Raw genomic sequence first — 57,373 nt, 5'->3', positions numbered from 1 at the left:
GAGTATGGCGGTGGGCCGCGATCACCAGTTCATCGAACCGGTGCACATGATGACCGCCCTGCTCGACCAGGAGGGGGGCACGGTACGCCATCTGCTGACCCAGGCCGATGTGAACGTCAACCAGCTGCGTTCCGGGCTGGGCGAGATCCTCGACCGCCTACCCAGCATCGAGGGGGCGGCCGGGGATATGCACATCTCCAACGACCTGGGGCGGCTGCTCAATCAGTGCGACAAACTGGCGCAGAAGCGCAAGGACCAGTACATCTCCAGTGAGCTGTTTGTCCTGGCCGCCCTGGATGACAAGGGCGCCATGGGCGAACTGTTGCGCAAGGCAGGGGCCGCGAAGGAGCCGATCGAAAAGGTGATCGAGCAGCTGCGTGGCGGCCAGCAGGTGAATGATCCGAACGCGGAAGAGCAGCGCCAGGCGCTGGAAAAATACACCATTGACCTCACCGAGCGCGCCGAACAGGGCAAGCTGGACCCGGTGATCGGCCGCGACGACGAGATCCGTCGCACCATCCAGGTGCTGCAGCGCCGTACCAAGAACAACCCGGTACTGATCGGCGAGCCCGGCGTGGGCAAGACCGCCATCGTCGAGGGACTGGCCCAGCGCATCGTCAACGGCGAGGTGCCGGAAGGGCTGAAGGGCAAACGCCTGCTGTCGCTGGACATGGGGTCGCTGATCGCCGGTGCCAAGTTCCGTGGCGAGTTCGAGGAGCGTCTGAAGGCGGTGCTGAATGACCTCTCCAAGCAGGAGGGGCAGATCATCCTGTTCATCGATGAGCTGCACACCATGGTGGGTGCCGGCAAGGCCGAAGGGGCGATGGACGCCGGCAACATGCTGAAACCGGCCCTGGCCCGTGGTGAGTTGCACTGTGTCGGCGCCACCACCCTGGACGAATACCGCAAGTACATCGAGAAGGACGCGGCCCTGGAACGCCGCTTCCAGAAGGTGCTGGTGCAAGAGCCGTCGGTGGAGGATACCGTGGCCATCCTGCGCGGTCTGAAAGAGCGCTATGAACTGCACCACGGCGTGGACATCACCGATCCGGCCATCGTCGCCGCCGCCACCCTCTCCACCCGCTATATCACCGACCGCCAGCTGCCGGATAAGGCGATCGACCTGATCGACGAGGCCGCCTCGCAGATCCGCATGGAGATCGACTCCCTGCCGGAGGAGATGGATCGCCTGGAGCGGCGCCTGATCCAGCTCAAGATCGAGCGCGAGGCGCTGAAGAAGGAGTCGGACGAGGCCTCCAAGAAACGCCTGGCCCAGCTGGAGGCGGAGATCGAGAAGGCCGACCGGGAGTTTTCCGATCTGGATGAGATCTGGAAATCCGAAAAGGCCGCCCTGCAGGGCACCGCCCACATCAAGGAGGAGCTGGAGCGCGCCCGCCTGGAGATGGAGACGGCGCGCCGCGCCGGTGACCTGGCACGTATGTCGGAGCTGCAGTACGGGCGTATCCCCGAACTGGAGAAGCAGCTGGACATGGCCTCCCAGGCCGAGATGCAGGAGATGAAGCTGCTGCGCAACAAGGTGACCGACGAGGAGATCGCCGATGTGATCTCCAAGTGGACCGGTATCCCGGTGAGCAAGATGCTGGAGGGCGAGCGCGACAAGCTGCTGCGGCTGGAGGAGGAGCTGGGCAAGCGGGTCATCGGCCAGGCCGAGGGCATCGCCGCCGTCGCCAACGCCATCCGCCGCTCGCGCGCCGGACTCTCCGACCCGCGCCAGCCAAACGGCTCGTTCCTGTTCCTGGGGCCCACCGGCGTGGGCAAGACCGAACTCTCCAAGACGCTGGCCGATTTCCTGTTCGACACCGAGGACGCCATGGTGCGGATCGACATGTCCGAGTTCATGGAGAAGCACTCGGTGGCGCGCCTGATCGGCGCTCCCCCGGGCTATGTGGGTTACGAGGAGGGCGGCTACCTGACCGAGGCGGTGCGCCGCCGACCCTATTCGGTGATCCTGCTGGACGAGGTGGAGAAGGCCCATCCGGACGTGTTCAACGTGCTGCTGCAGGTGCTGGATGACGGGCGCCTTACCGATGGCCAGGGGCGCACGGTGGACTTTCGCAACACCGTGATCATCATGACCTCCAATCTCGGTTCCGACCTGATCCAGACCCTGGCGGGCGAGGAGCGCTACGAGGATATGAAACACGCGGTGATGGAGGTGGTGGGCCAGCACTTCCGCCCGGAATTCATCAACCGGGTGGATGACATCGTGGTGTTCCATCCCCTGGGCCGCGAGCAGATCCGCGCCATCACGGTGATCCAGGTGCGTTACCTGGAGCAGCGGCTGGCCGATCAAGACATGGGTCTGCAGCTCAGCGAAGCGGCCCTGGACCGGCTGGGTGAGGCCGGATTCGATCCGGTCTACGGCGCCCGGCCGCTGCAGCGGGTGATCCGCCAGCAACTGGAGAACCCGCTGGCCCAGGAGATCCTCGGTGGCCGCTTCGGCCCCGGGGATACCATCCGCGTCGACGTCTCGGAGCAGGGGCTGCGCTTCAGCAAGGGGTGAGCAGCGGCGGCATCCCTGCCGCCGACGGTCTTGGAATCCTTCCACCCAAAAGTACTGTAGGGTGGATAAGCTTGCGCATCCACCGTAGCAATGGTGGATGCGCCTACCGGCTTATCCACCCTACAAAACTTCAAACTTCAAACTTCAAACTTCAAACGGCCTGGCCATCAAATCCACCTGCGCATTCCAGAACGTCCCGTTCGGCTGCGCCAGTAAACCCCGGACAAAATCAACCGCACGCGCCAGATGGGCGGCCGTCTGCTGGCACAGGGGTTCGCCCAATTCAAACCGGTAACCGGAAATGGCGAGCAGGAAGGCGGGTGGCGGCGCGGTCTTATAGACCTCCTGGTACACCGACAGCAGGGTGGCCGGGCTCAGGCTGTGGCTGCTGTAGCTGTGGTCCCGGTGCGGGGTAAGGCGGAAGAACTCGAACGGTGGCCGGGCCGTCACCGAGGCGTCGACAAACAGCAGCAGCTCGCGCCGCTGCAGATCGGTGACGTGTTCGATCTGCAGCTGGAAATCGGTGATGGGTTCGTAGCAGCCGGGCTCGATCCCGGCCGCCGCCTCCCCCAGCCGTTCCAGCAACTCGGGACCCAGGGCGTCATCCCCCCGGGAGGGGTTGCCGTAGCCGATGACAGCAATCGGCGCTCTGCTCACCGGCTCAGTTCACCCCGGGTGTCCTTGATCAGGCGGTCGACGATGTGTCCATCCGGCGCCTGCAATTCAATCACCAGCGGCATCTTGCCCAGGGCATGGGTGGCGCAGGAGAGACAGGGGTCGTAGGCACGCACCGCCACCTCGATACTGTTCAACATACCTTCGCTGATCTCCCGGCCGTCGAATAGATCGGCCGCCACCGTGCGCACCGACTCATTCATGGCGCGGTTGTTGTGGGTAGTGGAGACGATCAGGTTGGCCCGCGTGACCAGGCCGTCCGGATTGATCTCGTAGTCGTGGATCAGGGTGCCGCGGGGCGCCTCGATGACGCCGATGCCGCGCGGCCGCATCTCGCCGGTTTGCCTCAGCTCGCCGCCCAGCAGGTCGGGGTCGGCCAGCAGCTGCTCGATCTTCTCGGCGCAGTGCAGCAGCTCGATCATGCGTGCCCAGTGATAGGCGAGGGTGGATTGCACCAGGCCGCCCGGCTCCAGGGCGCGGAACTCGATCCGCGCCAGCTCTGCCAACGGGGTGTCGATGAAGTCGCAGGTGTTGAGCCGCGCCAGGGGACCGACCCGATAGGCGCCCACCTCCGGGCCCAACTGCTGCAGATAGGGGAACTTCATGTAGCTCCAGGACTTGACCTGTTCGCGGATGTGCCGGTGGTAGTCCCGTGGGTCGATCCGCTCCAGCAGCTTGGCGCCGTCGGGAGCGACGGCCCGCAGCTCGCCGTGGTAGAGCTCCAGCGCGCCGTCGGTGCGGCACAGGCTCAGCATCGGGGTGTCGATGCGGGCGAAGCGGCGATGCTGCTCCCGTGCCGCCAGGAACAGGTTCCGCGCCAGCGCCAGCGCCGCCTCCCCCCAGGCGATCATCTGGCCGATATCCTGTTGCAGATAGTCCCGTTCGCTGCGCTCCAACGACTTGTTCACCCCGCCCGGGATGGCGCAGGTGCCGTGGATGCGCTTGCCGGCGGTGACCCGGATCACCTCCTGGCCAAATTTGCGCAGCAGCACCCCTTGCCTGGCCAGGTCCGGGTGTCGCTCGATCAGGCCGACCACATTGCGTCGGCTGACGTCGCTGTCGAACCCGAACAGCAGGTCGGGCGAGGCGAGGTGGAAGAAGTGCAGGGCGTGGGACTGCAGGATCTGGCCATAGTGCATCAGCCGGCGCACCTTCTCGGCGGTGGGCGTCAGCCGGTCCACGCCGGCCAGTTGGTCGATCGCCTTGCCCGCCGCCAGGTGATGGCTGACCGGGCAGATGCCGCACAGCCGCTGCACCAGCACCGGCAGCTCCCAGTAGGGGCGTCCCTGGATGAATTTCTCGAAGCCCCGGAACTCGACGATGTGCAGGCGCGCCTGGCGGATGCGGTTGTCATCGTCCAGCAGCAGGGTCACCTTGCCGTGTCCCTCCACCCGGCTCAGGGGTTCGATGGCGATGCGCCGCAGGGTCTGCGGGTGTTCCGCCGTCTCCAGGCGGCTGATATCGATGGGGTCTTGTTCAGTCATAATGGGTTCAGTCATAACGGATCTGGCGGTAGGCGAACTGGATCGGCTGGCCGGAGAGCAGCTCCCCCAGAAAAGTGAACAGGGTATCGGCGGAGGGGGGGCAGCCGGGCAGGAAATAGTCTATCCAAACCACGTCGTGGACCGGGTGCACCTGATTCAGCAGCAGCGGCAGTTCCGGATCGCTGGGGATCTGCGGGTTGTCGATGCCGCTGCCGCTAAGATAAGCCTCCTCCAGGCACTCCGCCAGCGAGTACTGGTTGCGCATGGCCGGCACGCCGCCATTGATGGCGCAGGCCCCGACCGCCACCAGGATGTTGCAGTGGCGGCGGAACGCCTTCAGCACCTCCACATTCTCGGCATTGCAGACGCCGCCCTCGATCAGCCCCACATCGCAGCTGCCGATCTGCTTGATGTCGGTCAGTGGGGTGCGGTCAAACTCTATTTGCGCGACCAGCTCGATCAGCCGCTCATCGATATCCAGCAGAGACATGTGACAGCCGAAACAGCCGGCCAGGGAGGCGGTGGCGATCCGGACCTTATTCACCATGGTCGCGCTCCTGGTGTGCGGCCACGTCGCCGACCTGGCTGATCGACTCCTGGTCGTACAGCCGCTTGCCGATGGGCACCTCGTAACCCCGGTGTTTGGGCAGGATGGCCCCCACCGGGCAGACCCGGGCCGCCTTGTCGGCGGCGCTGAAGTGGGAGTCGCCCAGTTTTCCGCTGGCGGAGTTGATCATCAGATGGGCCTGGATACCGCGGCCGCCGATGCTGAACACCCCCTTCTTGTCATACTCGCGGCTGGCCCTGACGCAGAGTTCGCAGAGGATGCAGCGGTTGAAGTCGATAATGGTCTCGGGGTGGGAGGCGTCCACCGCGCGCCGCGGATAGAAGTGCACGAACTCCGGTGCCAGCATGCCGCAGTGATAGGCCACCGCCTGCAGCTGGCAGGCCCCGCTCTTCTCGCAGGCGGGGCAGACGTGATTGCCCTCCACGAACAGCAGCTTCAGCAGCAGGCGTCGCTGGGTGGTGATCTCATGGGTCTCGTTGGCCACCTCCATGCCGTCGAGTGCCGGGGTGGTGCAGGCGGCGACGCTGCGGCCATCGGCGGTGACGCAGCAGAGCCGGCAACTGCCGTGGGGATGGAATTCCGGGTTGTGGCAGAGATGCGGAATATAGATCTTGGCCGCCAGGGCGGCCTCCATGATGCTCTGACCCGCCTCGAACGGAACCGTCACGCCGTCGATTTTGAAACTGGGGTTCATACGCCACCGCCTTCCAGATGTGCCCCGGGGTCGGTGCGGCCGGTGAGGGCGCGGGCCTCTTGCAGCGAGGCGTCCAGGTCGAACGACGGCTCGAAACTGGTGGAACACAGGCGTGCCTGGAAGATGCCGGGGAATTTCTCCAGGCCATCGAGGACCGGATTGGCCGCGGTCAGCCCCAAGCCGCAGTGGCTGGTCTGCCGCATCAGGGTGCCGAGGGTCGCGAGTTCATCCAGGTCCTTGGTGGTGGCGTGTCCCACCATGACTTTCCCCAGTTGCCTGACCAGCATCGCGGTGCCGACCCGGCAGGGGGTGCAGAAGCCGCAGCTTTCATGGCTGAAAAAACGGGTGAAATTGTCGATCGCCTTGAGCAGTTCCCGGCCTTGGTTGAAGACCATGAATGAACCGCCGGTGGCGAGATCCTCGAAGGCCAGGGTGCGGCCGAACTCGGTGGGCGGGATCAGGCGGCCCGCCGCTCCGCCGATCTGCACCGCCTGGGTATGGTGCGCCTGGCAGGCGGCCAGGATCTCGCCGATCGGGGTGCCGAAGGGAAACTCATAAATGCCCGGCCGTTCGCAGTCTCCGGAGATGCTGAGCAGCTTGGTGCCGGGCGACTGGGCGGTGCCGACGGAACGGAACCACGCCGGCCCGTGCTGGGCGATCATTGCCGCATTGGCCAGGGTCTCGACGTTGTTGACCACCGTGGGCATGCCCCGATAGCCCTGGATCACCGGGAACGGCGGACGGTTGCGGGGGATGCCGCGTTTGCCCTCCAGCGATTCGATCAGCGCCGACTCTTCGCCGCAGATGTAGGCCCCGGCCCCCAGATGGATCTCGATGTCGAAATCGAAGCCCGCCCGGCCGAGGATGGAGTGGCCCAGCAGATTGCGCTCGCGACGCTGTTGCAGGGTCTTGTGCAGCGTTTCCAGCAGATAACGGTATTCCCCGCGCAGATAGAGGAAACCGCGGCGCGCCCCGATCACGGCGGCGCACAGGGTCATGCCCTCGAACAGCCGGTCGGCATGGGCCTGCAGCAGATAGCGGTCCTTGAAGGTGCCCGGTTCCCCCTCATCGGCATTGCACACCACGTAGTGCTCGGCCGCCTCGGCGCCGGCGCAGAAGCGCCACTTTTTCCCGGTGCTGAAACCGGCGCCACCGCAGCCCCGGAGTCCGCTCTGTTCCAGGAGGTCGAGCAGTGCCTCCGGGCCGTGTTCCAGGCCGCGGCGGATGGCGGCGCCCGCGCTATAGTCGCTGTTGAGGATGATGTCCCGGCGCACCACCCCGGCGGTGACCGCAAACAGCTCGGCCGGCCACTGGTCGAGCGGTATGGCCTGCTCGATCAGGGAAACCATCCGGTCGATACGCTCACTGGTCAGGCGGGTGACCGCCCGCCCATTGACCAGGGCGGCCGGACCCTGATCGCCCATGCCGGTGCAGGAGGTGTAGCCGAGACTGACGCGATAGTCACCGCGCGTGCCGCCGATCCCGACGTCCAGCTGCCGAGCCAGCAGTTCGGCCAGCAGCCGGCTCCCCTGCATCTGATCGGTGGCATTGTCGCTGAGCAGGATGTCGTACTCACCGCGCGGTTCGAGATGCAGGAAACTGTAGAACTCAATGACCCCCAGGATAAATGCCCTGCCCAGTCCCAGTGATTCCGCAAGCCGGTCTATGGCATCATGCGGTATATAACGAAAGGCTTGCTGGACTTCGATAAGCGTCTGTAGCAGATGGGTCGGGTCGCTTTCCCGGTCATTGAGCATGTTCTGTAAGATCTGCTTCGGTTTGTCCTCAACCATTATGGGATCCATGGATTTCAATAATATGAATCTGCCGCTGGCGGCCGTGTTCAACTCAATTCACTATAGCCTATCTGGTCTCGCGTCGGGACCGGGTGATACAAATCAGCAAGATTTCACTTAGCCTGCCGCTAACCCTCTACACAGTGATCAGGAGTGCAATATCAGGTTATGCCGCAGATCGGTCGGTTTGAAATCAAGGAGAAGTTGGGTTCCGGGAGCCAGGGCTCGGTCTATCGATGTATCGATTCCGAGTTACGCCGCTCGGTGGCAATCAAGTTACTGGACCGCGTGATGCCGGGCGCCACCTCGATCCTGGACAGCCTGCTGAGCGAGGCGCGCACCATCAGTCAGATTCAGCATCCCAATATCGTCGCCATTTTTGACGTCGGCAATGAGCGGAAGCGACCCTACCTGGTATTTGAATTCGTCGAGGGCGAACTGTTGTCGGACCGCCTGCGGCAGGGGGCGCCGAGCCTGCAGGAGGCCCTGGATATCATCACCGGGATACTTTCAGGGATTGACCAGGTGCATCGCAAGGGCATCGTGCATCGGGATCTGAAACCGGCCAACATCATCCTCAACCGCGAGGGTACGCCCAAGGTGATGGATTTCGGTATCGCCCGGTTGCTTGGTGGCGCGGTGAACCCGGACGTGGAGCTGACCGGCACGCCACGCTATATGGCACCGGAATATATCGATCAGGGCACGGTGAGCCCGCAGGCGGATGTGTTTGCCCTGGGGGCGATCCTGTTCGAGCTGCTGACCGGCAAGGTGGCGTTCGACGCCCGCGATCAGCCGACCCTGCTGAAGCATATCCGCGATCTGGCCGTGGCCAATCCCTCCAGCTTCAATCCGGAAGTCAGTGAACAGCTCGACGGGATAGTGCAGAAGGCATTGGAAAAAGAGCCCGGTTCGCGGTTTGCCGATGCCGGGGAGATGCTGGGTGCGATCGTCGGTTATCGCAAGGGCGTCGATGAACTGACCGGGCAGGCGACCAAGGGGACAGTCGATTTTCTGCTGCGGCGGATGCAGCACAAGAGTGACTTTCCGGTGCTCGCGGAGTCCATTCGAACCCTCAACCGTCTGACCGCCTCGGATGACAAGGGGATGGATCACCTGGCCGGCATCATCATCCGCGACTTTGCCCTGGCCAGTAAGATACTCAAGGTGGTCAACTCGGCCTATTACAGTCGCTTCGCCGGGCGCATTGGCACCATCTCCCGGGCCATCGTGGTGCTCGGTATCCAAACCATCCGTTCCATCGCCGCCTCGCTGATCTTTTTTGAGCATCTGCACAACAAGACCCAGGCGATCAAACTCAAGAACGAGATCGCGGCGGCCATCTTCAGCGCCACCCTGGCACGCCAGGCGGCGGAAGACGCCGGGCTGGAGCATGTGGAGGAGGGCTTCCTTTGCGGCATGCTGCATACCCTGGGCAAGATTCTGGTCACCTATTATCTGAATGACGAGAGCGAGGAGATACAGCGTCTGGTCAGGACCGAATCGCTGCCCCAGGAGCAGGCCGAGCGCCGGGTGCTGGGCATGTCTTTTCAGGAGATGGGCATCGCTATCGCCGAACAGTGGAATTTTCCGGCCAGTATTACGCGGGGTATGGTCAAGGTGGACCCCGCTGCGCCGGGTGACCTTTTGGATAAGGATGTGAAATTGCGCCTGATCGCCAACTTCTCCAACGAGGCGACCCGGATCATCGGCGAAGCAGAGGATGGCGGTGAACAGCAGATCCGTCAGCTGCTGAAACGCTTTCGCCGCGGGTTGGCGATCAGTGAGCGCCGTTTCGACAGCATGCTGGAGGAGGCAAGAGCGGAGTTTGTCGAACTCAGCGGCAGCCTCACCGCCAAGGCGGCCAATGACCCGTTCATGCGCCGGCTGTCGCGGCCGGCCCATCCCGATACCGCGCCTGTGACCCAGGCGGGCAACGGGGGCAGCGGGCATCTGGAGGAAATCACCACCACGCTGGCGCTGGAGCCGTTGAAGCGACCTGTCGGCGAGGATCCGATCGCCGAAATCACCCCGGATGACCCGGCGATCAATGCCGAGATCGTGCTCGCCGAGGGGATGCAGGAGGTGACCGATATGCTGCTGGATGACACGACCAATATCATCCAGGTATTCAACGTGGTGCTGGAGACCATCTACCGTGCCCTGGCCTTCAACCGGGTGGTCCTCTGCCTGCAGGATCGCAACAATCAGGAGATCCAGGCGAAACTGGGGTTCGGCAGCGATATCGACAACTTCATCGCCGGTTTCCATTTTTCCCGCCAGTACAGCACGGATGTGTTTCATGCTGCCTTGAAGAATGGCGTGGATCTGGCGATCTCCAATACCGGTGACCCGAAGATCAGGGATGACCTGCCGCCGTGGTACACAAAGATCTCCAACGCCGGATCGTTTCTGATCTTTCCGCTGGTCATGAAACAGCGGCCCCTGGGCCTGATCTATGCCGATCATCCACAGCCGGACGGTATCGTGCTGACCGCCAAACAGCTCAACCTGATCAAGACCCTGCGCAACCAGTTGATTCTTGCATTCCGCTCGCGAATGTGAAAATGTTTCCGCACCGTAGTATTGGCAGGATCAAGGTCGTCCCCCATGTTGGAATATATCTTTTTCGATGAGCGCCCCTGGCAGAAATTCATTCTTTTTCTGGAGCGGAAGGGGCTGCAGCCGCTCTCGGCCAGCGAGGACCAGGGCTTCATGGTACGGCTGCCGGACGAGACCGACGACAGCCTGATGAATGACATCGAGGCCTATTACGACGAGATGCTGGATATGAACGAGGCGCTGTTCGTGGAACAGGCCGACGCCTCCGAGCATGTGCACGCCGCCGGGGTCAGTGTCAATCTCAGTGATGGACGGTCGGTGCAGGCGCTGGTGGATCCGGCCCTGCTGAACCGGATGCTCAGCGTACTCAGCACCGACGAACTGGGCCGCTTCATCAATGCCATCGTGGACGCCGTGGAGCATCCCGACGAGCGCTCGGTCTGCCGGCGGCTGTAACTCAGCCTTTGGCGGTCGGGGGATCGGTGGGTTACACGGCGCCCGGGCGTTGTTGCGGTCGGCCTGCGTCGTGCCCATGCGCCGCTAACCCACCCTACAATGGCAGATTTTATGTCGGTAGTATCGTGGTGCGGCGCGGTCACGCAAAACCGCTTGTAGGGGCAGGCCCCCGTGCCTGCCCGAGCGTGTAGGATGCAGTCCGGCCCGCTTAGGGGTAAAGGGCTATTGCCGTTGCGTCTCCACCTGCTCCAGCTTCGCCGCTTCCGCCGCTTCCGCCGCTTCCGCCGCCTGCGCCCTGCGCTCCTGCTTCTTCTGCTCCACCAGCTCGATGTATTGCTTCGGGGTGAGGGTGGCGGCCCATTCCGGGGACTCTTTCGGGGCGTAGTAGGCGTAGATGATGACGCCGATCAGCACCGCCAATATCAGAAGAAAGGGTTTCTGCTTCATTTTCGCTGTCCCGGGAGTCTGTCGGTCAAGCCCGACAGACTCCTAGCCGACCACACCAGATTGGGCGACTATAGCACGCCGCTCATTCGCGCAGGGTGATAATGGGCCAGCCGCGCTCGCGGGCATGCCGCGCCAGGGTTTCATCGGGATCGACCGCCACCGGGTGTTCCACCCGTTGCAGCAGGGGCAGGTCGTTGTGGGAGTCGCTGTAGAAGCTGCTCCCGGCCAGGTCCAGCCGATGCCGCCCCAGCCACTGATTCAGCCGGGTCACCTTGCCTTCCCGAAAACAGGGGGTCCCGGCCACGTTACCGGTATAGCGGCCGTCGACCATCTCCGGTTCGGTGGCGATCAGGTGTTCAACACCGAAGGCGGCGGCGATGGGCGCGGTCACGAAGGCGTTGGTGGCGGTGATGATCAGCAGGGTATCCCCGGCGGCCCGGTGCTTCTCCACCAGCGCCCGGGCGGCGGGTAGCAGGATGGGTTCGATCTTCTCCTGCATGAAGGCCTGGTGCCACTGTTGCAACTGGGCCGGGGAGTGCTCGCTCAACGGTTTGAGGGAGAAGCGCAGAAACTCGAAGATATCCAGCCGTCCCTCCTTGTATTCCTGGTAGAAGCGGTCGTTTTCGCGCTCGTACCACTCCCCATCCACAATGCCCTGCTCCGCCAGGAAGACGCCCCAGAGGTGATCCGAATCACCGTTGAGCAGGGTGTTGTCGAGATCGAAAATGGCTAAAGGCAAGGTCGCAGCTCCACTAAGAATGAGTGGCGTATTTTACCCCGGAAACCGGCAGCGGAAGCAATCCCTGGCCGGCCGGAATAGAAAAACTGGCGGTTGCGGCCGCGACGCCGCTCCCTGGTGGTTGCCGGAGTGCGGTGGAGTGTGGAACAATCAACTCAGTTTATTGATTCTTAAACAGGTTTTCCTTTGATTGATTCAGAAGGGTATAGACCTAACGTCGGCATCATACTGTGCAATAATCAGCGGCAACTTTTCTGGGGTAGACGGGTAGGGCAGGATGCCTGGCAGTTCCCTCAGGGTGGTATCAACGAAGGCGAGACACCCGAACAGGCGATGTTTCGCGAACTCGAGGAGGAGGTGGGGCTGCGTCGGCACCAGGTGGAGATCGTGGGTGTGACGACCGGCTGGCTCAAATACCGGTTACCGAAACGGTTTCTGCGCCACCACTGCAAACCGCTCTGCATAGGTCAGAAACAGCTCTGGTATCTGCTGCGGGTGCTGTGTGAAGAGACGGATTTCTGTCTCGACCACGCGCCCAAACCGGAATTTGACAGCTGGCGATGGGTAAAATATTGGCATCCTCTGCGTGAGGTCGTCTATTTCAAGCGCAAGGTCTATGTGCAGGCACTTGAGGAACTGGCACCCCTGCTATTTCCCGAGGGTGCCCCCACGCGCGCGCAGACCAACTTCCTGCGCCAGAACAGGCGATGACTGATGATGCTTGAAGTACTCCACCGGATTGTGCAGGAGGTCAACGCGGCGCCGGACCTTGGGGAGGCGCTGCGGCTGATCGTGCAGCGGGTGAGGCTGGCGATCAAGACCGACGTCTGTTCGGTCTATCTGACCGATTTCGACCGCCGTGAGCATGTGCTGCTGGCCACCGAGGGTCTGCGTCAGGAGGCGGTCGGCAAGGTCAGGCTGCCGATGCACCGGGGTCTGGTCGGCCTGGTCTGTGAGCGGGCCGAGCCGGTCAATCTGGACGACGCCACGGAACATCCCCGCTATCTCTTTATCCATGCCACCGGTGAAACCGAATACCGGGGGTTTCTCGGCGTGCCCATTATCCAGAACCGCAAGGTGCTGGGGGTGCTGGTGGTGCGCCAGGTGGAGTCTCGCAAATTCGGCGATGATGAGGTCACCTTCCTGTTTACCCTGGCGGCACAGCTGGCCGGTGCGATCACCCATGCCAGGGCCAGTGGCGAACTGACCCAGCTGCAGCCCACCCGCAGTCCACTGAACCGCTATCTCAGTGGCCAGCCGAGTGCGCCCGGGGTGGCCACCGGCAGCGCCGTGGTGGCCTATCAGCTGGCGGATCTTGACGCGGTGCCGGATCGGGCCACCAGCAACGCCCCGGCCGAGGTGGCCGCATTCAGGGAGGCGGTCGCCCTGACCCGGCAGGAGTTGCAACTGCTCAAGGTGCGGCTGTCGACCGAACTGCCGGTCGAGGAGCAGGCGCTGTTCGATGCGCTGCTGCTGATGCTGGAGAGCGACACCCTGGTCAGCCAGACCGTGGAGCGCATCGAGCAGGGGCAGTGGGCGCAGAGTGCGTTGCGCCATACCATCGAGACCCACGCCCGGGTGTTCGACAACATGGATGACATCTACCTGCGGGAGCGCGCCTCAGACATCCGTGATCTTGGCCGGCGCGTCCTGACCCATCTGCAGATGGATAAACCCCGGGAGATCACGTACCCGAAAAAAACCATCCTGGTGGGGGATGATATCAGTGCCGTGCAGCTGGCCGAGGTGCCGGCGGAACGGCTGGCCGGTATCGTCTCCGCCAAGGGCTCCAGCTCCTCCCATGTGGCCATCCTGGCGCGTGCCATGGGGGCTCCCGCGGTGATGGGTGTGACCGATCTGCCGGTGGGGCGGCTGGAAGGGCTGGATATCATCATCGACGGCTACCGTGGGCGGGTCTATGTCTCGCCCGATCCGTCGGTCAGCGACGAGTATTCCCGTCTGGCCCGGGAGGATTCCGAGATCTCCAGGGAGCTGGAGGCGATGAAGGGGCTGAAGGCGGAGACCACGGACGGGGTCGTGCTCCCGCTCCATCTCAATACCGGGCTGATATCGGATGTCATGACCGTGGGGCTGGAGGAGTCCGAAGGGGTCGGCCTGCACCGCACCGAGCTGCTCTATATCGTGCGTGACCGTTTCCCCGGCGAGGAGGTCCAGTTCGAGAGCTATCAGCAGCTGCTGGCCGTGTTCGCCCCGCGCCCGGTGATCCTGCGTACCCTGGATATCGGCGGCGACAAGCCGCTGCCCTACTTCCCGTTTGCCGAATCGAACCCGTTCCTCGGCTGGCGCGGGGTGCGCATCTCGCTGGATCATCCGGAGATCTTCATGACCCAGATCCGCGCCATGATGCGGGCCAATATCGGCCTGAATAATCTGCGCATCATGCTGCCGATGATCAGCAAGGTCTCGGAAGTGGATGAGCTGCAGATGTTGATCCGGCGTGCCCACGATGAGCTGCTGGAAGAGGGCCATGGGGTGGTGATGCCGCCGGTCGGGGTGATGATCGAGGTGCCGGCCGCGGTCTACCAGATCGGCGAGATTGCCCGCCGGGTCGATTTTCTCTCCGTGGGTACCAACGACCTGACCCAGTATCTGCTGGCGGTGGATCGCAACAATCCCCGCGTCGCCGCCATCTTTGACGATATGCATCCGGCGGTGTTGCAGGCACTGGTGCAGATTGTTGAGGGGGCGGCCCTCTACCGACGTCCGGTCAGTGTCTGTGGCGAACTGGCGGGCAATCCCCTGGCCGCAGTGTTGCTGCTCGGCATGGGCGTGGACAGCATCAGCATGAGTGCCGGCAGCCTGCTCAAGATCCGCTGGGTGATCCGCAGCTACAGCCGAGCCCGGGCCAAGAGCCTGCTGCAGGCGGCGCTGCGTATGACCGACGCCCGCCAAGTGCGTGAACTGATGGAAAAATCCCTCGACGAGATGGGCCTGGGCGGATTGATCCGGCCGGGCAAATAGCGCCCGAACCGGGAGGCGGCGCCCCCGTCGCGATGGGTTTCCCGCCCCGCGGTCACCGAGTCTAACCCTGGCAACGGAAGTCGTAGGATGCGGTGAGTGCAACGAACCGCATCAAGGTGGATCTGCCGCAGCCAACGCTGATTGGTGCGGTTCGCAGGCTCACCGGCACCCTACGCCCGTAAGCGAGCGACGCGCGACGTCTAACGGTACTGGCGCAGGTACCACCACTCGAACAATCGTTTCAGCCAGTGAAACACCCGCAGCTGCGGCAGGGCAATATTGAAATTCGGGGTGCGCGCCACCAGGCTGCCGCTGGTCTGGCTGTCGACGATGCAGAACAGCTCCACCTTGAAGGTCCGCACCGGTTGGCCTCCCTTGAGCTCAGTCAGCAGATTGGCCGCGGCGGCCTCCGCCTGCAGGTCGGCCATGTGCGCCTGTTTCGGCATCCACTCGGGGCCGGGGTAGCTGCCGGAATCGCCGGCCACGTAGACCCGCTCCATGCCGAGCACCCGGCACTGGGCATCCGCCTGGATCAGGCCGCCATCGGAGCGCGGCAGGTCGGTGTTGTCAAACCACTGGTTGCCGGTCATGCCGGGCATGAACAGGATCAGGTCGGCGTCGAATTCTCCCCCCTCGGTGATCACCTGGCGGTCGGTGAACTGTTTCATCTTGTGGCCCAGGTGGGTGTCGATGCCGCGTCGCTTCATCTCCCGCAGCAGGCCGCGCACCGCCTTGGGCCCGAGGCGTTGGCCGGGCTGCGCCGCCGGGCTGAAGAAGACCAGCTTAAACCGCTCCCGGCGGCCCTCGCGGCGCAGTTGCCGGTCGATACCGAAGAGGAATTCGAACATGGGTCCGCCGCGCATGGCCGAGGGTTCCTTCGGGTTGCCGGCGAAGCCGACCGCGATGGTGCCGCCCTGCAACGCCCGCAACCGGTCGCGGATCTCGATGGCCGCCGGGATCCCTTCGCAGGGGGTGATGGCGTGTTCGATGCCGGGCAGCTTTTTGATGAAGCGTCCGCCGGAGCAGATGATCAGACCGTCGTTTTCGATCCCGCCGCGGTCGGTCAACAGGGTGCGGCCCCCGGCTTCAAGCCCGCTGGCCGAGCCCTGGTGGAAATTCACCCGCATGCGCCGGAAGAAGTTGCCCAGGTCGATGCGCAGATCCTCGGGCCGGCGCAGCCCGGAAGAGATCCAGATGGTGCCGGGCAGATAGGTGAACTCGGGGGCCGGTGCCACCAGGGTGATCTCGGCGGCCGGATCGGCGGCGCGCAGTTTCTGCACGGCGGTCAGGGCGGCGAAGCCGGCCCCGACGAGGGTGATTCTGTTCATCGCTATACCTCGGGGATCTTGTTGTTGGCCGGGGGTGGCCCCGGTTGCTTTGGCGCCATTATATCGGTTTTGTCCGAGGTGTCCCCCTGGCATCGACGGGGTTTCACACCGGCGCCGCGGTTGATTTCATCGGCAACGACTCCATATTGGGGCCATGGCTTTGACCGTGGGTGCGGTATCTATCCGGGCAGTTGATCCGGTGGTGCCGTTTCCACTATTGTGCGTCTGCTACCCCGATCGACTACCCGGATTTACAGGCAACCCATGAAAAATTGGCAGGAGAGACAATTTTCACGGCCGCAGGCCGCCCTCCAGGGTGCGGCTCAGGGATGTGCCGCATGAACGCGCTCGACATCCGCGACCTGCGCAAGGTCTACAAAAACGGCTTTGAAGCACTGAAGGGGATAGACGTCAGCGTCGCGGAGGGTGACTTCTTCGCCCTGCTGGGACCGAACGGGGCCGGCAAGTCCACCGCCATCGGCATCATCAGTTCCCTGGTCAACAAGAGCTCCGGTCGGGTGGAGGTGTTCGGCCACGATCTGGACCGTGATCCCGAAGGGGTCAAGTCCTGTATCGGTCTGGTACCGCAGGAGTTCAACTTCAATATGTGGGAGCCGATCGGCGAGATCGTGGTCAATCAGGCCGGCTTCTACGGCATCCCCCGCAAGGAGGCGTGGCAGCGCGCCGAGGAGAGCCTGCGGCAGCTGGACCTGTGGGACAAGCGCCTGCAGATGTCGCGCACCCTGTCGGGCGGCATGAAGCGCCGGCTGATGATCGCCCGGGCCCTGGTGCACCGGCCGAAACTGCTGATCCTGGATGAGCCGACCGCCGGGGTGGATATCGAGATCCGCCGCTCCATGTGGGAGTTCATGAGCGAGCTGAACCGCCAGGGGACCACCATTATCCTCACCACCCATTATCTGGAGGAGGCGGAGAGCCTCTGTCGCAATATCGCCATTATCAATCAGGGGCGTATCGTGGAGCACTCGCGCATGGACCAACTGCTGCATCAGCTGCACACCGAGACCTTCGTGCTGAACCTGCGCGACCGCATCACGGAACTGCCGCGGCTGCAGGGGTTTGAACTGAAACGGCTGGATGAGCAGCGGGTCGAGGTGGCGGTGAGCAGTGGCCAGAGCATCAATCAGCTGTTTGAACAGCTCTCCTCCCAGGGGCTCGGGGTCACCTCGCTGCGCAACAAGCAGAACCGCCTGGAACAGCTGTTCATGAACATGGTGGAGAGCGCGCGCAACGGGGCGCCCCAATGACCCGTTACAGCCGCTACTGGACCGCCTTTCGGACCATCTTTACCAAGGAGTTGCTGCGTTTTACCCGGATCTGGCTGCAGACCATCCTGCCGCCGGTGATCACCACGGTGCTCTATTACATCATCTTCGGCAACCTGATCGGCTCGCGCATCGGCGAGATGGACGGTTTCCGTTATATCGATTTCATCGTGCCTGGGCTGATCCTGATGGCGGTGATCACCAACTCCTACTCCAATGTGGTCTCCTCCTTCTTCAGCAGCAAGTTCCAGCGCCATGTGGAGGAGCTGATCATCTCGCCGGTGCCCAACTGGGTGATCCTCGGCGGTTACGTGGCCGGTGGCGTGGCCCGGGGGGTGATGGTGGGGATTGCCGTCACTGCCGTGTCGCTGTTCTTCACCGATATCCAGGTGCAGAGCTACGGCTGGACCCTGACGGTGTTCACCCTCACCGCGATCCTGTTCTCCCTGGCCGGCTTCATCAACGCGGTGTATGCCAACAGCTTCGACGACATCTCCATCATTCCCACCTTCGTGCTCACCCCGCTGACCTATCTGGGCGGCGTGTTCTACTCCATCAACATGCTGCCCCAGATCTGGCAGCAGATCTCCCTGGCCAATCCCATACTCTATATGGTCAACGCCTTCCGCTACGGCCTGCTCGGGGTGTCGGATATCCACATGGGTGTGGCCCTCGGGATAGTCATCCTGTTTATCATTGCGCTCACCGGCTTCAGCCTCTATCTGCTCAACCGGGGTATCGGCATCAAGAGTTAGGAGTCTGTCGGGTTTGACGGCAGCAGCAGGCTGAATTCCACGGCGGAGTGCGAGTCGAGGGTACGTGCCTCGGCATGCCCGCCGTGAAACTCACTGATCAGCCGTACCAGATAGAGTCCCAGGCCCATGTGGGGTTCGCTGGCGCCGTTTTTACGTATGGAAACCATGGAGGCAAACAGCTCCCGCTCCATCCCCTCGGGGAGGGGCGGGCCGATGTTGCGGACGCTCAGCCGCACCAGGCGCCGCTCTGTTTTTTTCAATATCAGCCGGATGGCGCTGCCGGGTTGATGGAAATCGACCGCATTGCTGATCAATTTATCCAGCGCCTGGCTGATCAGATCGGGGGCGCCGCGGATGATTACCGGCGCTTGGCAGCGGTCGAGTTCGAAAGTGACATCCGGAAAGGCGCTTCGATACCCCTCCAGGGCCATCTCCAGCAGGGCCCCGAGATCGAACGGCGCCAGTTCCGTCTGCAGCAGCTGCTGTTCCAGCCGGGTCGCTTCACGCATGCGGTGCAGGATCAGCCCGAGCCGCTCAATCCCCTCCTGGGCGCGCAGCAGATAGCGTTGCCGGTCGCCCTCCGCCGGGTCGCTCTGGAGGTTTTCCAGGGAAGAGCGGACGATGGTCAGCGGGGTTCGGAACTCATGGGCGAGCCGCGAGGCCATCGCCTCCAGGTAACGGTTGTACTCCGCGAGTCGATTCAGCACACCCGAGAAACTGCGGCTCAGATCACCGATTTCATCGGCCGATTGATCCGCTGACAGCGTGCCCTGAATCCTGCCGTCGCTGGTAACCGCCGTTTCAATGCGCTGGCTGAGCCGGCGGATACGGGTGGTCAGCAGAGTGGCAAAACCGAGAATGGCGAGCCCGACGAACAGAAACAGCAGCAGGGTGGTACCGGTGATCTGCTCCAGTGCCCGGTTCTGCAGGCTCAGTATCCGGTTGGTGGTCTGTTCCACCAGCACGGCCCCGGCCACTCCGGCGGATGACTGGATCGGCCAGGCGGCGGAGAGGATGACCGCGCGCCCATCCGGCGTGTTCCTGCGTCGCGACCGTGGTTGGCCGGCCAGGGCGGCGTCGATCTCACCGCCCTCCAGGCGGGCGCTGCGGGTGAAGTCATCCTGGAAGTGCTCGCTGGGCTGGTCCAGGACCAGGCGCATCAACGGCTGCAGGGGGGAGAGCCGCACCGCTTCATCGGACTCGGTCACCGCCTCCGGAGGCTGCAGGCGCCCGCGCCGGGCCAACACCAGACGCTGGTTGTTGACCACCCAGATACGGGCATTCTCGTGTTCCAGGCCGCCGATCAGGCGACCGATCTCCGGGTCCGGCCGCACCAGGCGGCCCAGTCGGGTGGGCTGGCCGTCGCCGGTGGAGCTGACCAGGCGACGCGCCAGCGGTTGGGCCGGATCGTCCAGGTCCGCCACGGTGATGGCGATGCGCTCCCCCAGCAGGTAGCGGGGAATGCGCATTTCCAGGGTGTAGCCGCGCTCCGAGGTCTGCCACTCGCCCTGGATCCGGTCCTCACGCCCGATCGGTTCGGCGCTGCTACCGGAGGGGGCCGGCAGTCGGCGGGCGGTGACCCAGCCGGGGGCGGTCGAGGCCATACGGTAACGGCTGACCACGCCGTCCGCGGCGCCCAGGGTGATGTCGACATAATCGCCCTGGTCCAGCCGGACGCTGCCCGGCGGGTGGTGCAGCACCTGCTGGTCATTCACCCGGAGCAACAGATAGAGGTGACCGGCGTCCTCGCCCAGGATGCTTTCGAACAGCCACTCCCCCTCGGCAGGATAACGCTGCAGGTTGCCCAGGTAGGGCAGCCAATCCTCGGTGTAGCCATCCAGCTGGATCGGCTGCTCCAACCGGTTGACATACTGCAGGGGGATGCCCGCGTCGGCCTGTTCGCCATCCCGGGTGGAGTTGATAATGGCGGGACTGTTGTGGAGGATGGCGGCCACCGCCTGGGCCGTGCCCAGCAGCATGGTCTCCTGGGTCTGGCGCAGAAACCGCTCGGTCTCCTGGATATAGCGATACCCGGCCCAGGGAATGGCCAGCAGGGAGAGAGAGACCAGCAGCAGCTTGAAGCGGATGCTCTGGAAGAAACCGCGCCTGGGGGTCATTCCGGTGCGGGCGACGTGGCGCTGTTCCAGCGATAGCCGATGCCGTAGACGGTCTCGATGGCGTCGAAGTGGCGGTCACACTCCTCGAACTTGCGCCGGATGCGTTTGATGTGGGTGCTGATGCTGGTGGCGTCCACCAGGATGTTGGCGGCATCCATCAGCTGATCCCGGCTGCGCACGTGGCCGGGGCGCTGGCCGAGCGCATGCACGAACCAGAACTCGGTCAGGGTCAGCTCGATGGGGGTGCCCCGCCAGCTCACCTGCAACCGGTCCAGATCCAGTCTCAGCTCGCCGCGCAATAGCACCTTCTCCTCCCGGACCGGCTGCTGCATCGCCTCCATGCGCCGGAACAGGGCCGAGATACGCGCCGCCAGATGGGCCAGACTGATCTCCTTGGTGAGATAGTCGTCGGCGCCCAGGCGCAGGCCGGAGACGGTGTCCAGCTCGCTGTCCCGGGCGGTGAGAAAGATGATCGGCAGGGTGGTGGAGCGGGCGCGCAGCTCACGACACAGGGTAAAGCCCCCCTCCATCTCGTCATTCAGGCCGATATCCAGGATCGCCAGGTCGGGCAGGCGCTGGCGGAAGGCGTCATTGGCCTCCTGGCGTGTGGCGTAACCCTTCACCTCGTAGCCGTGGCGGCGCAGCAGGTCGGCGTAGTTTTCCCGGATGGCGGGTTCGTCTTCAACAATCGCAATCAGTTTCTTCATGGTGTCCGGGCATGGCTTTTGCCGCTCACTCTACACCATATTCGGGCCGCTCATAAGTGGGAGCCTTCGCTACAGCTGCCGCCGCTCCCGCTCCCGCAGCGGGATCACGGGAGCCGGCTGGCGATCCTGGGGGAAGCAGTGGTTGAGCAGGAAGGCGACGATCGCATCCGGTTGATTGAGATTCAGCACCGGGATGTGGCAGGGTGGGGTGGCGAGGCGGTCATCCGTGGCGATGGCGATGATATCGGGGTCGTCCGGGTAGAGCAGCCGTTTGCCGAGACTGGGACGGTGCAGCTCGATCTTCGGAAAACGCTCCTTTTTGAACCCCTCCACCAGGACCAGATCCAGGGTGGTGGGGTCCAGGACCTTGAGCAGTTCGGCGAGGGTTGGCTCATAGGTCAGCCGTTCCGGCAGTTCGGTGATCAGGGCGATGCGGTTACGCGACGCCACCAGCATCTGCTCCGCCCCCGCCTTGCGTAGCCGGTAGCTGTCCTTCTCCCGGTGGTCGATCTCGAACCGGTGATGGGCGTGCTTGATGGCACCGATGCGTAGCCCCTGGCGTTTCAACAGCGGCAGCAGTCGGGTCAGCAGGGTGGTTTTCCCGGTGCCACTGAAGGCGCTGAAACCGATGAGCGGGAGCGGAAATTCAATCATACGTCTGATCTCCTGGCCGAATTTCGCGGCGCCGATCGAGGGTTTGGCGGTTGACCGCTTTTAACCACAAAGAGCAATAACAGTGCCAATGGGTCTGCAGGGGGTGGTTTGATTATTGCTTTGCATTCCCGCTGACCGCTTGGAAGAAAATCCACAAAATGGGCGGTTTGTCAGAGGGAATGGGCCTGTTTGGCCGGGGTGAGGAGGGAAAGGAGGGGCTACAGCCCGCGACAAGGTCAGATTGTCTTGGTCCACCTGCTGGCAATTGCGTCAAAATGTCCCATACTTCGTGAGCGCGACACGGATTTTTCGCAGTCGTTCAGGGTGAAACCTGACAGGCTCCCGGGATCGGTGTGGGTTGATCGGTCTTGCGTAAGCAATAGAACAATGAGATGTCGAGGAGTCCGTCGGACTCCTAGAGGACACCCCTGTTTTTTCTTATCGAATTTTCGGACTCCAGAAGAAGGTGATGAAGGTGGGAGAGCATGTAATGGATACCCTCGAGGTGGAATCAAGTACCCGCATGACCTCGGTATTGATTGTGGATGATGAGCCGGGCATACGCAGTTTCCTGCAGCGTGGCCTGCAGAAGTATTTTGGCCTGGTGGAGACCGCGGAGAGCGCCACCGCCGCCGAGATACTGCATGAGCGCTGCTATTTTGATCTGATCATTGCCGACATCCGCTTGCCGGGGCGTACCGGTGTCGAATGGGTGGCCGAATTGCGGGAGCAGGGGGCCGCGACCGGCGTGATCTTCATGACCGCCTATGCCGACCTGGAGACCGCCATCGCCGCGCTGCGCGCCGGCGCGGAGGATTTCATTATGAAGCCTTTTCGTATGGAGCAGATGATGGCCTCGGTGCAACGTTACATGGAGCGCCAGAAGATGCAGCGGGAGAACTTTGTGCTGCGTCGCCAGGTGGATCACCTGTTCGACAAGTCGGGCATGGTGGGGGAGTGCGAACTGATCCGCAATCTCTGCCAGGTGATCAAGCGGGTGGCGCCCATGCCGTCCACGGTGCTGATCGAGGGTGAGTCCGGGACGGGCAAGGAGCTGGCGGCGCGGGCCATCCATGAGTGGAGCGGCCGCCCCGGCAGTTTTGTGCCGGTGAATTGCAGCGCCATCTCGGCGGAGTTGCTGGAGAGTGAGCTGTTCGGCCATATCAAGGGGGCCTTTACCGGGGCCCACCAGGCGCGTGAGGGGCTCTTCACCTACGCCAACGAGGGGACCCTGTTTCTGGATGAGATCGGCGAGATGCCGCTCTCCATGCAGGCGCATCTGTTGCGGGTGCTGGAAGAGCGCACGGTACGCCCGGTGGGTTCCAACAAGGAGGTGCCGGTGGCAGTGCGGATCATCGCGGCCACCAACCGCGATCTGAGTGAGCTGGTGCGTAGCGGGACGTTTCGTGAGGATCTCTTCTACCGGTTGAATGTGCTCTCGATCCGCATGCCGTCGCTGCGGGAACGGTTGGGAGATATCCCGGTGCTGACGGACCATTTCAGCCGCTCCCTGGCGGCTGAGCTGGGCGTCGAACCGCCGGCGTTTTCGCCCACCGACCTGGCCTGCCTGGGCAGTTACGACTGGCCGGGAAATGTGCGCGAGCTGAAAAATGTGATCGAGCGCTGCCTGCTGCTCAACAGCACCCCGAGCCAGTGTCTGGGCAAACCGGTGGCCGGCGGTGAAGCGGTCGCCGCGGCGGACGCCGTCGGCGATCTGCAGCTGGAGAGCGTGGAGAAGCGGCATATCCTGCGGGTGCTGGAGAGCGAGGGGGGCAACAAATCCGCTGCTGCCCGGCTGCTGGGCATCTCCCGCAAGACCCTGGAGCGGAAAATCCAGGTCTGGGGGATGGTGGGGTAGAGATGAATGGCACTTACTTAAAGCGAATCGCAGGATTTTCGTCATTCCGGCGCAGGCCGGACAAAAGCGCGAAGCGCGTTGAACGACTGAAAGTCGGCCCGAAGGGTGAGCGAAGCGAATAATCCAGGAATACCACCACCATTAAGCAGTCTGGATGCCATCCTTAGGTCCGTAAACGGTGCATCCCTGCACCACTCCTCCGGCCTGCGCCGGGATGACGGTAGTTCTTGGCTTAAGTAAGTGTCATTCGGGTAGAGATCGATTATTTTTCCAGAATAAGGCAGAGCGGATGGGGAAACCGAATCTGTTTTTAAAAGTGATCGCGCGGATCCAGGGGACGTTGCGTTACAAGCTGCTGACCCTGGTGCTGTTCCCGATCGTGCTGATCATGCCGATTGCGCTGGTGCTGGCCATCTACTGGGGGGCCAGCACCACTTACGCTCAGCTTTATCTCAAGGTGAACACGGATCTTTCGGTCTCCCATGATATTTTTCGCCGCATCCGCGAGGATTATCTGGCCCAGCTGGGGCGGCTGACCGAATCCTACGCCTTCCGCACCGCCCTGGAGGCGCAACAACTCGACGCGGTCCAGGCCCAGCTGGCGGCACTGAAACGGTCGGCGGGATTTAGCTACCTGCGTCTGCTGGATCGTCGCGGTAACCTGTATGGCGGTCCGGCGGACGGCCCGGTGCCGGCAAAGTCGTCCCCGTCCCTGGTGGCGGCGCTGAGTGGCGAGCCTCGGGTGGCGGTGGAGATTTTCGACCAGGCCGAGCTGGAACGGATATCCCCCGTGCTGGCGCGGCACTACCGGCTGCCGCTGATCGACACCGACAAGGCCCGACCCACGCGCAGAAACACCGAAGACCGGGCGATGATGATCCGCGCGCTGCACCCGGTGGCGGATACCCAGGGCCGGCTGGTGGCGGTGGTGGAGGGGGCGGTCTCCCTGAACGGGAATTTCGCCTTTGTCGATACCATTCGTGACCTGGTGTATGGGCCCGGGAGCCTGCCGGAGGGGAGTATCGGCACGGTGACCGTGTTTCTCGATGATGTGCGCATCACCACCAATGTGCCGCTGCGTCCGGGAGAGCGGGCACTGGGTACCCGGGTCTCCAACGAGGTGCGCAGCCAGGTGCTGGACCGGGGCGAGGTGTGGATCGACAGCGCCTTCGTGGTCAACGACTGGTATCTCTCGGCCTATGAGCCGATCGAGGACGTGCACGGTCAACGGGTCGGCATGCTCTATGCCGGGTTTCTGGAGGAGCCGTTCCGAACGGCACTGTGGCGGGCGCTGGGGATGCTGGTGCTGCTGTTTCTGCTGCTGATGGGGATCTCCTCGCTGCTGGCGGTGGTGGGGGCCAAGTCGATATTCAAGCCGCTGGAGAAGATGAGCCAGGTGGTCCGGGCCACCCGCGCGGGGGGTGCGCGGCGGGTCGGTGCGCTCGCCTCGCGCGACGAGATCGGCGAGCTGGCGCGCGAGTTCGATGCGATGCTGGACCTGCTGGCGGAGCGCAGCCGGCAGATCCAGGCCTGGGCCGACCAGCTGGAACACAAAGTCGAAGAGCGCACCGCCGAACTGCAGAGCAAGAACCAGGACCTGCAACGCACCATCCGCGCCCTGCGGGAGACGCGCCAGCAGCTGGTGGTGGCGGAGAAACTGGCGGCGCTGGGGGAACTCACCGCCGGGGTGGCCCACGAGATCAACAACCCGGCCGCGGTGATGCTCGGCAATCTGGATCTGATCACAGCCGAGCTCGGACCGGCCATCAAACCGGTGGAGCAGGAGATCCGCCTGGTGATGGAGCAGATCTACCGGATCAAGGATATCGTCAACAATCTGCTGCAGTATGCGCGTCCCGACGAGTATGCCGGTTACCTGGCCCAGGTGGACGTTAACGGCGTGGTCGAGCACACCCTGGCACTGGTCAGGCATCTGCGCAAGCAGCGGGAGTTCGTCATCAACCTGTCGTTGCAGGCGACAGTTAGCGTGGAGATCAACGAACAGGAGCTGCAGCAGGTCATTGTCAATCTGGTGGTGAATGCGGTCCATGCCCTTCCTGCCGGGGGTGGCGAGATCGAGATCAGCACTCGCGACTGGAAGGGGCAGGGGGTGGTCATCCGGGTCCAGGACAATGGCATGGGGATGGATGACGAGGCGATCGGCCGGGTCTTCAATCCCTTTTTCAGCACCAAGCGCGAGGGCGAGGGCAGCGGCCTCGGCCTCTCGGTCAGTTACGGCCTGATCCGGCGCTACGGCGGCAATATCACCGTCACATCGAGCCCGGGCGAGGGCGCCTGCTTCTGCGTCTGGCTGTTGAGCGAGCCGGTCATGGCGAGCGATGAAGAGACCATCGAGGAGCAGTTGCATGCCCTGCTCTAGGAACCGGGCGAATCAGTACCGTGTGCCTTTGCGCGGCTAACCCACCCTGCGACCCGTCTCAAGCAACGCTGAGCTGCTGCGGAAAGCCCGGAGAATCGGGCTCGAATCGGCGTTAAGCTATAGTTTTTATAGGATATTCGCCGCAATCCTCCCGTGGAGAGTAGGCGCGGGGTGGGGTACCGGGATATGATCCCGGCAGCGGATACCACGAAACTGATCGAACAAGGGTGGCGTTATGACAGATGAGCACGGTTTATTCATTGAGCAGGAGCTCGAGAAGCTGGACAAGCAGCGTCGGGAGATACTGGATCAGCACACCCGGCTGCTGGAAAAGAATGCTTATCTGATCCAGTGGGGGCTGGTGGTCTCCGCCATGCTGGCCGATGGCACCATCACAGTGGATGAGTGGAGTACCCGCTGTTTCCAGTACCTTGAAGGCGAGCGTCTGGGCATCGCCTTGAAGGGGCTCAACGCTCCCGAATAGCGCTACCTTCCTCCCCGGTCGCTCTACTCATCCCCCCAGACCAGCTCACCGGCACCCTCCAGATCGTAGCCGTTCAAGATATCCGCCATGGCCTGGCAGGGTTGGGATTTCAGCCGCGCCAGGAGATCCTGAAACAGCCGCCTGAACCAGATCGCCCGGGGCAGCGCCAGATCGAATGAAACCCAGCCGAAGGGGATGAATCCCATGCCATATTCGGTTGCGCTGGCCCGGGTACCGGGTGCGATATCGGCCCGCTGCATGGCGATCGCGGCGGCGGCTTGGCGCTCGGACAGCGCGGTAAGCGCCCCGTTCAACTGATCCTTGTTGATCCCGTAGTGACTCAACAGCTCCAGCAGGAAACGCTGCGCCCCCGACCCGGTCTGGCGCAGCACCCAGCGGTGTCCGGGATTGAACAGCTGACGCGGGTTATCGAGCCGCTCGGCAAGCTCCCGACGGATTACCAGTCCCTGTTCCCGTTTGAAGGCGCGGATCAGCACCCACTGGCGATGTTGCGAGTACTGGCTCAGCAGTGCCGGATGGCGCACGTGACTCTCCGCTTCCGGTCCCCAGTGAATGCCGGCGGCGTCCACCCGGTTGGCCTGCAACAGATCCAGCCCCAGCCGGGTGCTGGTGGGCGTATAGCTGATCAGGGCGTGGGCTCCCGACTCCCGGGCGAACTCCTGGATCAGGTGGTAGAGCAGAGGGTCCTCGCCGCCGGAAATCACCAGGCGATCGCTGAGCAGGCCGCCATGGGTGGAGTCCAGCATCCAGCGGTCCACCAGTTCGCGTGGAAACATCCATTTGCCGGTGATCTTGGTGGCGGGGATACCGCCTTCGTTGATCAGCGAATAGATCTTTTTCTCATTCAGGTGCAGGTACTCGGCCACCTGTTTGACGCTCATGAATACATCGTTGTGGGGTGACGTCACGGCAGCCATCAATGAATTCCCTGTCTCCATGGGGTGAGTCCTTCGATATCAGGCAAAATTCGTACCGCACCGCCCTGCACCACCCGGGACCGACTCCTAACGGTAGTTTGTTGCCTGTTCCAGCCCGATTCATGGAAAACCCCGTCGTGGAACTGGGCCGATTTGTACCAGTTGCCCGGGACTGTTCGGACAAATTGCCACAATTCCGCCCGATTCTGACAGCGGATTGCCCGTTCAATGAAATCCCCCTGCCACCCGGCTCCCGTTTAATGTCCGCAACACAACAGGCAACCGGCGCAAGTCAGGATGACTGCCTTACCAGGGATGGTGCGCTGGATCAAACAGGAGCAAGCGATGAACCGAAGTGTACTTTTTTCCCTGCTGGCCGGCGCGATGCTGTCCGGCAACGCCCATGCCTATCAGTCGCCGGGGCGGACGGTGGATGGGGGCCTGGAGCAGTGGCGGGGTGGCGCTGCGGCGGGTAGCGAAACCCGCTACCCGGGGGAGTGGCAGGGGGCCGGGATCGGGGCGGTTGCCGGTGCGCTGCTGGCCGGGCCGCCAGGCTTTATTGTCGGTGCCGTTGGCGGTGTGCTGGCGGGACGCAGTGCGGGACTGGAATCCGACCTGCACAGCGCGCGGCAGGAGGTGGCGCGCCTGGAGCGGCTGCGCCAGGCGGAGGCCGGTCGCCAGCGGCAACTCGCGCAACGGCTGGAGTCGGCGGAGTGGCGGGGCAGGCAGCAGCTGGAGGCCATCGCCGGCGGCTTCGTCTATCGCCTCCATTTCCGCACCGGGCAGAGTGTAATAGAAGCGGATGATCGACTCGCCCTGGAACGACTGGCGGTGGCGCTGCGGAGCCTGGCCGGGCTGGGCATCGAGGTGCACGCCTATGCGGACCGTCGCGGAACCGAAGACGGCAACCGGGCGCTGAGCCAGGCGCGCGCCCAGGCGGTGGTGGAACAGCTGCTCCGGCATGGCGTGGCGAGCGGACGCATTGTCCGCCAGGCGCACGGGGAAGCCGCGGCCCGCTATCCCGCCGCTGACCGCGAGGGGCTGGGTTATGACCGCCAGGTGGTGATCCGCTTCAGCGTCGGGGCGGCGGCGTAATGAACCGCCGCATCCAGCCCTTGAGCGAACAGTTTATCTACTGTTCCCCGGAGGCGATGAGCCGGGAACTGTACCGACTGTGCCCGGTTCCCCGGGCCGGTTATGACCATCACGAAAAGAAAACCCAGGAGGAGCGTCATGGCAAGGCAAAAAACGGTTAATCATCTGGGACGGGATATGTGGTTCACCTCCCTGGCCTCGCTGCTGGCAGGTGTCGTCACGGCGCTGCTGCTGGGGCTGCTGGTGTTTATCTTCATCCCCCCGGTAGCGGCGGCGGAGTCACCCGTCGAAGCGCCATCGATGCCGCTCGATCCGGACCAGGTGCGCCGTGGCAGTCTGCTGCTCAGGCTGGCTAGTGGCGGGGTGGCGGTGGATGCGCCGCTGCTGCATACCGATGTGCAGATGCAGGTCGGCGGCATGCTGGCGCGGGTGACGGTGCGACAGCGCTTCCGCAATCCCGGGACCGAATGGGTGGAGGGCACCTATGTGTTTCCCCTGCCCGAGGATGCGGCGGTCGACCGGATGCGCCTGCGCATCGGCGAGCGCCTGATCGAGGGTGAGATCCAGGAGAAGGAGGCGGCCCGGAAAACCTACGAGGCGGCCAAACGGTCGGGCCGGAAGGCGAGCCTGCTGAGCCAGGAGCGACCCAATATCTTTACCACCGCGGTGGCCAATATCGCTCCCGGGGAAACTGTGCAGGTGGAGATCGAGTATCAGCAGACGGTCGCCTACCGGCAGGGCGAGTTCCGGCTGCGCTTCCCGCTGGTGGTGGCGCCCCGCTATATTCCGGGTGAAGTGGTCGAGGCAGCCGAGGTGACGGCGTTTCAGGGCACCGGTTGGGCCAGGGACACCGTGGCGGTACCCGACGCCTCCCGGATCACGCCCCCGGTGGTGGACCCGCGGGAAGGTCCGGTCAACCCGGTGAGCATCGGCATCCGCCTCGATGCCGGCATGCCGCTGTCACGCCTGGAGAGTGTCTACCATCCGATGCGGATCGAGAGCGACGCCCAGGCTATCCATCACCTGACCCTGCAGGCCGCGGATGTGCCGGCGGATCGCGATTTTGAACTGCTCTGGGTGCCCGAGCCCGGAGATGCCCCGCGGGCGGCGCTGTTCAATGAATCCTGGCAGGGCGACGAATATGCACTGCTGATGCTGATGCCGCCGGCCCTCACCGCCACGGCACCCCGCGTACCGCGAGAGGTGATCTATGTGATCGATACCTCGGGTTCGATGCACGGCGACTCCATCATCCAGGCCCGCGCCGCCCTCCAGCTGGCCCTGCAGCGGCTCGATCCGGCCGACCGGTTCAATGTCATCCAGTTCAACCACCGTACCTCGGCGCTGTTTCCCCGCGCGGTGGCTGCCGCCCCCGGCAACCTGCGGCTCGCCCGGCAGTATGTCGAGGGCCTGACGGCCGACGGCGGGACCGAGATGTTGCCGGCCCTGCAACTGGCGCTGGGACAGCAGGCTGAGCAGGGGGTGTTGCGGCAGATTGTCTTTCTCACCGACGGCAGCGTGGGCAACGAGCAGGCGCTGTTCGGCCTGATTCACCGGCAGCTCGGCGACAGCCGGCTGTTCACGGTGGGGATCGGCTCGGCGCCGAACAGCTTCTTCATGACCCGGGCGGCCCAATTCGGCCGCGGCACCTTCACCTATATCGGCAAGGTGGCGGAGGTGGCCGAGAAGATGGCGGCCCTGTTTGCCCGCCTGGAAACCCCGCGCCTGACCGACATCGAGATCCGTTGGCCGCAAGATCAAGCGGTGGAGATGTGGCCGGCGCGGATACCCGATCTCTATCAGGGTGAGCCGGTCCTGGTGGCGTTGAAGATGGCGGCGGCGAAGATGGCTGGGGCCGGGTTGCCTTTGGAACTGACCGGGGATGCCGCCGGCACCCCCTGGCGGCAGCAGGTGACCCTGCGGGGCGGCGCGGCCCGCGCCGGGGTGCATCAGCTCTGGGCACGTCGCAAGATCGCCGATCTGATGGACCGCATGGCCCAGGGCGAGGCCGAGGCCGGGATACGCCAGGCGGTCCTGGATGTGGCGCTGCTGCATCGGCTGGTCAGCCGCTACACCAGTCTGGTGGCCGTGGACAAGACGCCGTCCAGGCCGGCAGACCAGGGGCTGAGCAGCAAGGCGCTGCCGACCAATCTGCCCAAGGGCTGGAGCGCGACCAAGGTGTTCGGCAGTCTGCCGCAGACCGCGACCGCATCGCAGTGGAATCTGCTGCTGGGCACGCTGCTGCTGATCGGTGGCCTGCTGATCTCCCGCTGGTCCACCCTCCGGCCCGGTCTGGTGCCCGGCATGGATAACGCCAGCGCCCGCGGGAGGCGGGTATGAAGTGGCGCCGGGTTGAGCCCGGGGTTCATCTGCGTCGGCTGCTGGCGGCGCTGTTGATCCTGGGTGGCAGCTGGCAGGTCGCCGCGGGCGGGTATATCCAGGCCAAGGCGTGGCTGGCCCAGTATCTGCTGCAGTCGGCTTGGCAGACCACCCAGGCGGGCGGGGAGCGGATACGCCCCTGGCCCTGGGCCGATACCTGGCCGCTGGCCAGACTGCGGGTGCCGCGGCTGGCGGTCGATCAGGTGGTGCTGTCCGGCGCCAGCGGTCGCACCCTGGCCTTCGGTCCGGGTCATCTCCCGGGCACCGCCCTTCCCGGGCAGGCGGGGAACAGCGTGATCAGCGGGCATCGGGATACCCATTTCCGCTTTCTCCGCGATCTGCGGCCGGGCGACCGCCTGGAGCTGACCCCGGCGAATGGCGAGGGGCTGATGTATGCGGTGGTGAGCGCCGAAGTGCATGACCAGTCCGATCTCTGGCTGCTCGAACAGGGGCAGACCCTGCTGACGCTGATCACCTGTTACCCCTTCGATGCCCTGACCCCGGGCGGGCCGGAGCGCTTTGTTATCCGTGCCATCCCGGTGCTGGGTGGCGGGGCGATACCGCCGGCTCCGGCTGCTACCTCGACCGGCGGGCGCAGGGTTTATCTGTAACTGCCAGGATCAGTCATGCCGCAGCGGTCTGGACTCCGGATGGGTGTCGATAAAATGTCTCAGCGCGTTTTGCAGCGCCTCCGCGTGAGCCAGGTTGTCGTTCTCCCGGGCGTGTTGAATATCATCCAGTATCATGCGCTTGATGACCACGGTCCCTTCCGGCAGATGGACCAGGTACTGGGCCATTTCGAGGGCAACGATTTCGGGGACATGTTCATGCTCGGCAATAGCCATGATCTCGTTCTCATCCAGTTCGCACAGGCCGAGGCAATCTTCAAGGGTCAACATGGTTCGATCCCTCCGATGGAATTTTCTCTCATCTATCACTATGGCAAAGGATAGCGGTCATTGGGTTGATCCAAATCACCGGATAGGGCGATGTCCGGCGATCAGCCACCGGTGGCGTTCATGTGTCTGAACAGCACCGGCTGGCGGGTGAGATCAAAGTCGTGACCTTTGGGTTTGATCTTCATGGATTCGTGTATCGCGGCGCGTAACGGCGCATCATCCAGCGGATGGGCCCGCAGTACCCGGCGCAGATCCATGGAGTGTTCCTGCCCCAGGCAGAGCAGCAGGCGGCCTTCGGCCGTCATGCGCACCCGGTTGCAGCTGTCGCAGAAGTTGTGGCTGTGGGGAGAGATGAAGCCGACCCGGGTCTCGTTACCCTGGATCCGGTAATAACGCGACGGGCCGCCGGTGGTTTCGGTGGTTGGCAGCAGTGAGAACTGTTGTTGCAGATCCCGCAGGATCTGGTCGCTGGAGTAGTAGGCCTCGGCGCGGTCATGCTCGCTGATCACTCCCAGGGGCATCTCCTCGATGAAACTGATGTCCATGCCGCGCACCTGGCAGAACCGCACTAGGTCGACCACCTCATCATGGTTGCGATGCTTGAGGATCACCGAGTTGATCTTGATACGTCCGAAGCCGGCATCCAGCGCGGCATCGATACCATCCAGGGTGCGCTGCAGTTCCCCGGTGCGGGTGATGGCATGGAAGCGCTCCGGCTGCAGGGTATCCAGGCTGATATTGATCCGGGTGACGCCGGCCTCCTTGAGGTCCCTGGCATATTTCGTCAACTGGGTGCCGTTGGTAGTGAGGGTGAAATCACTCAGTCCCTGCAGCTGGCCCAGCGACCGGAACAGCTGAATAATGTTGCGCCGGGTCAGCGGTTCACCACCGGTGATGCGGATCTTGTTGACCCCCAGCTCGACGAATGTTTTGCCGATGCGGTAGAGCTCCTCCAGCGTCAGCAGCTGGGAGCGGGGTACAAACTCCATATCCTCCGACATACAGTAGACGCAGCGCAGGTCGCAGCGGTCGGTTACCGAGATCCGAAGATATTTAATCTCTCTGCCAAAACGGTCGATCAGCCGCTGCCGGTCTGCCGTACCGCTCTCGTTGATCTGCTCTGATTCATACATAGCCCAGAGTTTAGAGTCAGCTGTCCGCAAATACCATACCTATTTACTAGGGTTTTTTTGTTTCCCGGCGGCGGCGGCAATGATGCCCCGGTGGCAGGGGTGGTGAAGTGACCGTTAAATGGTGTCATTTGTCCCAATGAGCATCACCTGGTGTGACATTTTGCCGCAATTCATAACGCGTTAAATTCCTTTTTCGCCGCTGATCTGCCCTCGCCCGCTCCAGAGCGGCCGCTGCAACCGCTGGTACGGTCCTTGCGGTGCAGTTTCGAATGGTTGCTGCCAAGAGGCGATTTAGCATGTCTGAAAAAGCCGTGGATGATCCGGGTGTGCCGGTCCCAACCGAATTCTCGCTTTCCGTGCTGATGCAGCGGTCGCCGTCGGACAGCCCCTGGCAGGATGAACTCTGGGAAGTGGTCGGTGTCACCGCCACCCGAGGGGAGCGGTCCGCGTCCCCGGGGACGGTAACCCTGGTGCATGAGCAGGGCGAGATACGCCAGTACCGGCACAGCGGTTTCCGGCTGCGACTGCATGTCGATGAGTGCGAGAGCTACTACCACAACCTCCGCGCCCCTGTCCCTCGATGCTTCGTCATTGCCGGAGAGGACGGGGAGGGCAGGCCTGTGCCCTTTCTGGTCAGTCTCAGTTTTGATGAGGCCAACGCCTATCAGGAGGGTGATGGGGCGGTCTACGCGGTGGCGATGCCGCCGGAGCTTTACCGTTGGTGTGAACTGTTTGTACTGGATCACTACGTACCGGAAAAGAAGAAAAAACGCCGCCTGACCGACTGGCGCAAGGCGGGCGATGACCCAGCGATAAAGGCAGCGCGCCATGAGTAGCCGAGACAAGGATGCGGTGGATGTTCAGCCGTCGGCTACACCGTTGGGTGCCCAGGCGTCGGACAATTTTGTCTCCCGCTGGTCGCGGCTGAAGCAGGCGTCCGCAGCACCGCCTCAACCCGCCAGCGAGTCCGTCGCAGCGCCCGCGCCCGCGGAAGTCCGCGAGGCGCCGCCCACCGATGCCGACATGCCGCCGCTGGAGTCGCTGGATGAGACGTCCGATTACACCGGCTTCCTGTCGGAGAAGGTGAGCGAGACGTTGCGCCGGCAGGCGCTGCGGAAGCTGTTTCACAGCGAGCTCTTCAACGTCTGTGACGGCCTGGATGATTATGCCGGTGATTTCACCAGCTTCGCCCCACTGGGGGATATCGTCACCTCGGACATGCGTCATCAACTGGCCCTGGCGGAAGAGCGGCTGAAGGCCGCGCTGGCGCCAGATGATGAAGGCCCGTCGGGGGCCGCTGTGAACAATGGGGTGGACAACGGGATGGAGGGCGACGAGTCGCCTTGCCCGGAGCCCGTCCCCGTCACGGCCGGTCCCGGCGTCAGGCAACAGGTAGAAGCAGATGATGAACCCAAAAATTTCATTTCAACCGCGAAGAACGCAAGTAACATGAAGGAAAACAATGACTTGTATTTTTCCGATCCTTCATCTGACGGGTTGGACAGGACATGAGCCATAGTATCTCTTGGCGTACTGTAACTACTTACGGGGGGGATTGGCCTGCCTTGTTGGCCGATCTTGGTGGCGCCTCGAATCCGGCCCCTTTTTCAGATTCAAGCCTGCCCTTGTCTGAGCGAAGCGAGTTTGGGCAGGCGCTGAAAAAGGGGCCGGATTCGAGGATACAAGCCACCGTGTGAGGCCGGCAAGGCAGGCCAATCACCTTCAGGCCGGGTGAGTAGTTACGGCGTACTTTGTGTTCTTTGCGGTTGAATCGAGGAGTTCAGTGCTCCGTCAACGTGATAATTACGGATTCAGCGTCCCTGTGGCGTTTCGCAGCAAGGCGCAGTGCGCCGGCAATGTCGGGTTCCCTTGTCAAGCGCTGCAACGCGGCTGCGGGACGCCACAGGGACGCCCGAAGGGTGAGCTTGTCAGCGCCCATGGACGGCGTTGCGCCTCTTGCCAAGGGAGCCGACCATTGCCAGCGAGGCGCGCCTTGCCATGAACGCTGACAAGCTCACTGAACTCGCAATTATCACATTGACGGAGCACTCGGATGAATGAGCAGATTAGGATGCGCAACAACCGCGCCCGCGAGGCGGCCCTGGCGGCGATCGGGCGCGTGGCGCTGGAACCGACCGATCTGGTTGAGTACCAGTCGCGGGGGAGGGTGGTGATCATCGGCGGGGCCGAGGCGCTGGAGTTTGCCCCCCGGCTGGAGCCGCCACTGCGGGCCCAGGTGCTGCTGACCGCGGGCGAGGAGCTGCCCGGGGTGCCGGTGATCCCGCTGGCGGGAAGGACGCTGGACATCACCGGGCATCTGGGGGCGTTCACGCTGCACCTGGGCGAGCCGGGCCGGCCCAATGCCGAGGTGCTGACGGCGGATCTGCTCCTCGACCTGGGGGCGGAACCGCAACTGGGTATGCCGATGAAGCCGCCGGGGTATCTGTGGAGCGCCAGCGATGAGCCGGCGCTGAGCCGCGCCCTCGACCAGCTCAGGGAGCTGGTGGGTACTTTCGACAAACCGCGCTACTTCGGTTACGACGCCGCGATCTGTGCGCACGGGCGCTCCGGACAGATCGCCTGTACCCGCTGTATCGATGCCTGTCCGGCCGAGGCGATCAGTTCGCTGATCGAACAGGTGACCGTGGATGCCCACCGCTGTCAGGGGGGTGGCGTCTGTGCCACGGTCTGCCCCAGCGGCGCGATCCGTTACCGTTATCCCCGGCCGGCGGACACCCTGGAACAGATCCGCCTGCTGCTGCGTACTTATCGGCAGGAGGGGGGGAGCCAGGCGGTGCTGGTTTTTGTCGCGGCTAGCGATGCCGAGCCGCCGCCACTGCCGGCCAACCAGATCCCGCTACGGATCGAGGAGCTGGCCAGTGTCGGGTTGGAGGTCTGGCTGACCGCGCTGGCCTATGGCGCCGAGTCGGTGCTGCTGCTCGACCAGGGGGGAATGCCGGCGGCGGTTGCCCAGGCGGTGAAGCAGCAGATCACCACTGCCGGGGAGATCCTTGCCGCCCTGGGTTATCCGCCACACGCCATCCGCCTGGTCGGCGTGGCAGATCTGGTCGAAGCCGGCGCGACCGGGCGGCTCGGCATCGAGCCGGCCAACTTCGCCGCCAACGGCGGCAAGCGTCAGGTCGCCTATATGGCCATCGATCATCTGTTCGCACAGGCCGCCCGGGCCCGGCCGATGGCCAGCCTGACGGTGGGGGCGCCCTTCGGCACCGCCCAGGTGTCGGCGGATGCCTGCACCCTCTGCCTGGCCTGTGTCGGCGCCTGCCCCGGCAAGGCGCTGCTGTCGGGTCAGGATGAGCCTCAGCTGCGTTTTATCGAGGCCAACTGTGTGCAATGCGGACTCTGCACCCGCACCTGCCCCGAGGATGCCATCTGGATCACCCCGCGACTGCTGTTCAACCGCGAGGAGCGCAGCCGGGTACGCCTGCTGCATCAGGAGCCGCCGTTCTGCTGCACGGCGTGCGGCAAGCCCTTCGCCACCCGCTCGGTGATCCAGAACATGCTGCGCAAGCTGGAGGGGCACGCGATGTTCCAGGATGGCCGGGCGCGGCACCGTCTGACCATGTGTCAGGACTGCCGGGTGGTGGATATTGCCCAGGATCCGGAGGCCATGGACCAGGGGATAACCGGGAAATGGCTCCAGTAGTCCCTAGGGCTTGGTTATTTCGCTCCCTAATGGTCGCTTTTTTACCGGGTCTATTGGCCCGCCCATTGCTCATAGCTAAAACGAGGAAGATGTGATGGCGAAACAGGTCGAGGCGATGCAGACAGAGTTGCTCGAACAACAACCGTCAGCCCGGGTGGCCCCGCTGCCGGCCCATGATGGCGTACTGAGCCGGGAGCAGCAATATCGCGCCGGCGCCTACGGTTTGTTGGCCTCGCTGCTGGCGCGGCCGCCGGATCAGACAATGCTGGATTGGGTTTCCGGGTTCGCCGCGATCGATCAGAACGGCGGCGAGATGGCCCTCTCCATGTCCATGTTGGGACTGGCCGCCAGCCGCTGTCGTCCGGAGGCGATCAAGGATGAGTATCACGCCCTGTTTATCGGCCTGGGCCGGGGTGAACTGGTGCCCTACGGCTCCTGGTATCTCACCGGGTTTCTGATGGAGCGGCCGCTGGGGCGTCTGCGGGATGATCTGGCGGCAATGGGCTTGCAACGGGATCCCGCGGTGCACGAACCGGAAGATCACGTGGCGGCACTCTGTGAGGTGATGCGGCTGCTGATCGGCGATGCCGTCGACCACGACCGTCAGTCACGCTTCTTCAATGCGCATCTAGCCGGTTGGTCGAAGCGCTTTTTCAGCGACCTGAGCGAGGCCGGCGCGGCGGTGTTTTACCGCGCGGTGGGTCGCTTTGGTGTCGCCTATATGGAGCTGGAGAGCCGTTACCTGGCGATGCAGGTCTGATGACCCCTCTATAGTTTGCCCTTGGTGGGAGGAGATGTAATGAAAAATGATCAGAAAAAGGCCCTGAACAGCGAGCGGCGGAACTTCATCCGCGGTTCTTTGGTGGCGGGTGTGGGTGTGGCTACGGCCGCGGTGATACCGGGTGCGGTGGTGGCGGCCGATAGCGACTCCCCGGGACAACCCCCAGGACAACCCAGGGCGCAGAAGGGCTATCGCCTGACCGCGCACATCCTTGAATATTACAAATCCACGGCAAGCTGATCGGCAGCCACGGCCCATCAGGGGGAACGCTATGAAACTGACTAAACGATCCGATCAGACCACGCTGCAACCGGTCGATGACAACCAGCGGAAAGTTGCCTCCAGCGGCACTGCCATCAGCCGCCGGACCTTCCTGCGCAACTCCAGCCTGATGGCCGGAGGGGCGGTGCTTGCCGGCAGCTATACGCCCGGCATGATCAAGCGGGTGCAGGCCGAAACCGCCGACGCCGGGGCGGTCCAGCAGGTGAAGACCATCTGCACCCACTGCTCGGTCGGCTGCGGCATCCTGGCCGAAGTGCGCAACGGCGTCTGGACCGGCCAGGAGCCGGCCTTCGACCATCCGTTCAGCCACGGCTCGCACTGCGCCAAGGGCGCCTCGGTGCGCGAGCATGGGCATGGCGAGCGACGCCTGAAGTACCCCACCAAACTGGTGGATGGCAAATGGACGCGCATCAGCTGGGATCAGGCGATCAACGAGATCGGCGACAAGATGCTGCAGATCCGCGAGAGCTCGGGGCCGGACTCGGTCTACTGGCTCGGCTCCGCCAAGCACAACAATGAACAGGCCTATCTGTTCCGTAAATTCGCCGCCCTGTGGGGCACCAATAACGTGGATCATCAGGCCCGTATCTGTCACTCCACCACGGTCGCCGGTGTCGCCAATACCTGGGGCTACGGGGCGATGACCAACTCCTATAACGATATCCATTACTCGCAGGCGATCCTGCTGATCGGCGGTAATCCGGCCGAGGCCCATCCGGTCTCCCTGCAGCACATTATGCGGGCGAAGGAGCGCAACAATGCGCCGTTGATCGTGATCGATCCGCGTTTTACCCGCACCGCGGCCCATGCCGACCAGTATCTGCGGCTGCGCCCCGGAACCGACGTACCGCTGATCTGGGGCATGCTCTGGCACATCTTCCAGAACGGCTGGGAAGACAAGGAGTATATCAACCAGCGGGTGTACGGCCTGGAAGAGGTGAAGCAAGAGGTGGCCAAATGGACGCCGGACGAGGTGGAGCGGGTGACCGGGGTGCCGGAACACCAGGTATATGCCGCGGTCAAGACCATGGCGGATAACCGCCCGGGCACCCTGATCTGGTGCATGGGAGGAACCCAGCACACCATCGGCAACAACAATACCCGCGCCTACTGCATCTTCCAGCTGGCGCTGGGCAATGTGGGCGTCTCCGGTGGCGGCACTAATATCTTCCGCGGCCATGACAATGTGCAGGGGGCCACCGACCTCGGTGTGCTCTCCCATACCCTGCCGGGTTATTACGGCCTCGCCGAGGGTTCATGGAAACACTGGGCCAAGGTCTGGGATGTGGATTTCGAGTGGCTCAAGGGGCGATTCGACCCGGCCAGCTACGAGCAGAGCAAGGGCAAGGATATCAGCACCATGCACACCAACGGCATCCCGGTTTCGCGCTGGATCGACGGGGTGCTGGAGGATAAGGCGAATATCGCGCAGAAGGACAATGTGAAGGCGATGGTGTTCTGGGGCCATGCCCCCAACAGCCAGACCCGTGGCAAGGAGATGAAGAGCGCCATGGAGAAGCTGGACATGCTGGTGATTGTCGATCCCTATCCCACGGTCTCCGCGGTGATGCACGATCGCACCGACGGGGTCTATCTGTTGCCGGCGGCGACCCAGTTCGAGACCTCGGGCTCGGTCACCGCCTCCAACCGCTCACTGCAGTGGCGTAACAAGGTGATCGAGCCGCTGTTCGAGTCACTGCCCGATCAGACCATCATGTACAAGTTCGCCCGGAAGCTCGGTTTTGACGGCGAATTGGTGAAAAACATCCAGGTCAATGGCGAGGAGCCGCTGATCGAGGATATCACCCGCGAGTTCAACCGCGGCATGTGGACCATCGGCTATACCGGCCAGAGCCCGGAGCGTCTGAAGAAGCAGCAGGAGAACTGGGGCACCTTCAACTACGATACCCTGTTGGCGGAGGGCGGAGCCTGCGACGGCGAGTATTACGGACTGCCCTGGCCCTGCTGGGGAACCGCCGGGATGGGACACCCGGGTACGCCCAACCTCTACGATACCAGCAAGACGGTGGCGGAGGGTGGTCTCACCTTCCGCGCCCGGTTCGGCGTGGAGCGTAACGGCGAGAGCCTGCTGGCCAATGGTTCCTACTCCAAGGGATCCGAAATCAAGGACGGCTATCCCGAGTTCACCGACAAGCTGCTGAAGAAGCTGGGCTGGTGGAACGACCTGAGCGCGGAAGAGCAGCAGCTGGCCGAGGGCAAGAACTGGAAGACCGATCTCTCGGGCGGCATCCAGCGGGTCGCCATCAAGCATGGCTGTGCGCCGTTCGGCAACGCCAAGGCGCGTACCGTGGTCTGGACCTTCCCCGATCCGGTACCGATCCACCGCGAGCCGCTCTACACCAGCCGGCGTGATCTGGTGGAGAAGTATCCCACCTATGAGGACCGCAAGTCGTTCTATCGCCTGCCGGTGCGCTATGCGTCGATTCAGGCCAAGGATTACTCCAAGGACTACCCGCTGATCCTCACTTCCGGTCGTCTGGTGGAGTACGAGGGCGGTGGCGACGAGACCCGCTCCAACCCCTGGCTGGCGGAGCTGCAGCAGGAGATGTTCGTGGAGATCAATCCGCGCGACGCCAACAACGCCGGGGTGCGGGATGGTGACGATGTCTGGGTTGAGGGCGCCGAGGGTGCCCGGCTCAGGGTGAAGGCCCAGGTCACCCGCCGGGTCGCCGCCGGTGTGGCCTTCTTGCCGTTCCACTTCGGTGGCCGCTTTGAGGGCAAGGACCTGCGCTCCAAGTATCCCGAGGGGGCTGCCCCCTTCGTCCTGGGCGAGGCCGCCAACACGGCCATGACCTACGGCTATGATTCGGTGACCCAGATGCAGGAGACCAAGTGTAGCCTGTGCAAGATCAGCAAAGCGTAAACAAGAGGATAAAACGATGGCTCGAATGAAATTCTATTGTGACGCTGAACGCTGCATCGAGTGCAACGCCTGTGTCACGGCCTGTAAAAACGAGAACGAGGTGCCGTGGGGGGTGAATCGCCGCCGCGTGGTGACCATCAAGGACGGCGAGCCGGGTGAACGCTCGCTCTCGGTGGCCTGTATGCACTGTTCGGACGCGCCCTGTATCGCCGTCTGCCCGGTGGATTGCATCTACGATACGCTGGATGGCGTGGTGCTGCATAACAAGGACATCTGTATCGGCTGCGGTTACTGCTTCTACGCCTGTCCGTTCGGCGCCCCGCAGTTTCCCCAGGCCGGCGCCTTCGGTTCACGTGGCAAGATGGACAAGTGTACCTTCTGTGCCGGCGGACCCGAACAGGACCTCAGTGTCGAGGAGCATCGCAAATACGGCTCCAACCGGCTGGCTGAGGGCAAGCTGCCGCTGTGTGCCGAGATGTGCGCCACCAAGGCACTGCTGGCCGGCGATGCCAACACCATCTCCGACATCTACCGCGAACGGGTCATCAACCGCGGGGCCAGCGTGCTCAACCGGGGGGTCTCCTACCGGAATGCGGCCTTCCGCGCCTCGCGCGGGATGGAGGGTAAGAGCAGCATGAAAAAATAGGCTGTGTAGCGGTTAGGTGTTATCTGAGAGGCGGTGCTTTGGCGGGGTGCTTTGCCAAATCGCGGCGGAAGGGCTCGCCCTATCGCATCAGAACAGGGGTCGGAGTCCAATGCTACTTAGTTAAGGTTAAAACTCCCGTCATCCCGGCGCAGGCCGGGATCCATATCCACCAATGGTGGTCGCTTCTCTGGATTCCGGCCTGCGCCGGAATGACGATCCACTTACTTTCACGGGAATAGACTGCCTAATTAAGTGCCATTCGGGTCGGAGTCAAATTTGATCAAGGAAACCGGGCGTTTTTCCAGACAATGTCCATCAAATTTGACTCCGACCCCAATAGGGATTTCTTAAGTAAGTGCCACTTGGGGCAGAGCCAATAAATGGTCCAACCGGAAGCGGTCTTCCTGTGGCCAGCTCACTCAATACGAGAAGGTTCGCTGTAGGGGCGTGGATTAGTGCAGGGTAGTGTTGCGGATCATGAGAGTCAGGAGAGTGTGATGAGCAGGGCCAGAATCCCGTATAGAGCAGTAACTGCGATCCAGGGCGGGGTGTTCATCCTGTTCTGCCTGATCGTGCTGTTGCCGATGCTGACCCCGACTGCGGCACGGGCACAGACACAGACGAATGAAAGCGAAAGGGCCATACCGGTCCCCAATCCGAGCGCCGATTTGTGGCGCGAGGTGCGGCAGCGCGAGGGGATTGTGGCGGGCCGGAGCCAGGTGGCCGGGGTGGACAGCGGGACCCTGATCAACCCCTATGGGGAGACCTGGCGCAACTTCCGCATGCAGCAGTTGATCCCCTACAGTGGTTATCTGCTGGCCGGGGTGCTGCTGTTGCTGACGCTGTTCTATTTCATCCTCGGCAAGATCAAGGTCGATGCCGGCCTGGGTGACAGGAAACTGTTCCGTTATACCCTCTATGAGCGAACCATCCACTGGTTCATCGCCTCGGTGTTCCTGTTTCTCGCCCTGACCGGCCTGATCCTGCTGTATGGCCGTCCCCTGCTGATCCCGCTGATCGGGCAGGAGGGGTTCTCCCTGCTCGCCTCCGCCAGCAAGGAGGGCCACAACCTGTTTGGCCCGGTGTTTGCGGTGGCGCTGCTGCTGATCTTTTTCCGCTTTGTCCGGCGCAACATCTACCAGAAGGGTGATCTTACCTGGCTGCTGAAAGGGGGTGGCATTATCGGCAAGCGCCATGTGCCGTCCAACTTCTTCAACATGGGCGAGAAGAGCATGTTCTGGCTGCTGGCGCTGGTGGGTGTGGTGATCGTCGGCTCCGGTCTGGTGCTGGTGTTTCCGGTATTCGGGCAGGCGCGCATAACCATGGAGCTGGCCCACGTCTCCCACGCCGTCACCACGGTGCTGATGATCGCCGTGATCCTTGGGCACATCTATATCGGTTCGGTGGGTATGGAAGGCGCGCTGGACGGCATGACTACCGGTTACTGCGACCTGAACTGGGCGCGCGAGCACCATGCCCAGTGGGCCGAGCGCTGCGAGCAGGAGGGAGAGGTGGTGAGCGAGAGCGAGGTTTCGTCGCAGCGCGGTGAAGCGGCCGGCGGACCGGCCGCGCCGAGCGGGATGCAGGAGTCCGGACAATGATCGGACAGCTGATTGACGGACCGCTCTGGTACTTCTCCCTGGCGGTGTTCGGTGTCGGCATGCTGTATCGTCTCTACTCGATCCTGCGCGCCGGCGTGAAACCGGATCTGGCGCCCCCCCGCGCCGGTGGGGGTGCCGGCGCCCTGCGCAACCTGTTCAGCCGCTTCGTCCCCCGCCGGGATGTGGCGACCCGCGGCCGGCTGACCTTGATCGCCGGTTACCTGTTTCACCTGGGGCTGTTCGCGCTGCTGTTCTTTGCCCAGCCCCATGTGGATTTCCTGGCCGAGCGGATCACCGGTTTCGGCTGGCCGGCACTCCCCTACTGGGCCTTTATCATCAGTGCCGAGCTGGCCTTTGTCGGCCTGCTGCTGCTGTGGCTGCACCGGCTGCTGCATCCGGTGACCCGTCTGCTCTCATCTGTGGACGACCATATCGGCACCGGGCTGGTGTTCCTGGTCATGTTGAGCGGCTGTCTGGCCCTGGCGCAGGCCTTCGAGCCGTTGCGTCTGCTGCATCTGTTCCTGGCCGAGCTGCTGCTGATCTATTTTCCGTTCAGCAGCCTGATGCACACCTTCACCTTTGTCTTCAGCCGTGGTTATACCGGTGCCATGATGGGACGCAAGGGCGTCAACGCCTGAGCCAGGGAGAGACCATGAGTCACGATTTCGCAAAGGGAGTGGCGGCGCTGGAGAGCCAGATCGATTCCAGGGTCGCCGCCTATTTCTCCTCCTGTGTCCACTGCGGTCTGTGCGCCGAGGCGTGCCTGTTCTACACCGAGACCCAGGATCCGCGCTACACGCCTATCTACAAGCTGGAACCGATGCGCCGGCTATGGAAGGAGCAGCACACCTTCTGGGGCAAGTTTGCCATCAAGCTGGGATTGAGCAAGCCGCTGAGCGATCAGGATTTCGCCGACTGGGAAGAGCTGGTCTATGACAGTTGCACCCTGTGCGGGCGCTGCTCCATGGTCTGTCCGGTGGGCAACGATATCACCTATATGATCCGCAAGGAGCGGGAAGGCTTCGCGGCCGCCGGTTACACGCCACCGGGGCTGCAGGAGGCGACACACCGGGCGCTCACCATCGGCAGCCCGATGGGTGTCACCCTGAAGACCCTGCAGGCGGCCTTGCGCCATGTCGAGCGGAATACCGGTCTGAGTATCCCCATGGATCGGCAGGGCGCCGACTACATGGCCCTGTTCTCCTCCATGGAGGTGGTGAACTTCCCGGAATATATCGAGAGCGTCGCCTGCATCTTCGACGCGGCCAGGGTCTCCTGGACCATCAGCAGCCAGGCCTTCGAGGCGACCAACAGCGGCATCCAGATCGGCAGCCGGGAGGCGGCCCGGGAGATCGTCGGCCGGGTGGTCGACGCCGCCGAGTCGCTCGGTGTCAAATACGTGATCAGCCCCGAGTGCGGACACGCCTATACCGCCATTCGCTGGGAGGGACCCAATCTCATCGGGCGTCCGTATAAGTTTGAGATTATTCATATCCTGGAGCTGCTGGATCAGTTGCAGCAGGAGGGGCGCCTCAAGCTCAGCGGACTCACGGAGACCCCGCTGACTTTTCACGACCCCTGTCAGATCGTGCGTCGCGGCGGGGTTATCGAACCACCGCGGGATCTCCTGGGCAAGGTGGCCAGCGGCTTCGTCGAGATGGCCGATCACGGGGAGATGAACTGGTGCTGCGGCGGTGGTGGCGGCGTCAGTGCCAATGAGCGGGCCGAAGGTTTGCGCCTGAAGGTGTTTGATCGTAAACGGAAACAGCTCGAGGCGCTGGGGGTGAAGACCCTGGTCACCGCCTGCGCCAACTGCCGGATTGTCCTGGAAGAGGGTATCGAGGACCGCGATATGGATGTTGAGGTGATCGGCCTCACCGAACTGGTGGCCGAGCACCTGGCCGCTGCTCCCGCGGCGTCTTCCACCGGCTCCGAATAGACCGCAGTCCAGATTGGCATAGCTGATGCACCCGCCACGCCCGTCGCCATTGGGCGGGCAGTGCCCGCCGCCACCGTGCTGTGAAACGGATTCCTCCGGAGCCGGAAAAATGCGCTACAGGTAGCCGAGCAGCCGGTGGTAGATCTCCTTCAATCCGGCCGGTTTGCTCAGGTAGTCATCCATCCCGGCCTCCAGGCAGCGCTCCCGGTCGCCGGGCATGGCCAGGGCGGTCAGGGCGATGACCGGGGTCTTGGCCAGCAACGGGTGTTTGCGCAGCTGTTGTGTCACCTCGAGCCCGTCCATGTCACTGAGCTGGATATCCATAAGGATGATGTCGGGCAGGTGCTCGTAGGCCAGCCTGAGGGCCGCGCTGCCGCTGCTGGCGCTCACCACATGGAAGCCCTGCAGCCGCAGGAAGTCGCTGACCATAGCGCGGTTGGCCGGGTTGTCCTCGATCAGCAGCAGGGTGGTTTCCTGTACTGACTGGTGTTGTATCGGGGATGCCTCGGTATCTTCGCGGGAGAGTTTCTGGTGGTGCGCGGTATTGTCATCGCTGCACCAGGGGAGCGTCACGGTAAACCGGCTTCCCGCACCGGGTTCGCTTTCGACCCGGACCGTACCACCATGCAGCTCCGCCATCCGTTTCACCAGGGTCAGGCCCAGCCCGGTGCCGCTGTAGCGTCGGGTCGAATCATTGTCCAGCTGCACGAAGGGTTCGAACAGATGCCGCTGCTGTTGCTCTTCGATACCGATGCCGTTGTCCCAGACCGCTATATCGATGCCGCTATTGTCACCCGGCGCGCTGATGTCGAGGCCGATGGTGCCCCCCTCCGGGGTAAACTTGATGGCGTTGCCCAGCAGGTTGACCAGGAGCTGTTTCAGGCGGCGGCCGTCGCCGTGGATCAGTTTCACCGCCGGATCGATCTGCTGCAGCAGGCGGTGTTTTTTGCTGTTGGCGGGTTGCCGGACCATGCGCAGGCTGGCCTCGACCAACTGGTCAACCGGCAGGTAGTCCCATTTCAGCACCATCTTGCCGGACTCCGCCTTGGCCACATCCAGGATGTCGTTGATCAGGGTCAGCAGGTGGCGGGAGCTCTCCTGAATGGTGGCCAGCGACCGGCCCTGGCCGCTATTTACCGGGCCATAGAGCTGATCCTGGAGCATCTCGGTCAGCCCCATGATGGTGGTCAGCGGGGTGCGCAGTTCATGACTCATGGTGGCCAGGAACATATCCTTGGTCTTGGCCGCGCGGGCCAGTTCGGCATTGGCGATATTGAGCGCCCGGGTACGCCGCTCCACCCGCTCGGCCAGCAGTGACTGCTCCTGTTTGAGTTTGCCCTGGGAGATGGCCAGACTCTCCTGCATGGTCTTCAGCGCCTGCAACAGTTCTCCCGCCTCATCGTTCCCGCGTTCCGGTATGGCCCCGCCGAGATCGCCCCGGGAGATACGCCTGGCCACCTGGGTGGCCTCGACGATGGGACGGGCGATGACCCGGTCGGCGAACCAGACCAGGGTGATGACCGTGAGGGTGAGGAGGCCGATGACCGCAAGCAGGATGCGCTGCTCGATCGCCGACTGATGCCGGGCAATCCGCTCCAGCCTTTCGCTCTTGTATGCGCCCGCGGCCTCGACCACCTGATCCATCAGATCCGTCGGCTGGCGGTCGATGCCCCTGACCTCACGGTCGATTACGCTATAGGTGTTGTCGGTGATATCACGGTTGGCGTCGAGCGCCTGGCGGTACTGTCTGCCAAGGGTCTCGTGCGCGTGCTGAAAATCGTTGGCGGCCCGCCAGGATGGAGTCTCCGCTTCCAGCAGCGTGAGCAGTCTTTTAATACTCTGCTGCGTCAGTTGCTCCTCTCGCTCGAACTGGCCGAAGTAGCGCGTGTAGAGTGCCGGTTCGTGTCCCCGAATCAGGATGTTCTTCCACTCCTGCACCTGTTTCTTGAAGTGGACCTGGGTGGTGAGGCTCTCGGTGACTACGCCGAAGGTGTGCTCGGTGATGCGGGTGGTATCCGCGGTGGCCTGGCGGAGGCTGATGAAGGCGTAATAGCCGACCGCCAGGTTGATGACGAGCGCGGTTCCGATAGTGATAAACAGCTTCCAGCGGATGTTCATGGTGTGACAAATGTCGGGGTCCGGGTTGACCAAGGCGTAGTGTACAACAGAAGCACCGGGGGCATTCATCACGCTGAAACAATTAGCTGGGCTGATCCCTTAGGACCCGCGCAAGAATAAGTTCCTGTATTCGGTCGCCCCTGGACCCCGCTGGCGGCGTTACGCTTTTTGCCAAGGGAGCGGCCATTGCCTGCAAAGCGTGCCTTGCCAGCGTGGCCCAGGAACGCCCTCGGTACTACGGAATTATCCTTGCGCGGGCCCTTAGGGAAATACCCTATTGAAGTGGCAACTTTTAACCAGTTAATCTCGACTGCCGTGCCGTTTCGGAAGATTCCCGGACACTATAACAACAAGGCGCGGTTCTAGAGGGAGGTGGAATGATTTTTAAACAAGGAGCGATCAGGGTATTGTCCCTGTTGATGGCTGTCGGCTCTTCTGCCGCTCCCGCCGGGGGGATCGAAGAGGCGGCCCGCGAGGTGGAAAAGGCCCTGCATCTGACCCCCGACAGGGAAAATGGCAGAAAGGTCTTTATGATCTGTGCCGTCTGCCACCGCCCGGAGGGCTGGGCCAGCCCGGATGGCATGTATCCCCAGATCGCCGGACAGCAGGCGAGTGTGCTGATCAAACAGCTGGCGGATATTCGGGCGAGAAACCGCGACAATCCCACCATGTTGCCCTTCACCTCGCCAAGACTGCTGGGGGGCGCCCAGGAGATAGCCGATGTGGCGGCCTATATCGCCACGCTGCCGATGGAGGTCAACAACGTCGCCGGTCCAGGATTTGAACTGGTGTTGGGTGCGGCGCTGTACAAGGAGGAGTGCGCCGAGTGTCACGGCCCGGCCGGTGAGGGTGATGCGAAAGACCATATTCCCCTGATCCAGGGGCAGAACTACAACTACCTGGTCCGCCAGTTCGACTGGATACGTTCCGGCAAGCGCCGCAATGCGGATTCGAAAATGGTCAAGCAGATCCGGCGCTTCACCCCGCGCGAAGAGTTCGCGGTGCTGGACTATGTATCCAGGATCAGGCCACCGCAGGAGAAACTGGCCACGCCCGGTTGGCAGAATCCGGATTTTCCCGATTATGCCCGCCAGCCCTGGCAGGAGCTGCCGGCCTATCAGGTGATCCGTTAGGACACTACCACAACCAACTCAGTATTAGCCGTGAATGAACGCGAATAAAGCCTGTAGGTTGGGGTGAGCCTGCGAACCCCAACGGGGTTTCATGCGTGTGCCCTGATGTTGGGGTTTGTACCTCACCCCAACGGACTTTATTATTAGCCGCGAATGAACACAAATAAGGCTTCCAAGGTAGGGATGCCGGTGAGCTTGCGAACCGCATCTTTCGCGGTAAGGCTTGATGCGGTTCGTGCCTCACCGGCATCCTACGTCACCGGTACCGGATAAGAAAACGGGGCCTTGCGGCCCCGTTTTTACTGCCAGTGGCGCAACGATCAGCCGAAGATATCGTGGGTGATGTTGTTGTACCAGCTGTAGGCGTAGGCCACCTCCCGCTTGAACACCTCCGGACTGGCATCGCCCGGGGTCAGGCCGCCGGAGACCGAGGCGATCTTCGAGCGGTCCTCGGTCAGACGGTAGACCGCCGCCACGGAGAAGGCGTAGTCCTTGCCTGCAATGGAGTAGCAGGTGTTGACGTAGGAGGGCGTGCCGGGCTCTTGGCCATTCATCATGGCCACGATGGCGGCGGCGCAGACCTTGGCCTGGGAGTTTGCCGAGTAGCCGGACTTCGGCATGCCGGTGGCAATGCTGGCGTCGCCCAGTACATGGATGTTCGGATGAATCTTGGACTCGAAAGTCCCAAGGTCAACCGGACACCAGCCGCCATCGTTGGTCAGTCCCGCCGCGAAGGCGATGGCACCGGCCTTCTGCGCTGGAATCACGTTCAGCACATCGGCCTTGATCTCGTCACCAAAGGCGGTAACGATGGAGTTGCTGGCGGCATTCACCTTGACCACGCCAGCCTCTTCCTGCTGGCCGTGCCACTCGATCATGGCATTGTCGCTCTGGTAGCCGTACATCTTTTTCCAGGCGCCGACGAACAGACCCTGTTTGGAGAACTTCGGCTTGGCATCAAAGATCAACACCTTCGATTTCGGCTTGTGTGCTTTCAGATACATGGCGATCTGACTGGCACGTTCGTAGGGTCCCGGCGGGCAACGGAACGGATTGGGCGGCGCGGCGATCACCACGACCCCGCCATCCTTCATCGCCTCGAGTTGGTTGCGCAACAGGGCGGTCTGGGGACCGGCCTTCCAGGCGTGGGGGATTTTCTCGGCGACCTTTGCGTCATAGCCCTCGATCTTGTCCCATTGGAAATCGATGCCGGGCGCCACCACGCAACGGTCATAGCTATAGCTGCTGCCATCGGAGGTCTTGACCACGCGCGCCTTGGCATCGATACCGGTGACCTTGGCATGGACAACCTTGACGCCATGCTTGCCCAGGCCGCTGTAGCCAAACTTGATGTCGTCCATGGAGCGGTCGCCACCCAGGACCTCGTTACTCATGTAACAGGTGTAGTAGTTGCTGTTGGCCTCGATCAGGGTGACATCCGTGGTGGGATCGGCCAGGCGGATGTATTTCGCGGCGGTGGCGCCGGCGGTGCCGCCACCGACCACAACCACTTTCTTGGAGGCGCCCAGGGCGATATAGGGCACACCAATCATACCGGCCGCGGTTGCCGCGCCGGCAGTCTGAATAAATCCTCGACGTGTAATCTTCATTTTCATATGTCCCCTATCTTATTTCTGCTGGCTGGCGTAGTAGTTGAGCAGGGCCATGACGCCGTCACTGCCCTCACGTTCCAGCATTTCGGATAGCTTTTTCTTCATTTTTTTGGTGGCTTCCCGGTCGCCAGCCTTGTAGTCGGCCAGGGTCCAGTTCACGTAGGGGGTCCACTGGCCCGCCAGCACGCCGGCATCATCCTCGGGCGATTGGCCGCCTTCGGCATGACATTTTTCACAATACTTGTCGTGTAGCTTGGCCCCCTTGGCAGCCAGGTCGGCATCGAATGACTGCGTGGCCTTGACGAAGGGCTTGCCGGCGTAGTGCTTGGCCATGGCCTTGATTTCGTCCTCGGTGTAGCCCTTGGCGATGCGGTTCATGATGGTGGAAGGGATCTCACCGCTGGCGAAGCCGACCATGGTCTCTTCGAAATAGGTCGGGGAGAGTCCGGCGATACTGGGTGCCGCCGGTCCCAGGCTGTTGCCATCGGTACCGTGACAGCCGGTACAGCTGTTGGCCAGCATGGCCGCATCCGCGCCCATCATCATCTTTGGCTTTTCTTCGGCTGCAGTAGCTGAAAAGGCGGCGCCAACCGCGAGTCCAGCGACCAGTGCGGCCCTTGTAAAGGTTTTATACGCCATGATACCTCCTTTGGTTTTCAGGCTTTTTTTCTCAATCATAGAGGTTAACTGCCTCTTTTTACGATGCTCGATCGCCAGTCTCCTGGTGACCTTGCATCACGGGTGCGACATGAATCGGATTTTCATGTCTGAATGTACCGGTTGGCCGGATACAAATTTATTATTACTCTCTGTCCGTTCAGGATCCATCGATCAACAGCGAAATCACCTTTTGATTACGTTTCTTTTTGGCGATGTCCGCAGCGGTGCGGCCGCTCTTGTCCTGCAGTGTGACATCCGCGCCGTTGATCAGCAGCAGTTTGACCAGCTCCTCGTCCCGCAAGGTGGCCGCCTCCATCAGCGCGGTGATCCCTTCGTTGTCCGCCTTGTTGACATCCGCCTTGCGTCTGAGCAGCAGTTCAACCTCATCGAGCCGACCACGACCAACCGCCCATACCAGTGCAGTGGCACCGTCCTGATCCTGGGCGTTGACGTTGGCGCCCTTCTCCAGCAGCGCCTCTATTACCGGCAGGTGCCCGTTGTCCGCCGCGATAATCAGCGCGGATCTGCCGTGTGTATCCCGCGCCTCCAGGTCGGCGCCGCGTTCAATCAATCTGGCGGCGGTTTCCGCATGTCCCTTCTCCGCGGCATGCATCAGTGCGGTGCGTCCGTCATTGTCGCCCTGATTGGGGTTCGCCCCCTTATAGAGCAACTGCTCCACCATATCGGTCAGGCCGTAGCGTGCGGCTATGCTCAGTGAATCCCAGCCGGCGCGAGTACGTGCATTCAGGTCCGCGCCCCGTTCCAGCAGCATGGCGGTGAGTGCCGAGTGTCCGTTCTCCGCGGCGAAGGTCAGGGCGGTACAGCCGGCGGATGCCTTGGCATTCACATCGGCGCCTCGGGTCAACAGGTAGGCGGTGGTCTCGAAATTGTCATTTTGGATCGCCATCATCAGGGCGGTAACGCCGAACCGGTTGGCACTGTTGACGTCCACTCCCTCGTTCAGCAGCCGGGTGACGGTTTCGGTGTCGCCGATACTCGCCGCCAGGCGGTATTCGCTCTCCTTGGTGCTATCGCCCGCAACCGCGGATGCGGCACAGGCCAGGCTTATCAACAGGGCGAAGATCCAGTTCTGCTTCATGATCTTTACCGTCTCCCTTTTTTGAACCGCAAAAAATGATCAACCCTTGTTATCGGTATTCTCTTCGGGTTCATCAGGTTCCGTATGGGCAATGCCTTTATGGCAGTCAATGCAGGTCAGCCCGTCGTCCACCGCCTTGGAGTGGCGTTTGCGCGCCATCCGGCTCTGCTCGCTGAGGTCCATCTGGTCAAAATCGTGGCAGCTGCGGCATTCGCGTGAATTGCTGGCCTTCATTCTGGCCCATACCCGGCTCGCCATATCCCAGCGCCGGGCTTCATACTTCTCATGGGTATCGATGGTGCCCAGCAGTTCATGCACCACATCCTTGTAGGCCAGCACCTTGGAGACAATCTTGGGGCCAAACTCCTTGGGCACATGGCAATCTGCGCAGGTGGCCCGGACACCGGAGGTATTCTGGTAATGCACCGACTCCTTGTACTCATCGAAGTTGACTTTCATCGAGTGACATGAGGTGCAGAACTCCAATTCATTGGTTGAAGAGAGTCCGACGTTGAACAATCCGGAAAAGAGCATGCCGGCCGAAAATACCAGCACAAGGATAAGGATGAACTTTTTCCTTGAGGTGCCTCCGCCCTGGGGACTACCAGTCATACACAACCCTCAACATATCCATGATCTGAACTGGATTTATGATGCATGCGGAAATAGGGCGGCAGGGACGGATAAAAAAGCTTATCCACATCACCCGGTCTGATTGAAAAACGCCTGCTCCTCCGCTTACTACGCCTCTCTTAAATAGAGAGTTTCTTTCTATTATGCACAAAGATGGTACGGGATATCCGGGGTTTTTGCAAAGCAGCTAGCGGTTTTCCACTATAGGGTCAGTGGGTAGCCGAGGCGTCGGATGACTGGCTGGGTACTTGTATAACATATTGAATGATAAAGAAAAAAAATCTACATGATAATAGGAGTTAATGGGCTATTGATATTTGCTGTGCTTGAATCAGAAAATTGAATGGAGATTTTGGCGTTGCCGGAGGCGCTTTCAGGCGGTGAGCTTGGCATAGAGCAGGGGTAGTTCACGCGGCAGCTGTGAGGGTTTGTGGATGACCACATAACTGCCGGTACCGAACAGGTGGGGAAGGTAATCGTTGGCCTGTGCGTCGATGGTGACACAGAAGGGTTGCAGCCCCAGTTGGCGCGCCTCGTGGATCGCACGCCGGGTGTCCTCGATCCCGTAGCGTCCTTCGTATTTGTCCAGATCGTTGGGCTTGCCGTCGGTGAGGATCAGCAGCAGGCGTCGCCCGGCCGGCTGCGCCTTGAGGAGCTCGCTGCTGTGGCGAATGGCGGCGCCCATGCGGGTATAGTAGCCGGGTTTGATGGCATCGATACGACCCCGGACGCTAGCGGAGTAGTGTTCATCGAAGGTCTTCAGCTGATGCACCCGCACCGGGTCCCGCTTGCGCGAGGAGAAACCGTACATGGCGAAGCGGTCGCCGGTGGCCGCGAGGCTCTCGGCAAACAGGAACAGCGAGTCACGTATCACGTCGATCACCCGGGCGTGATTATTCACCCAGGTATCGGTGGAGAGCGACAGGTCGGCCAGCAGCAGGCAGGCCAGATCACGCGCCCCCACGCGCAGCTCCTTGTACAGGCCATCACTGGCGGAGGAGTGGCCGGCGGCGCGGTCGCTGGCGTAGCGCAGATAGGCATCCAGGTCGATCTCGCAGCCATCCTGCTGGCCCCGGTGCCAGATGCGGGCCGGGGTCAGGTGCTGGAACTGGGCACGCAGTTTCTTTGCCGTTCCGCGCAGGCGCTCCGGGAGTTCCCGGGGCTGGGCATCGGCCGCCATCATCGGCACTATGCGGCAGTACTCCGGGATCAGCTTCTGCTTTTTGAAGTCCCACTCCGGGAGCAGGATGCCTTCACCCAGGACCTGGTCATCGTTGGCCTCCGAGGGCAGGTCCAGATCAAAACGCAGCTTGCCGGCCGATGCCTTGGCGTCACGGCTGACGCTCAGGTTATCCATATCCTTCAACGCCTCCGCGGCACTCTCCAGGTCGTCGTTATCCTCGGAGCCGCGGTCCATGTTCATGAACTCGCCCCAGGTGAAGATATTCTCCATGCGGACGGTGATCAGGCCCTGGTCTTCTTTCTCCGGTTTTTTGGCGCGTTCCGATTTGTGCCGTTGCATGTCCTCGATGTCCTTGGTTTCACCGCCGCCGCGCTCGCCCTCCTGATCTCCCGCGCCGTCGGAGGAGGGGGCGGCGATGGGCGGAAAGGGGTGCAGCCAGAGGGGCACCGGTTGCGGCGGGCGTTTCGCCGCCGGCAGCCGGTCGACGCTCCCGGGATGCAGCAGTGCCTGGCGGATGGCCTGCTCCTGTGCCGCCTCGGCCGCGGGCAGCTTCTCCGGCGGCATGCGTTCGGCCAGGTGGGCGTCCACCAGCAGCTTGTAGCGTTTGCCGATGCCGGGGTAATTGTGCAGGGTCTTCAGGGTCAGGCGCTGGTTCTTGCCCAGCCACGCCTCCTCCTGCTGATGGTCGCCGACCGCCAGGGCGGCCAGCCAGGTGTAGAGATAGTGGTTGAGGCGTCTTTCCGGGAAGTAGTCTATGGAGACGGGTAGCCGCAAAGACTGCTCATCCCGCCACGCCAGTTCGATCCGCTTGCTGCTGCCGGCGATGCGTTGCAGCAAGCCGCGGCGCGCACCGTGCTCCGTGGCGTTGGCGGCCAATACCTCCAGGCCGCCGTCGCCCCCGAGGGCGCGGAACATGATGCCGACGGTCAGTTCGATCTCCTCCAGGTGCACGGCCGCCTCGGGATAGCGGGTATCCGCCATCCGGGTGATCATGCGATGCCAGAGTTCACCGACCTTCTCTTCCATGGTTACTGTTCCTGAAGACCGGCCTGCAGGCCCGACCGGGGCGGTTGGCTGGTTGCCGCCGATGCGGCGTGCGGCGGTTTCCTGCCGCCGGGATCGCGCCCGGTGACCACCGGCAGCGCCTCCAGATCGGCCACCCATTTGAGCAGCCCGGGGCGGGTCTGCTGCGCCTGCACCTGGTTGCAGGCCGATATGCACTGGGCACATTCGGTGCAGGTGAACATCTTGCGTTTGATCGAGCGCGGCTTCAGCCGCATCGGGCAGACGTTGTCACAGGCGTTGTTGCAATCGGAACAGAGGCTGGCCCGCTTGCGGTCGAAGCCCACCACCATGGCCTTGTCGTTGGCCATCCAGGCCAAGCTCTGGAACAGCCCCACCGCACAGCCGAAACGGCAGAACAGGTGGCGGGCGAACATGAACTCGATGAACAGCAGCAGGGTACCGATGCCGAGGAAGCGCATCTGGTTCGGGGTCAGCGAGGCGCTCAGGAGATTGTGATAGATCTCGAACGGCGGCAGCAGGTAGGTCAGCAGGGAGAGCGCCCAGAGAAAGGCGAAGAACAGGGCGGCCAGCACCGTCACCGGCCAGAAGCGCCGGTCCGGCGTCCGCACACTGCCGTTGGCTTGCAGTTCGGGCAGCGGGTTCTTTTCCCAGATACTCGGTTTTCCGCTGGCCCGCTGCATCAGCTTGTTGATGGTCTCCACCACCGAGAAGTGGGGGCAGAGCCAGCCGCAGTAGAGTCGGCCATAGCGCCAGGCGGTCCAGATAAGGCCGCCACCGACCACGACGATCGGCAGAAAGCCGCGAAACACCAGATTAAAGGCCGCCTGCCCGGGGCCGATCTCACCGGCCATGAAGGCATCCAGTCCCAATGTCCAGTGTTGGCCCAGGAAGAAGAAATGGTACTGGGTCAGGTCGAAACGGAACAGGTCGAGGGGCGGGGCCAGCACAAACAGGGCGAAAAAACCGGCCTGAAACCAGAACCGGTTCTGCTGCAGTTTGGTGGCGTTTTTCATCGGGTTCGTGGTCATCGGGTCCATGGTCATCAGGTTTATGGCCGATCAGTTCCCAAAGGCGATATCGACCACTTCCATCAATGCCCGGGTGGTCTCGAGATCATCGGTGAGCGGTTCCACCATGGCCGCCCGGCAGGCCTCGAGGGGGGCATAGCCACCGAGGATCAGGGTCGCGGTGTAGACCAGCAAGCGGGTGGAGGCGGCCTCCTCCAGGTCGTGGTCCTTGAGGGCGCGCAGGCTGTTGGCCAGGTTCACCAGCCGTTTGGCCATCAGGGCATCGATACCGGTTTCCCCGATGATCACCTCCTGCTCCAGTTCGGCGCTGGGGAAATCGAAGCGGGCGGCGACAAAGCGCTGCCGGGTACTCGGTTTCATACCCTTGAGCAGGTTCTGATAGCCGGGGTTATAGGAGACCACCAGCATGAATTCGGGCGGGGCGTGCAGAATCTCGCCGGTGCGTTCGATCGGCAGGATGCGCCGGTCATCCGTCAACGGATGCAGCACCACCGTGGTGTCCTTGCGCGCCTCCACCACCTCGTCCAGATAACAGATGGCGCCCTCGCGAACGGCGCGGGTCAGGGGGCCGTCGCTCCAGTAGGTACCGCTGTCGCCGATAAGGTGCCGGCCCACCAGATCGGCGGCGGTCAGGTCGTCGTGGCAGGCCACGGTGTAGACCGGTCGACCCAGGCGGGCGGCCATGTAGTTGATGAAGCGGGTCTTGCCGCACCCGGTCGGCCCCTTGATCAGCATCGGCAGCTGGTGCTTGTAGGCGTGCTCGAACAGTTCCACCTCGTTGCCCTGCGGCTTGTAGAAGGGGGTGTCGAGTGCCACGCTCGGTTCTGCGGTCCGGGGCGCGGTCTGGGGCGCGTTGCTCATGGGTAAATCCCGTAATCAATAAATATTCAGTTGGATAATATGAAGGCCGTGGTAATCAGGCTGCCGGGGATGATCAGCCAGACTGACACAGGCCAGCGCCACAGTCCACGCAGACCGCCCAGGCCCATGAAATAGGCGCCCACCAGATGACCCTTGATCAGGGCGATGGCGAGCACGAACAGGGCGATGTTCAGGCCGCCCAGCCCTTGCTCACCTATATAGAAGGTAATGAAGGTCAGCACCACCAGGAGGGAGAATACCCAGGTGCTGGGGCGCATGCCAAGAAAAGGTTTGGTGCTCATGATAGCTCCTCAGCGCATGACGTAAACGAGTGGGAACAGGATCAGCCACACCAGATCGACCATGTGCCAATAAGAGGCGCCGGTCTCGACGCCGGTATGCTCATGGGCACTATAGCAGCCCTGTTTTGCCTTGATGGCGACAGCGGCGAGTATCACCATCCCCATGATCACGTGCATGAAATGAAACACGGTCAGGGAGAGGTAGAACATATAGAAGGTATTGGTGCTGAGATTGATGCCCAGGGCAAAATGGTGGCTGTATTCACCGATCTTGACAATAAGGAACACGGCCCCCATGCCCATGGCGGCGACCAGCCAGCGAGCGCAGACCGCGCTGTGATTCTCCTTGATCGCGGAGACGGCGCGTACCACGAAATAGGAGCTGGTGATCAGGGCCAGGGTATTGATCAGCGCCGCCTCGCGATCCAGATGGAGCTGGAATTCGTTGAACAGGGCGACGTTGTTCATCCGAGTGAAGGCATAGGCGCCGAAAAAGGCGGCGAATACCGAGAGCTCGGCCAGGATAAAGATCCAGATCGCCAGATCCCCGGGGGGATAGCGATTGTCCTGATCGAGATTGTCCTGATCGAGGGTGAGTGTTTCTATTGCCTGGGTCATCTGTCTGATTCCGTGGGATGATTCTTTCAGACCCGTGAATGGGATTCATTAGGGCTTTTAAATCAGCGAGTTAATATCTATTGGTGGTTAAATTAACAGAAGGGTAGGGGTGGCGAATTGATAAATGTTAAATCCGGGAAAAAATATCCAACTATTTTAGTCAAGTAAATGGGCTGTCCAGTAGGGGCAGGCCCCCGTGCCTGCCCGGATCCGGCACCCAACCGCCCCAAGGGCAACCACAGGGGGTTGCCCCTACGGATTGTCGTGACACCGGGCGTGAACGGACCGGTCGCATCTGTCCCGCCACCGGCGTTGAACCGCCGAATGCAGGGGCAGCCCCCCGTACCTGCCCGGATCTAACA

At 62.6% G+C, this 57,373-nt stretch carries 49 protein-coding genes (1 of these 49 cut by a window edge); 25 read left to right on the top strand and 24 right to left on the bottom strand.

Annotated elements, in window-relative coordinates:
* Nucleotides 1-2,524, top strand: partial view of an ATP-dependent chaperone ClpB gene (clpB, locus tag O9K64_RS16570; RefSeq protein WP_275099211.1) — the 3' portion only. The gene continues 47 nt to the left of window position 1, outside the view; only the last 2,524 of its 2,571 coding nucleotides appear in the window; its start codon lies beyond the left edge, outside the window; it ends in the stop codon at nt 2,522-2,524.
* Nucleotides 2,525-2,668: 144 nt separating this feature from the next.
* Here clpB and O9K64_RS16565 read toward each other — a convergent pair whose 3' ends face one another.
* The 5 genes from O9K64_RS16565 to O9K64_RS16545 are packed head-to-tail and all read right to left on the bottom strand — an operon-like array spanning nt 2,669 to nt 7,738.
* Entirely contained in the window at nt 2,669-3,181 is a 513-nt protein-coding gene (locus tag O9K64_RS16565) for a hydrogenase maturation protease (protein WP_275099210.1), read from the bottom strand.
* Nucleotides 3,178-4,683 (bottom strand): Ni/Fe hydrogenase subunit alpha, encoded by a 1,506-nt coding sequence (locus tag O9K64_RS16560; RefSeq protein ID WP_275099209.1) that lies wholly within the window; start codon nt 4,681-4,683, stop codon nt 3,178-3,180. Before O9K64_RS16560 ends, O9K64_RS16565 begins: the two co-directional genes overlap by 4 nt.
* 7 nt (nt 4,684-4,690) lie before the next feature.
* A complete protein-coding gene (locus O9K64_RS16555) occupies nt 4,691-5,230 on the bottom strand; it encodes an NADP oxidoreductase (protein ID WP_275099208.1) in 540 nt (179 codons plus the stop codon).
* Complete coding sequence (locus tag O9K64_RS16550; RefSeq protein ID WP_275099207.1) at nt 5,220-5,945, bottom strand: 2Fe-2S iron-sulfur cluster-binding protein; 726 nt, start codon at nt 5,943-5,945, stop codon at nt 5,220-5,222. Before O9K64_RS16550 ends, O9K64_RS16555 begins: the two co-directional genes overlap by 11 nt.
* The gene (locus O9K64_RS16545; RefSeq protein WP_275099206.1) at nt 5,942-7,738 is read right to left on the bottom strand and encodes an NAD(P)H-dependent oxidoreductase subunit E; all 1,797 of its coding nucleotides are present in this window, start codon (nt 7,736-7,738) and stop codon (nt 5,942-5,944) included. The genes O9K64_RS16550 and O9K64_RS16545 overlap by 4 nt, the downstream gene beginning before the upstream one ends.
* Nucleotides 7,739-7,909: 171 nt before the next feature.
* On the opposite strand from O9K64_RS16545, the gene O9K64_RS16540 reads away from it, so the two are divergent.
* On the top strand, nt 7,910-10,306 hold the full coding sequence (locus O9K64_RS16540) for a serine/threonine protein kinase (protein WP_275099205.1): 2,397 nt from the start codon (nt 7,910-7,912) through the stop codon (nt 10,304-10,306).
* A gap of 45 nt (nt 10,307-10,351) precedes the next feature.
* Nucleotides 10,352-10,759 (top strand): hypothetical protein, encoded by a 408-nt coding sequence (locus O9K64_RS16535; RefSeq protein WP_275099204.1) that lies wholly within the window; start codon nt 10,352-10,354, stop codon nt 10,757-10,759.
* 222 nt (nt 10,760-10,981) lie between these two features.
* Here the strand turns inward: O9K64_RS16535 and O9K64_RS16530 are convergent, their stop codons facing one another.
* Complete coding sequence (locus tag O9K64_RS16530; RefSeq protein ID WP_275099203.1) at nt 10,982-11,206, bottom strand: aldehyde dehydrogenase; 225 nt, start codon at nt 11,204-11,206, stop codon at nt 10,982-10,984.
* 82 nt (nt 11,207-11,288) lie between these two features.
* Nucleotides 11,289-11,945: an HAD family hydrolase gene (locus O9K64_RS16525; RefSeq protein ID WP_275099202.1), complete on the bottom strand. Its 657-nt coding sequence runs from the start codon at nt 11,943-11,945 to the stop codon at nt 11,289-11,291.
* Between the two features lie 186 nt (nt 11,946-12,131).
* On the opposite strand from O9K64_RS16525, the gene O9K64_RS16520 reads away from it, so the two are divergent.
* Nucleotides 12,132-12,656, top strand: a complete 525-nt coding sequence (locus O9K64_RS16520) for an RNA pyrophosphohydrolase (RefSeq protein ID WP_275099201.1) — start codon at nt 12,132-12,134, stop codon at nt 12,654-12,656.
* Nucleotides 12,657-12,662: 6 nt separating this feature from the next.
* Nucleotides 12,663-14,927, top strand: coding sequence for a phosphoenolpyruvate--protein phosphotransferase (ptsP, locus tag O9K64_RS16515; RefSeq protein WP_275099224.1), 2,265 nt, complete (start codon nt 12,663-12,665; stop codon nt 14,925-14,927).
* Nucleotides 14,928-15,127: 200 nt separating this feature from the next.
* On the opposite strand, the gene O9K64_RS16510 is transcribed toward ptsP, so the two are convergent.
* Nucleotides 15,128-16,255: an NAD(P)/FAD-dependent oxidoreductase gene (locus tag O9K64_RS16510; RefSeq protein WP_275099200.1), complete on the bottom strand. Its 1,128-nt coding sequence runs from the start codon at nt 16,253-16,255 to the stop codon at nt 15,128-15,130.
* A gap of 338 nt (nt 16,256-16,593) precedes the next feature.
* Here O9K64_RS16510 and O9K64_RS16505 point away from each other — a divergent pair, with 338 nt between their 5' ends.
* Nucleotides 16,594-17,523: an ABC transporter ATP-binding protein gene (locus tag O9K64_RS16505; protein ID WP_275099199.1), complete on the top strand. Its 930-nt coding sequence runs from the start codon at nt 16,594-16,596 to the stop codon at nt 17,521-17,523.
* A complete protein-coding gene (locus O9K64_RS16500; protein WP_275099198.1) occupies nt 17,520-18,296 on the top strand; it encodes an ABC transporter permease in 777 nt (258 codons plus the stop codon). The genes O9K64_RS16505 and O9K64_RS16500 overlap by 4 nt, the downstream gene beginning before the upstream one ends.
* On the opposite strand, the gene pdsS is transcribed toward O9K64_RS16500, so the two are convergent.
* The 3 genes from pdsS to mobB all read right to left on the bottom strand — a co-directional run bounded on the left by pdsS (nt 18,293) and on the right by mobB (nt 21,774).
* Complete coding sequence (gene pdsS / locus O9K64_RS16495; protein ID WP_275099197.1) at nt 18,293-20,413, bottom strand: proteobacterial dedicated sortase system histidine kinase; 2,121 nt, start codon at nt 20,411-20,413, stop codon at nt 18,293-18,295. The genes O9K64_RS16500 and pdsS overlap by 4 nt on opposite strands.
* Entirely contained in the window at nt 20,410-21,120 is a 711-nt protein-coding gene (pdsR, locus tag O9K64_RS16490) for a proteobacterial dedicated sortase system response regulator (RefSeq protein WP_275099196.1), read from the bottom strand. The genes pdsS and pdsR overlap by 4 nt, the downstream gene beginning before the upstream one ends.
* Before the next feature lie 69 nt (nt 21,121-21,189).
* The gene (gene mobB / locus O9K64_RS16485) at nt 21,190-21,774 is read right to left on the bottom strand and encodes a molybdopterin-guanine dinucleotide biosynthesis protein B (RefSeq protein WP_275099195.1); all 585 of its coding nucleotides are present in this window, start codon (nt 21,772-21,774) and stop codon (nt 21,190-21,192) included.
* A 490-nt stretch (nt 21,775-22,264) separates the two neighbouring features.
* Here mobB and O9K64_RS16480 point away from each other — a divergent pair, with 490 nt between their 5' ends.
* The 3 genes from O9K64_RS16480 (at nt 22,265) to O9K64_RS16470 (ending at nt 26,496) form a co-directional block, all read left to right on the top strand.
* Nucleotides 22,265-23,632, top strand: coding sequence for a sigma-54-dependent transcriptional regulator (locus tag O9K64_RS16480; RefSeq protein WP_275099194.1), 1,368 nt, complete (start codon nt 22,265-22,267; stop codon nt 23,630-23,632).
* A 289-nt stretch (nt 23,633-23,921) separates the two neighbouring features.
* A complete protein-coding gene (locus O9K64_RS16475; protein ID WP_275099193.1) occupies nt 23,922-26,012 on the top strand; it encodes a sensor histidine kinase in 2,091 nt (696 codons plus the stop codon).
* Between the two features lie 235 nt (nt 26,013-26,247).
* A complete protein-coding gene (locus O9K64_RS16470) occupies nt 26,248-26,496 on the top strand; it encodes a hypothetical protein (RefSeq protein WP_275099192.1) in 249 nt (82 codons plus the stop codon).
* 23 nt (nt 26,497-26,519) lie between these two features.
* On the opposite strand, the gene O9K64_RS16465 is transcribed toward O9K64_RS16470, so the two are convergent.
* Nucleotides 26,520-27,434 carry a helix-turn-helix transcriptional regulator gene (locus O9K64_RS16465; RefSeq protein ID WP_275099191.1) on the bottom strand — a complete coding sequence of 305 codons (915 nt, stop codon included), beginning with the start codon at nt 27,432-27,434 and terminating at the stop codon, nt 26,520-26,522.
* Nucleotides 27,435-27,779: 345 nt separating this feature from the next.
* On the opposite strand from O9K64_RS16465, the gene O9K64_RS16460 reads away from it, so the two are divergent.
* The 4 genes from O9K64_RS16460 to O9K64_RS16445 are packed head-to-tail and all read left to right on the top strand — an operon-like array spanning nt 27,780 to nt 31,519.
* On the top strand, nt 27,780-28,529 hold the full coding sequence (locus O9K64_RS16460; RefSeq protein ID WP_275099190.1) for an OmpA family protein: 750 nt from the start codon (nt 27,780-27,782) through the stop codon (nt 28,527-28,529).
* Nucleotides 28,529-28,690: a hypothetical protein gene (locus O9K64_RS16455; RefSeq protein WP_275099189.1), complete on the top strand. Its 162-nt coding sequence runs from the start codon at nt 28,529-28,531 to the stop codon at nt 28,688-28,690. Before O9K64_RS16460 ends, O9K64_RS16455 begins: the two co-directional genes overlap by 1 nt.
* Nucleotides 28,668-30,869, top strand: coding sequence for a marine proteobacterial sortase target protein (locus O9K64_RS16450; RefSeq protein ID WP_275099188.1), 2,202 nt, complete (start codon nt 28,668-28,670; stop codon nt 30,867-30,869). The genes O9K64_RS16455 and O9K64_RS16450 overlap by 23 nt, the downstream gene beginning before the upstream one ends.
* A complete protein-coding gene (locus tag O9K64_RS16445) occupies nt 30,866-31,519 on the top strand; it encodes a class GN sortase (protein WP_275099187.1) in 654 nt (217 codons plus the stop codon). Before O9K64_RS16450 ends, O9K64_RS16445 begins: the two co-directional genes overlap by 4 nt.
* Before the next feature lie 9 nt (nt 31,520-31,528).
* On the opposite strand, the gene O9K64_RS16440 is transcribed toward O9K64_RS16445, so the two are convergent.
* Both O9K64_RS16440 and moaA read right to left on the bottom strand, forming a co-directional pair.
* Complete coding sequence (locus O9K64_RS16440) at nt 31,529-31,807, bottom strand: hypothetical protein (protein WP_275099186.1); 279 nt, start codon at nt 31,805-31,807, stop codon at nt 31,529-31,531.
* Nucleotides 31,808-31,908: 101 nt separating this feature from the next.
* On the bottom strand, nt 31,909-32,940 hold the full coding sequence (gene moaA, locus O9K64_RS16435) for a GTP 3',8-cyclase MoaA (protein WP_275099185.1): 1,032 nt from the start codon (nt 32,938-32,940) through the stop codon (nt 31,909-31,911).
* A 296-nt stretch (nt 32,941-33,236) separates the two neighbouring features.
* Between moaA and O9K64_RS16430 the strand changes: the two genes are divergently transcribed.
* The 10 genes from O9K64_RS16430 to O9K64_RS16385 all read left to right on the top strand — a co-directional run bounded on the left by O9K64_RS16430 (nt 33,237) and on the right by O9K64_RS16385 (nt 44,737).
* Complete coding sequence (locus tag O9K64_RS16430) at nt 33,237-33,776, top strand: DUF3305 domain-containing protein (protein WP_275099184.1); 540 nt, start codon at nt 33,237-33,239, stop codon at nt 33,774-33,776.
* Complete coding sequence (locus O9K64_RS16425) at nt 33,769-34,452, top strand: DUF3306 domain-containing protein (RefSeq protein WP_275099183.1); 684 nt, start codon at nt 33,769-33,771, stop codon at nt 34,450-34,452. Before O9K64_RS16430 ends, O9K64_RS16425 begins: the two co-directional genes overlap by 8 nt.
* Before the next feature lie 541 nt (nt 34,453-34,993).
* On the top strand, nt 34,994-36,604 hold the full coding sequence (locus tag O9K64_RS16420) for a 4Fe-4S binding protein (protein ID WP_275099182.1): 1,611 nt from the start codon (nt 34,994-34,996) through the stop codon (nt 36,602-36,604).
* Nucleotides 36,605-36,698: 94 nt separating this feature from the next.
* Nucleotides 36,699-37,364, top strand: coding sequence for a TorD/DmsD family molecular chaperone (locus O9K64_RS16415; protein WP_275099181.1), 666 nt, complete (start codon nt 36,699-36,701; stop codon nt 37,362-37,364).
* Nucleotides 37,365-37,403: 39 nt separating this feature from the next.
* The gene (locus O9K64_RS16410) at nt 37,404-37,625 is read left to right on the top strand and encodes a twin-arginine translocation signal domain-containing protein (RefSeq protein ID WP_275099180.1); all 222 of its coding nucleotides are present in this window, start codon (nt 37,404-37,406) and stop codon (nt 37,623-37,625) included.
* 151 nt (nt 37,626-37,776) lie between these two features.
* On the top strand, nt 37,777-40,551 hold the full coding sequence (locus tag O9K64_RS16405) for a formate dehydrogenase subunit alpha (RefSeq protein ID WP_420493180.1): 2,775 nt from the start codon (nt 37,777-37,779) through the stop codon (nt 40,549-40,551).
* A gap of 16 nt (nt 40,552-40,567) precedes the next feature.
* A complete protein-coding gene (gene fdh3B, locus O9K64_RS16400; RefSeq protein ID WP_275099178.1) occupies nt 40,568-41,197 on the top strand; it encodes a formate dehydrogenase FDH3 subunit beta in 630 nt (209 codons plus the stop codon).
* A gap of 497 nt (nt 41,198-41,694) precedes the next feature.
* Entirely contained in the window at nt 41,695-42,798 is a 1,104-nt protein-coding gene (locus O9K64_RS16395; RefSeq protein ID WP_275099177.1) for a formate dehydrogenase subunit gamma, read from the top strand.
* Nucleotides 42,795-43,436, top strand: coding sequence for a hypothetical protein (locus tag O9K64_RS16390; RefSeq protein ID WP_275099176.1), 642 nt, complete (start codon nt 42,795-42,797; stop codon nt 43,434-43,436). Before O9K64_RS16395 ends, O9K64_RS16390 begins: the two co-directional genes overlap by 4 nt.
* 14 nt (nt 43,437-43,450) lie before the next feature.
* Nucleotides 43,451-44,737 carry a (Fe-S)-binding protein gene (locus O9K64_RS16385; RefSeq protein WP_275099175.1) on the top strand — a complete coding sequence of 429 codons (1,287 nt, stop codon included), beginning with the start codon at nt 43,451-43,453 and terminating at the stop codon, nt 44,735-44,737.
* 114 nt (nt 44,738-44,851) lie between these two features.
* Here O9K64_RS16385 and O9K64_RS16380 read toward each other — a convergent pair whose 3' ends face one another.
* Entirely contained in the window at nt 44,852-46,855 is a 2,004-nt protein-coding gene (locus O9K64_RS16380) for an ATP-binding protein (protein ID WP_275099174.1), read from the bottom strand.
* A gap of 377 nt (nt 46,856-47,232) precedes the next feature.
* On the opposite strand from O9K64_RS16380, the gene O9K64_RS16375 reads away from it, so the two are divergent.
* Nucleotides 47,233-47,988 carry a c-type cytochrome gene (locus tag O9K64_RS16375; protein WP_275099173.1) on the top strand — a complete coding sequence of 252 codons (756 nt, stop codon included), beginning with the start codon at nt 47,233-47,235 and terminating at the stop codon, nt 47,986-47,988.
* 320 nt (nt 47,989-48,308) lie between these two features.
* Here the strand turns inward: O9K64_RS16375 and O9K64_RS16370 are convergent, their stop codons facing one another.
* The 9 genes from O9K64_RS16370 to O9K64_RS16330 all read right to left on the bottom strand — a co-directional run bounded on the left by O9K64_RS16370 (nt 48,309) and on the right by O9K64_RS16330 (nt 57,011).
* Nucleotides 48,309-49,598, bottom strand: a complete 1,290-nt coding sequence (locus O9K64_RS16370) for an NAD(P)/FAD-dependent oxidoreductase (RefSeq protein WP_275099172.1) — start codon at nt 49,596-49,598, stop codon at nt 48,309-48,311.
* An 18-nt stretch (nt 49,599-49,616) separates the two neighbouring features.
* The gene (locus O9K64_RS16365; RefSeq protein ID WP_275099171.1) at nt 49,617-50,240 is read right to left on the bottom strand and encodes a c-type cytochrome; all 624 of its coding nucleotides are present in this window, start codon (nt 50,238-50,240) and stop codon (nt 49,617-49,619) included.
* Nucleotides 50,241-50,418: 178 nt separating this feature from the next.
* Entirely contained in the window at nt 50,419-51,360 is a 942-nt protein-coding gene (locus tag O9K64_RS16360; protein ID WP_275099170.1) for an ankyrin repeat domain-containing protein, read from the bottom strand.
* A gap of 39 nt (nt 51,361-51,399) precedes the next feature.
* Nucleotides 51,400-51,972 carry a NapC/NirT family cytochrome c gene (locus tag O9K64_RS16355; RefSeq protein ID WP_275099169.1) on the bottom strand — a complete coding sequence of 191 codons (573 nt, stop codon included), beginning with the start codon at nt 51,970-51,972 and terminating at the stop codon, nt 51,400-51,402.
* Nucleotides 51,973-52,366: 394 nt separating this feature from the next.
* Nucleotides 52,367-54,202, bottom strand: coding sequence for a nitric oxide reductase activation protein NorD (locus O9K64_RS16350; RefSeq protein ID WP_275099168.1), 1,836 nt, complete (start codon nt 54,200-54,202; stop codon nt 52,367-52,369).
* Nucleotides 54,203-54,204: 2 nt separating this feature from the next.
* A complete protein-coding gene (locus tag O9K64_RS16345) occupies nt 54,205-55,230 on the bottom strand; it encodes a 4Fe-4S binding protein (RefSeq protein ID WP_275099167.1) in 1,026 nt (341 codons plus the stop codon).
* Nucleotides 55,231-55,260: 30 nt separating this feature from the next.
* On the bottom strand, nt 55,261-56,091 hold the full coding sequence (locus O9K64_RS16340) for a CbbQ/NirQ/NorQ/GpvN family protein (protein ID WP_275099166.1): 831 nt from the start codon (nt 56,089-56,091) through the stop codon (nt 55,261-55,263).
* A gap of 26 nt (nt 56,092-56,117) precedes the next feature.
* A complete protein-coding gene (locus O9K64_RS16335) occupies nt 56,118-56,393 on the bottom strand; it encodes a cytochrome C oxidase subunit IV family protein (protein WP_275099165.1) in 276 nt (91 codons plus the stop codon).
* Between the two features lie 9 nt (nt 56,394-56,402).
* Nucleotides 56,403-57,011 carry a cytochrome c oxidase subunit 3 family protein gene (locus O9K64_RS16330; protein WP_275099164.1) on the bottom strand — a complete coding sequence of 203 codons (609 nt, stop codon included), beginning with the start codon at nt 57,009-57,011 and terminating at the stop codon, nt 56,403-56,405.
* Nucleotides 57,012-57,373 lie beyond the last annotated feature (362 nt).

Origin of the sequence: Sedimenticola hydrogenitrophicus (genome assembly GCF_029017505.1) — a bacterium.
In the GTDB taxonomy this organism is placed as follows: Bacteria; Pseudomonadota; Gammaproteobacteria; order Chromatiales; family Chromatiaceae; genus Sedimenticola; species Sedimenticola hydrogenitrophicus_A.
Note: the sequence above shows the minus strand (reverse complement) of the source record. Positions and strands in the feature narration are given on the sequence as shown.

Coding starts and splice junctions, on each gene's coding strand:
- O9K64_RS16560 (WP_275099209.1), bottom strand. CDS start 4,683: ATGACTGAACAAGACCCCATCGATATCAGCCGCCTGGAGACGGCGGAA.
- O9K64_RS16555 (WP_275099208.1), bottom strand. CDS start 5,230: ATGGTGAATAAGGTCCGGATCGCCACCGCCTCCCTGGCCGGCTGTTTC.
- O9K64_RS16550 (WP_275099207.1), bottom strand. CDS start 5,945: ATGAACCCCAGTTTCAAAATCGACGGCGTGACGGTTCCGTTCGAGGCG.
- O9K64_RS16545 (WP_275099206.1), bottom strand. CDS start 7,738: ATGGTTGAGGACAAACCGAAGCAGATCTTACAGAACATGCTCAATGAC.
- O9K64_RS16540 (WP_275099205.1), top strand. CDS start 7,910: ATGCCGCAGATCGGTCGGTTTGAAATCAAGGAGAAGTTGGGTTCCGGG.
- O9K64_RS16535 (WP_275099204.1), top strand. CDS start 10,352: ATGTTGGAATATATCTTTTTCGATGAGCGCCCCTGGCAGAAATTCATT.
- O9K64_RS16530 (WP_275099203.1), bottom strand. CDS start 11,206: ATGAAGCAGAAACCCTTTCTTCTGATATTGGCGGTGCTGATCGGCGTC.
- ptsP (WP_275099224.1), top strand. CDS start 12,663: ATGCTTGAAGTACTCCACCGGATTGTGCAGGAGGTCAACGCGGCGCCG.
- O9K64_RS16510 (WP_275099200.1), bottom strand. CDS start 16,255: ATGAACAGAATCACCCTCGTCGGGGCCGGCTTCGCCGCCCTGACCGCC.
- O9K64_RS16505 (WP_275099199.1), top strand. CDS start 16,594: ATGAACGCGCTCGACATCCGCGACCTGCGCAAGGTCTACAAAAACGGC.
- O9K64_RS16500 (WP_275099198.1), top strand. CDS start 17,520: ATGACCCGTTACAGCCGCTACTGGACCGCCTTTCGGACCATCTTTACC.
- pdsS (WP_275099197.1), bottom strand. CDS start 20,413: ATGACCCCCAGGCGCGGTTTCTTCCAGAGCATCCGCTTCAAGCTGCTG.
- pdsR (WP_275099196.1), bottom strand. CDS start 21,120: ATGAAGAAACTGATTGCGATTGTTGAAGACGAACCCGCCATCCGGGAA.
- mobB (WP_275099195.1), bottom strand. CDS start 21,774: ATGATTGAATTTCCGCTCCCGCTCATCGGTTTCAGCGCCTTCAGTGGC.
- O9K64_RS16480 (WP_275099194.1), top strand. CDS start 22,265: ATGGATACCCTCGAGGTGGAATCAAGTACCCGCATGACCTCGGTATTG.
- O9K64_RS16475 (WP_275099193.1), top strand. CDS start 23,922: ATGGGGAAACCGAATCTGTTTTTAAAAGTGATCGCGCGGATCCAGGGG.
- O9K64_RS16470 (WP_275099192.1), top strand. CDS start 26,248: ATGACAGATGAGCACGGTTTATTCATTGAGCAGGAGCTCGAGAAGCTG.
- O9K64_RS16465 (WP_275099191.1), bottom strand. CDS start 27,434: ATGGCTGCCGTGACGTCACCCCACAACGATGTATTCATGAGCGTCAAA.
- O9K64_RS16460 (WP_275099190.1), top strand. CDS start 27,780: ATGAACCGAAGTGTACTTTTTTCCCTGCTGGCCGGCGCGATGCTGTCC.
- O9K64_RS16455 (WP_275099189.1), top strand. CDS start 28,529: ATGAACCGCCGCATCCAGCCCTTGAGCGAACAGTTTATCTACTGTTCC.
- O9K64_RS16450 (WP_275099188.1), top strand. CDS start 28,668: ATGGCAAGGCAAAAAACGGTTAATCATCTGGGACGGGATATGTGGTTC.
- O9K64_RS16445 (WP_275099187.1), top strand. CDS start 30,866: ATGAAGTGGCGCCGGGTTGAGCCCGGGGTTCATCTGCGTCGGCTGCTG.
- O9K64_RS16440 (WP_275099186.1), bottom strand. CDS start 31,807: ATGTTGACCCTTGAAGATTGCCTCGGCCTGTGCGAACTGGATGAGAAC.
- moaA (WP_275099185.1), bottom strand. CDS start 32,940: ATGTATGAATCAGAGCAGATCAACGAGAGCGGTACGGCAGACCGGCAG.
- O9K64_RS16430 (WP_275099184.1), top strand. CDS start 33,237: ATGTCTGAAAAAGCCGTGGATGATCCGGGTGTGCCGGTCCCAACCGAA.
- O9K64_RS16425 (WP_275099183.1), top strand. CDS start 33,769: ATGAGTAGCCGAGACAAGGATGCGGTGGATGTTCAGCCGTCGGCTACA.
- O9K64_RS16420 (WP_275099182.1), top strand. CDS start 34,994: ATGAATGAGCAGATTAGGATGCGCAACAACCGCGCCCGCGAGGCGGCC.
- O9K64_RS16415 (WP_275099181.1), top strand. CDS start 36,699: ATGGCGAAACAGGTCGAGGCGATGCAGACAGAGTTGCTCGAACAACAA.
- O9K64_RS16410 (WP_275099180.1), top strand. CDS start 37,404: ATGAAAAATGATCAGAAAAAGGCCCTGAACAGCGAGCGGCGGAACTTC.
- O9K64_RS16405 (WP_420493180.1), top strand. CDS start 37,777: ATGGCCGGAGGGGCGGTGCTTGCCGGCAGCTATACGCCCGGCATGATC.
- fdh3B (WP_275099178.1), top strand. CDS start 40,568: ATGGCTCGAATGAAATTCTATTGTGACGCTGAACGCTGCATCGAGTGC.
- O9K64_RS16395 (WP_275099177.1), top strand. CDS start 41,695: ATGAGCAGGGCCAGAATCCCGTATAGAGCAGTAACTGCGATCCAGGGC.
- O9K64_RS16390 (WP_275099176.1), top strand. CDS start 42,795: ATGATCGGACAGCTGATTGACGGACCGCTCTGGTACTTCTCCCTGGCG.
- O9K64_RS16385 (WP_275099175.1), top strand. CDS start 43,451: ATGAGTCACGATTTCGCAAAGGGAGTGGCGGCGCTGGAGAGCCAGATC.
- O9K64_RS16380 (WP_275099174.1), bottom strand. CDS start 46,855: ATGAACATCCGCTGGAAGCTGTTTATCACTATCGGAACCGCGCTCGTC.
- O9K64_RS16375 (WP_275099173.1), top strand. CDS start 47,233: ATGATTTTTAAACAAGGAGCGATCAGGGTATTGTCCCTGTTGATGGCT.
- O9K64_RS16370 (WP_275099172.1), bottom strand. CDS start 49,598: ATGAAGATTACACGTCGAGGATTTATTCAGACTGCCGGCGCGGCAACC.
- O9K64_RS16365 (WP_275099171.1), bottom strand. CDS start 50,240: ATGGCGTATAAAACCTTTACAAGGGCCGCACTGGTCGCTGGACTCGCG.
- O9K64_RS16360 (WP_275099170.1), bottom strand. CDS start 51,360: ATGAAGCAGAACTGGATCTTCGCCCTGTTGATAAGCCTGGCCTGTGCC.
- O9K64_RS16355 (WP_275099169.1), bottom strand. CDS start 51,972: ATGACTGGTAGTCCCCAGGGCGGAGGCACCTCAAGGAAAAAGTTCATC.
- O9K64_RS16350 (WP_275099168.1), bottom strand. CDS start 54,202: ATGGAAGAGAAGGTCGGTGAACTCTGGCATCGCATGATCACCCGGATG.
- O9K64_RS16345 (WP_275099167.1), bottom strand. CDS start 55,230: ATGACCACGAACCCGATGAAAAACGCCACCAAACTGCAGCAGAACCGG.
- O9K64_RS16340 (WP_275099166.1), bottom strand. CDS start 56,091: ATGAGCAACGCGCCCCAGACCGCGCCCCGGACCGCAGAACCGAGCGTG.
- O9K64_RS16335 (WP_275099165.1), bottom strand. CDS start 56,393: ATGAGCACCAAACCTTTTCTTGGCATGCGCCCCAGCACCTGGGTATTC.
- O9K64_RS16330 (WP_275099164.1), bottom strand. CDS start 57,011: ATGACCCAGGCAATAGAAACACTCACCCTCGATCAGGACAATCTCGAT.